This window comes from Actinoplanes philippinensis (assembly GCF_900113015.1).
Taxonomy (GTDB): Bacteria; Actinomycetota; Actinomycetes; order Mycobacteriales; family Micromonosporaceae; genus Actinoplanes; species Actinoplanes philippinensis.
Genome location: NZ_FONV01000028.1, coordinates 1 through 55,873, shown reverse-complemented (window position 1 = coordinate 55,873; position 55,873 = coordinate 1). Strand labels below are relative to the sequence as shown.

Annotated in this window: 59 protein-coding genes and 1 pseudogene; 34 read left to right on the top strand and 26 right to left on the bottom strand. The window is 71.5% G+C overall.

What is annotated here, in order from left to right:
• Positions 1-36 precede the first annotated feature (36 nt).
• On the bottom strand, positions 37-2,568 hold the full coding sequence (locus tag BM290_RS43840; RefSeq protein ID WP_093621928.1) for an HAD-IC family P-type ATPase: 2,532 nt from the start codon (positions 2,566-2,568) through the stop codon (positions 37-39).
• A gap of 227 nt (positions 2,569-2,795) precedes the next feature.
• On the opposite strand from BM290_RS43840, the pseudogene BM290_RS49370 reads away from it, so the two are divergent.
• A pseudogene (locus BM290_RS49370) lies at positions 2,796-2,969 on the top strand (DedA family protein); the annotation flags it as partial.
• A gap of 31 nt (positions 2,970-3,000) precedes the next feature.
• Positions 3,001-3,384: a VOC family protein gene (locus tag BM290_RS43830; RefSeq protein ID WP_093621927.1), complete on the top strand. Its 384-nt coding sequence runs from the start codon at positions 3,001-3,003 to the stop codon at positions 3,382-3,384.
• Positions 3,385-3,427: 43 nt separating this feature from the next.
• Here the strand turns inward: BM290_RS43830 and BM290_RS43825 are convergent, their stop codons facing one another.
• Complete coding sequence (locus tag BM290_RS43825) at positions 3,428-5,038, bottom strand: long-chain fatty acid--CoA ligase (RefSeq protein WP_093621926.1); 1,611 nt, start codon at positions 5,036-5,038, stop codon at positions 3,428-3,430.
• A 114-nt stretch (positions 5,039-5,152) separates the two neighbouring features.
• Between BM290_RS43825 and BM290_RS43820 the strand changes: the two genes are divergently transcribed.
• The 6 genes from BM290_RS43820 (at position 5,153) to BM290_RS43795 (ending at position 13,128) form a co-directional block, all read left to right on the top strand.
• The gene (locus BM290_RS43820) at positions 5,153-6,925 is read left to right on the top strand and encodes a helix-turn-helix domain-containing protein (protein ID WP_093621925.1); all 1,773 of its coding nucleotides are present in this window, start codon (positions 5,153-5,155) and stop codon (positions 6,923-6,925) included.
• Between the two features lie 92 nt (positions 6,926-7,017).
• Entirely contained in the window at positions 7,018-8,343 is a 1,326-nt protein-coding gene (locus tag BM290_RS43815; protein WP_093621924.1) for an MFS transporter, read from the top strand.
• Positions 8,340-9,965: a carboxylesterase/lipase family protein gene (locus BM290_RS43810; RefSeq protein WP_093621923.1), complete on the top strand. Its 1,626-nt coding sequence runs from the start codon at positions 8,340-8,342 to the stop codon at positions 9,963-9,965. The genes BM290_RS43815 and BM290_RS43810 overlap by 4 nt, the downstream gene beginning before the upstream one ends.
• A gap of 117 nt (positions 9,966-10,082) precedes the next feature.
• On the top strand, positions 10,083-10,769 hold the full coding sequence (locus BM290_RS43805) for a response regulator transcription factor (protein ID WP_307837929.1): 687 nt from the start codon (positions 10,083-10,085) through the stop codon (positions 10,767-10,769).
• Positions 10,769-12,646, top strand: a complete 1,878-nt coding sequence (locus BM290_RS43800; protein WP_093621921.1) for a sensor histidine kinase — start codon at positions 10,769-10,771, stop codon at positions 12,644-12,646. Before BM290_RS43805 ends, BM290_RS43800 begins: the two co-directional genes overlap by 1 nt.
• Entirely contained in the window at positions 12,643-13,128 is a 486-nt protein-coding gene (locus BM290_RS43795) for a hypothetical protein (RefSeq protein ID WP_093621920.1), read from the top strand. The genes BM290_RS43800 and BM290_RS43795 overlap by 4 nt, the downstream gene beginning before the upstream one ends.
• Before the next feature lie 181 nt (positions 13,129-13,309).
• On the opposite strand, the gene BM290_RS48895 is transcribed toward BM290_RS43795, so the two are convergent.
• The 5 genes from BM290_RS48895 to BM290_RS43770 all read right to left on the bottom strand — a co-directional run bounded on the left by BM290_RS48895 (position 13,310) and on the right by BM290_RS43770 (position 16,996).
• Positions 13,310-13,903, bottom strand: coding sequence for a barstar family protein (locus tag BM290_RS48895; RefSeq protein ID WP_177320147.1), 594 nt, complete (start codon positions 13,901-13,903; stop codon positions 13,310-13,312).
• A 161-nt stretch (positions 13,904-14,064) separates the two neighbouring features.
• Positions 14,065-14,322, bottom strand: a complete 258-nt coding sequence (locus BM290_RS48890) for a hypothetical protein (protein ID WP_177320146.1) — start codon at positions 14,320-14,322, stop codon at positions 14,065-14,067.
• A gap of 145 nt (positions 14,323-14,467) precedes the next feature.
• A complete protein-coding gene (locus BM290_RS43780; protein WP_093621917.1) occupies positions 14,468-14,965 on the bottom strand; it encodes an RICIN domain-containing protein in 498 nt (165 codons plus the stop codon).
• Between the two features lie 324 nt (positions 14,966-15,289).
• Positions 15,290-16,258 carry a carboxypeptidase-like regulatory domain-containing protein gene (locus tag BM290_RS43775; RefSeq protein WP_177320145.1) on the bottom strand — a complete coding sequence of 323 codons (969 nt, stop codon included), beginning with the start codon at positions 16,256-16,258 and terminating at the stop codon, positions 15,290-15,292.
• 180 nt (positions 16,259-16,438) lie between these two features.
• On the bottom strand, positions 16,439-16,996 hold the full coding sequence (locus tag BM290_RS43770; protein WP_093621915.1) for a dihydrofolate reductase family protein: 558 nt from the start codon (positions 16,994-16,996) through the stop codon (positions 16,439-16,441).
• Positions 16,997-17,117: 121 nt separating this feature from the next.
• On the opposite strand from BM290_RS43770, the gene BM290_RS43765 reads away from it, so the two are divergent.
• Positions 17,118-17,462 (top strand): DUF1330 domain-containing protein, encoded by a 345-nt coding sequence (locus tag BM290_RS43765; protein WP_093621914.1) that lies wholly within the window; start codon positions 17,118-17,120, stop codon positions 17,460-17,462.
• A gap of 382 nt (positions 17,463-17,844) precedes the next feature.
• Here BM290_RS43765 and BM290_RS43755 read toward each other — a convergent pair whose 3' ends face one another.
• Both BM290_RS43755 and BM290_RS47865 read right to left on the bottom strand, forming a co-directional pair.
• Positions 17,845-18,048: a cold-shock protein gene (locus tag BM290_RS43755; protein WP_093621912.1), complete on the bottom strand. Its 204-nt coding sequence runs from the start codon at positions 18,046-18,048 to the stop codon at positions 17,845-17,847.
• Between the two features lie 123 nt (positions 18,049-18,171).
• Complete coding sequence (locus tag BM290_RS47865; RefSeq protein WP_143134169.1) at positions 18,172-18,417, bottom strand: hypothetical protein; 246 nt, start codon at positions 18,415-18,417, stop codon at positions 18,172-18,174.
• Between BM290_RS47865 and BM290_RS43750 the strand changes: the two genes are divergently transcribed.
• The 8 genes from BM290_RS43750 to BM290_RS43715 all read left to right on the top strand — a co-directional run bounded on the left by BM290_RS43750 (position 18,416) and on the right by BM290_RS43715 (position 24,029).
• Positions 18,416-19,177 carry a class I SAM-dependent methyltransferase gene (locus BM290_RS43750; RefSeq protein ID WP_093621911.1) on the top strand — a complete coding sequence of 254 codons (762 nt, stop codon included), beginning with the start codon at positions 18,416-18,418 and terminating at the stop codon, positions 19,175-19,177. The genes BM290_RS47865 and BM290_RS43750 overlap by 2 nt on opposite strands.
• Positions 19,178-19,240: 63 nt before the next feature.
• On the top strand, positions 19,241-19,735 hold the full coding sequence (locus tag BM290_RS43745) for a TetR/AcrR family transcriptional regulator (RefSeq protein ID WP_177320144.1): 495 nt from the start codon (positions 19,241-19,243) through the stop codon (positions 19,733-19,735).
• A complete protein-coding gene (locus tag BM290_RS43740) occupies positions 19,735-20,088 on the top strand; it encodes a hypothetical protein (RefSeq protein WP_093621910.1) in 354 nt (117 codons plus the stop codon). Before BM290_RS43745 ends, BM290_RS43740 begins: the two co-directional genes overlap by 1 nt.
• Positions 20,085-21,122 (top strand): alpha/beta hydrolase family protein, encoded by a 1,038-nt coding sequence (locus BM290_RS43735; RefSeq protein WP_093621909.1) that lies wholly within the window; start codon positions 20,085-20,087, stop codon positions 21,120-21,122. The genes BM290_RS43740 and BM290_RS43735 overlap by 4 nt, the downstream gene beginning before the upstream one ends.
• Before the next feature lie 125 nt (positions 21,123-21,247).
• Positions 21,248-21,622, top strand: coding sequence for a hypothetical protein (locus tag BM290_RS43730; RefSeq protein ID WP_093621908.1), 375 nt, complete (start codon positions 21,248-21,250; stop codon positions 21,620-21,622).
• Positions 21,619-21,864, top strand: a complete 246-nt coding sequence (locus tag BM290_RS43725; protein ID WP_093621907.1) for a hypothetical protein — start codon at positions 21,619-21,621, stop codon at positions 21,862-21,864. Before BM290_RS43730 ends, BM290_RS43725 begins: the two co-directional genes overlap by 4 nt.
• A gap of 9 nt (positions 21,865-21,873) precedes the next feature.
• Positions 21,874-23,373 carry a sensor histidine kinase gene (locus BM290_RS43720; RefSeq protein ID WP_093621906.1) on the top strand — a complete coding sequence of 500 codons (1,500 nt, stop codon included), beginning with the start codon at positions 21,874-21,876 and terminating at the stop codon, positions 23,371-23,373.
• The gene (locus BM290_RS43715) at positions 23,370-24,029 is read left to right on the top strand and encodes a response regulator (RefSeq protein WP_203779193.1); all 660 of its coding nucleotides are present in this window, start codon (positions 23,370-23,372) and stop codon (positions 24,027-24,029) included. Before BM290_RS43720 ends, BM290_RS43715 begins: the two co-directional genes overlap by 4 nt.
• A gap of 5 nt (positions 24,030-24,034) precedes the next feature.
• On the opposite strand, the gene BM290_RS43710 is transcribed toward BM290_RS43715, so the two are convergent.
• Positions 24,035-24,775, bottom strand: coding sequence for an aminoglycoside phosphotransferase family protein (locus BM290_RS43710; RefSeq protein WP_203779195.1), 741 nt, complete (start codon positions 24,773-24,775; stop codon positions 24,035-24,037).
• Positions 24,776-24,883: 108 nt separating this feature from the next.
• On the opposite strand from BM290_RS43710, the gene BM290_RS43705 reads away from it, so the two are divergent.
• The 3 genes from BM290_RS43705 to BM290_RS43695 are packed head-to-tail and all read left to right on the top strand — an operon-like array spanning position 24,884 to position 27,185.
• Positions 24,884-25,489, top strand: coding sequence for a helix-turn-helix domain-containing protein (locus tag BM290_RS43705; RefSeq protein ID WP_093621941.1), 606 nt, complete (start codon positions 24,884-24,886; stop codon positions 25,487-25,489).
• Positions 25,489-26,430 carry an ABC transporter ATP-binding protein gene (locus BM290_RS43700; protein ID WP_093621904.1) on the top strand — a complete coding sequence of 314 codons (942 nt, stop codon included), beginning with the start codon at positions 25,489-25,491 and terminating at the stop codon, positions 26,428-26,430. The genes BM290_RS43705 and BM290_RS43700 overlap by 1 nt, the downstream gene beginning before the upstream one ends.
• Positions 26,427-27,185 (top strand): ABC transporter permease, encoded by a 759-nt coding sequence (locus BM290_RS43695; protein WP_239143426.1) that lies wholly within the window; start codon positions 26,427-26,429, stop codon positions 27,183-27,185. The genes BM290_RS43700 and BM290_RS43695 overlap by 4 nt, the downstream gene beginning before the upstream one ends.
• Positions 27,186-27,282: 97 nt before the next feature.
• Here the strand turns inward: BM290_RS43695 and BM290_RS43690 are convergent, their stop codons facing one another.
• The 3 genes from BM290_RS43690 to BM290_RS43680 form a co-directional block, all read right to left on the bottom strand.
• Positions 27,283-27,660, bottom strand: a complete 378-nt coding sequence (locus BM290_RS43690) for a GNAT family N-acetyltransferase (protein ID WP_275413212.1) — start codon at positions 27,658-27,660, stop codon at positions 27,283-27,285.
• 26 nt (positions 27,661-27,686) lie between these two features.
• Entirely contained in the window at positions 27,687-28,157 is a 471-nt protein-coding gene (locus tag BM290_RS43685) for a hypothetical protein (protein ID WP_093621902.1), read from the bottom strand.
• Positions 28,158-28,276: 119 nt separating this feature from the next.
• Entirely contained in the window at positions 28,277-29,506 is a 1,230-nt protein-coding gene (locus BM290_RS43680) for an MFS transporter (RefSeq protein WP_275413214.1), read from the bottom strand.
• Between the two features lie 219 nt (positions 29,507-29,725).
• Here BM290_RS43680 and BM290_RS43675 point away from each other — a divergent pair, with 219 nt between their 5' ends.
• Entirely contained in the window at positions 29,726-31,351 is a 1,626-nt protein-coding gene (locus tag BM290_RS43675; protein WP_093621900.1) for a methyl-accepting chemotaxis protein, read from the top strand.
• Here BM290_RS43675 and BM290_RS43670 read toward each other — a convergent pair.
• From BM290_RS43670 to BM290_RS43655, 4 genes are all read right to left on the bottom strand, one after another.
• On the bottom strand, positions 31,257-31,850 hold the full coding sequence (locus BM290_RS43670; protein WP_239143429.1) for a copper resistance CopC family protein: 594 nt from the start codon (positions 31,848-31,850) through the stop codon (positions 31,257-31,259). The genes BM290_RS43675 and BM290_RS43670 overlap by 95 nt on opposite strands.
• The gene (locus BM290_RS43665; protein WP_373871039.1) at positions 31,847-32,974 is read right to left on the bottom strand and encodes a Dyp-type peroxidase; all 1,128 of its coding nucleotides are present in this window, start codon (positions 32,972-32,974) and stop codon (positions 31,847-31,849) included. Before BM290_RS43665 ends, BM290_RS43670 begins: the two co-directional genes overlap by 4 nt.
• 17 nt (positions 32,975-32,991) lie before the next feature.
• The gene (locus BM290_RS43660; protein WP_093621899.1) at positions 32,992-33,585 is read right to left on the bottom strand and encodes a copper chaperone PCu(A)C; all 594 of its coding nucleotides are present in this window, start codon (positions 33,583-33,585) and stop codon (positions 32,992-32,994) included.
• Between the two features lie 80 nt (positions 33,586-33,665).
• A complete protein-coding gene (locus BM290_RS43655) occupies positions 33,666-35,585 on the bottom strand; it encodes a bifunctional copper resistance protein CopD/cytochrome c oxidase assembly protein (RefSeq protein WP_239143430.1) in 1,920 nt (639 codons plus the stop codon).
• A 174-nt stretch (positions 35,586-35,759) separates the two neighbouring features.
• Here BM290_RS43655 and BM290_RS43650 point away from each other — a divergent pair, with 174 nt between their 5' ends.
• The 3 genes from BM290_RS43650 (at position 35,760) to BM290_RS43640 (ending at position 38,720) form a co-directional block, all read left to right on the top strand.
• Positions 35,760-36,341 (top strand): sigma-70 family RNA polymerase sigma factor, encoded by a 582-nt coding sequence (locus BM290_RS43650; RefSeq protein ID WP_239143431.1) that lies wholly within the window; start codon positions 35,760-35,762, stop codon positions 36,339-36,341.
• 160 nt (positions 36,342-36,501) lie between these two features.
• Positions 36,502-37,341, top strand: a complete 840-nt coding sequence (locus BM290_RS43645) for a helix-turn-helix transcriptional regulator (RefSeq protein ID WP_093621938.1) — start codon at positions 36,502-36,504, stop codon at positions 37,339-37,341.
• 47 nt (positions 37,342-37,388) lie between these two features.
• A complete protein-coding gene (locus BM290_RS43640; RefSeq protein WP_093621937.1) occupies positions 37,389-38,720 on the top strand; it encodes a DUF4303 domain-containing protein in 1,332 nt (443 codons plus the stop codon).
• 16 nt (positions 38,721-38,736) lie between these two features.
• Here BM290_RS43640 and BM290_RS43635 read toward each other — a convergent pair whose 3' ends face one another.
• Positions 38,737-39,468 carry an SDR family oxidoreductase gene (locus BM290_RS43635; RefSeq protein WP_093621896.1) on the bottom strand — a complete coding sequence of 244 codons (732 nt, stop codon included), beginning with the start codon at positions 39,466-39,468 and terminating at the stop codon, positions 38,737-38,739.
• A gap of 107 nt (positions 39,469-39,575) precedes the next feature.
• On the opposite strand from BM290_RS43635, the gene BM290_RS43630 reads away from it, so the two are divergent.
• Entirely contained in the window at positions 39,576-40,424 is an 849-nt protein-coding gene (locus BM290_RS43630; protein ID WP_093621895.1) for a LysR family transcriptional regulator, read from the top strand.
• Positions 40,425-40,536: 112 nt separating this feature from the next.
• Positions 40,537-40,944 carry a RidA family protein gene (locus tag BM290_RS43625; protein WP_093621894.1) on the top strand — a complete coding sequence of 136 codons (408 nt, stop codon included), beginning with the start codon at positions 40,537-40,539 and terminating at the stop codon, positions 40,942-40,944.
• Here the strand turns inward: BM290_RS43625 and BM290_RS43620 are convergent.
• The 4 genes from BM290_RS43620 to BM290_RS43605 form a co-directional block, all read right to left on the bottom strand.
• Positions 40,941-41,336 carry a winged helix-turn-helix transcriptional regulator gene (locus tag BM290_RS43620; protein ID WP_093621893.1) on the bottom strand — a complete coding sequence of 132 codons (396 nt, stop codon included), beginning with the start codon at positions 41,334-41,336 and terminating at the stop codon, positions 40,941-40,943. The genes BM290_RS43625 and BM290_RS43620 overlap by 4 nt on opposite strands.
• Before the next feature lie 15 nt (positions 41,337-41,351).
• Positions 41,352-41,741 (bottom strand): TIGR03618 family F420-dependent PPOX class oxidoreductase, encoded by a 390-nt coding sequence (locus BM290_RS43615; RefSeq protein WP_093621892.1) that lies wholly within the window; start codon positions 41,739-41,741, stop codon positions 41,352-41,354.
• Between the two features lie 13 nt (positions 41,742-41,754).
• Entirely contained in the window at positions 41,755-42,390 is a 636-nt protein-coding gene (locus tag BM290_RS43610; RefSeq protein WP_239143432.1) for a TetR/AcrR family transcriptional regulator, read from the bottom strand.
• A 62-nt stretch (positions 42,391-42,452) separates the two neighbouring features.
• A complete protein-coding gene (locus BM290_RS43605; RefSeq protein WP_239143433.1) occupies positions 42,453-42,716 on the bottom strand; it encodes a MarR family winged helix-turn-helix transcriptional regulator in 264 nt (87 codons plus the stop codon).
• A gap of 55 nt (positions 42,717-42,771) precedes the next feature.
• Here BM290_RS43605 and BM290_RS43600 point away from each other — a divergent pair, with 55 nt between their 5' ends.
• Positions 42,772-43,320 carry an SDR family NAD(P)-dependent oxidoreductase gene (locus BM290_RS43600; RefSeq protein WP_203779196.1) on the top strand — a complete coding sequence of 183 codons (549 nt, stop codon included), beginning with the start codon at positions 42,772-42,774 and terminating at the stop codon, positions 43,318-43,320.
• Here the strand turns inward: BM290_RS43600 and BM290_RS43595 are convergent.
• A complete protein-coding gene (locus tag BM290_RS43595; protein ID WP_093621888.1) occupies positions 43,289-44,362 on the bottom strand; it encodes an alkene reductase in 1,074 nt (357 codons plus the stop codon). The two genes, BM290_RS43600 and BM290_RS43595, sit on opposite strands and share 32 nt — an antisense overlap.
• A 71-nt stretch (positions 44,363-44,433) precedes the next feature.
• Positions 44,434-45,216, bottom strand: coding sequence for a hypothetical protein (locus BM290_RS43590; RefSeq protein ID WP_093621887.1), 783 nt, complete (start codon positions 45,214-45,216; stop codon positions 44,434-44,436).
• 212 nt (positions 45,217-45,428) lie between these two features.
• Between BM290_RS43590 and BM290_RS43585 the strand changes: the two genes are divergently transcribed.
• The 7 genes from BM290_RS43585 to BM290_RS43555 all read left to right on the top strand — a co-directional run bounded on the left by BM290_RS43585 (position 45,429) and on the right by BM290_RS43555 (position 52,679).
• Positions 45,429-46,526 carry a GTPase gene (locus tag BM290_RS43585; RefSeq protein WP_093621886.1) on the top strand — a complete coding sequence of 366 codons (1,098 nt, stop codon included), beginning with the start codon at positions 45,429-45,431 and terminating at the stop codon, positions 46,524-46,526.
• A complete protein-coding gene (locus tag BM290_RS43580; protein ID WP_093621885.1) occupies positions 46,514-47,611 on the top strand; it encodes a GTPase in 1,098 nt (365 codons plus the stop codon). Before BM290_RS43585 ends, BM290_RS43580 begins: the two co-directional genes overlap by 13 nt.
• Before the next feature lie 167 nt (positions 47,612-47,778).
• Positions 47,779-48,303 (top strand): PadR family transcriptional regulator, encoded by a 525-nt coding sequence (locus BM290_RS43575; protein WP_093621884.1) that lies wholly within the window; start codon positions 47,779-47,781, stop codon positions 48,301-48,303.
• Positions 48,300-48,977, top strand: coding sequence for an ABC transporter ATP-binding protein (locus BM290_RS43570; RefSeq protein ID WP_373871040.1), 678 nt, complete (start codon positions 48,300-48,302; stop codon positions 48,975-48,977). Before BM290_RS43575 ends, BM290_RS43570 begins: the two co-directional genes overlap by 4 nt.
• The gene (locus BM290_RS43565; RefSeq protein ID WP_093621883.1) at positions 48,974-51,217 is read left to right on the top strand and encodes an FtsX-like permease family protein; all 2,244 of its coding nucleotides are present in this window, start codon (positions 48,974-48,976) and stop codon (positions 51,215-51,217) included. The genes BM290_RS43570 and BM290_RS43565 overlap by 4 nt, the downstream gene beginning before the upstream one ends.
• Positions 51,218-51,365: 148 nt before the next feature.
• Entirely contained in the window at positions 51,366-51,875 is a 510-nt protein-coding gene (locus BM290_RS43560) for a GNAT family N-acetyltransferase (protein WP_093621882.1), read from the top strand.
• Between the two features lie 51 nt (positions 51,876-51,926).
• Positions 51,927-52,679 (top strand): FadR/GntR family transcriptional regulator, encoded by a 753-nt coding sequence (locus BM290_RS43555; protein ID WP_093621881.1) that lies wholly within the window; start codon positions 51,927-51,929, stop codon positions 52,677-52,679.
• Between the two features lie 87 nt (positions 52,680-52,766).
• Here BM290_RS43555 and BM290_RS43550 read toward each other — a convergent pair whose 3' ends face one another.
• Complete coding sequence (locus BM290_RS43550) at positions 52,767-55,142, bottom strand: ricin-type beta-trefoil lectin domain protein (protein ID WP_093621880.1); 2,376 nt, start codon at positions 55,140-55,142, stop codon at positions 52,767-52,769.
• A 40-nt stretch (positions 55,143-55,182) separates the two neighbouring features.
• On the bottom strand, positions 55,183-55,873 hold a 691-nt coding region (locus BM290_RS43545; RefSeq protein ID WP_177320141.1), incomplete at its 5' end, for a cellulose binding domain-containing protein.

Below are 55,873 nucleotides of genomic sequence, written 5' to 3'. Positions count from 1 at the left end.
GGACTCCACGGAGGCCGGCGCAGGCTGACCGGCCGTTCACCCGGTCGCCGCAGCCCGCGTGGGCGGCCGGTGGAAGCCCAGCATGCGTGGCAGCAGGTGGTGACGCCAGACGGCGCTCAGCGTCAGGAACCACAGGGGCAGCGCCATGGCGGCCACGGCGAAAGCGGCGACGTCGGGCAGCAGGCCGAAGTAGTTGGCCAGCACCGGTGTGGCGAGGATGCCGCAGAAGGCGGCGATCAGGGCGGTGACCAGGATCGCCGGGCGTTTGTCGCGGCTCACCGGCGTCCAGCTCGCGAAGATGCGGGCGGGTGGTTTCAGCAGCAGGATCAGCAGGAAGCCCGCGAACGAGGTGAACACGGTCAACCCGGTCTGGGCGACGACCGTGGCGGCCTGCTCGGTGAAGGTGGCGTTGGTGCTGAGCAGGCCGGTGAACTCCTCGAACCGGGCGACGAGATGGTCGGGCAGGCGTTTGTCGGGCAGGTCCATGACGAAGCGGTACAGCACGGCGTAGACACCGACGCCGTACAGCGCGGTGACGATGGCGGCGGGCACCACGAACCGGGCCAGCGACCCGACCAGGCCGGGGTCGGGCCGCTCCGCCTCGGCCCACGCGGTGAGCAGCATCGTGGGCAGGCCGACGGTGAACAGCACGAGCGCGGCCTGCGCCGGTTCGTAGGGGAAGCCGAGGCCGAGGATGGCGACGCCGAGGATGATCAGGATGGAGGTGCTGACCCGGGCCAGGTAGAGGTACATCGACGTGGCGATGCCGGTGACGATGCGCCGGCCCTGACGCTGCGCCGGCGACAGGGCCGTGAACGAGTCGTCGAGCAGCACGACGTCGGCGGCGTCGCAGGCGACGCTGTTGCCGCTGCCCAGCGCGATGCCGACGTGCGCCTTCTTCAGCGAGGGGATGTCGTTGACGCCGTCGCCGATCATCGCGGTGTAGCGGCCCTGCCGGCGCAGGCTGTCCACCATGCGCTCCTTGGTCGCCGGGCTGACCCGGCCGAACACCGTGCCGCGGGCCACCGCGTCGTCGAAGGCGGCCGGTGTCATCGCGTCCAGGTCGGCGCCGGTGGCCGGATCGTCGGCGTGCAGGCCGAGCCCGGCGGCCACGGCGGCCACCGTCCGCGGGTCGTCGCCGGAGATGACCTTGACGGCCACGCCGCCGGCACGCAGCTCGGCCAGGGTTTCGGCGACCCCGTCGCGCAGGTCGTCACGCAGAGCGATCAGCGCCAGCGGCGTCAACTGCGGCAGGACGGGGGTACGGCCGGCGTCGAGGAACCCGGCGGCGGGGTCGGTCGTCGCGGCGAACAGCAGCACCCGCAGGCCCTGCCGGGTCAGGTCGTCGAGTGTGTCGTACATCCGAAGATGCGCCTCGGCGGGGAATGCCGCGCTCAACGCCTCGACCGCGCCCAGGACGTAACCGCGGTCCGGGCCGCTGACCGCGCTCCAGCGGCGTTGCGGGGAGAAGGCGACCTGTTCCAGAGCCGTCGACGACGGGGCGGGCAGAGCCCGGGCCAGTGCGACGACGGTGTGGTTGCGGGTCGTCATCGCCTCGACGGCGACGCTCAGCGACTGCCGGACATCGGCCGGGTCGTGGCCGTCGAGCGCCTCGATCCGCTCCAGGCGCATGCTGCCGGTGGTGAGGGTGCCGGTCTTGTCGGTGCACAGCACGTCGACGCTGCACAGCGACTCGACGGCGCTGATCTGCTGGATCAGCGCGCCGCGCCGGGCGATGGCCGCCGCGCCGACGGCATACGAGATGGTGATCAGGAAGAACAGGCCGTAGGGCACGAGGCCGGACAGCACGGCAGCGGTCTGGATGACCTCGACCAGCGACAACCCCTTGAGCGCCGCGTTGGCGAGCACGGCGGCGCTCATCAGCGCCACGGTCAGCATGATCAGGCGTACGGTCGCGTCGATCAGCGCCTGCAGCGGTGTGGGATCGGGGTTCCACGCTTTGGCTTTCGCGGTCAGCGCGCCCACGTCGCTGTCGGCGCCGACCAGCTCCGCGGTCTGGTGGGCCGAGCCGCCGACCACGACCGTGCCCGAGTGCAGCCGGTCGCCGGCCTGTTTCAGCACCGGGTCGGGCTCGCCGGTCAGGGAGGACTCGTCGACCTCCAGCCGGTCACCGGCGGTGACCGGGCCGTCCACGACGATCTGGTCGCCGGCGGTGACGCGGATCAGGTCGCCGCGGACGATGTCCTCCGGTTCCACGTCCTGTTCGATGCCGTCGCGGACCACCCGGCAGGGCGCCCGGTGCAGAAGTTTGAGGCGATCCAGTTTCTGTTTGGCGCGGATCTCCTGGATCGAGCCGATCAGCGAGTTGAGCACGCCGAGGCCCACGCTGACGACGGCGTCCTTGGTGCGGCCCATCGCCAGCAGCGACAGGCCGATCGCATACAGGAAGTTGTTGAACAGGGTGAACAGGTTCGCCCGCAGGATCGTCCAGTAGCGCCGGGACACCGCCGACCGCACGGTGTTGGTCTCGCCGCGCTCCCGCGCGGCCGCGACCTGGGCGGCCGTCAGACCGGTGGCCGGTGCGGTGCCGGCGTCGAGTGCTGTCATCGCATCGCCCGTTCGATCATCCTGTCCTGTCACCGAGCGTAGATGCTCGCCGGCGGCCACCCTGCGCTTCCGGCTCAGGTGGCACGAGGACCGCATCCGGGACGCCTTCCGGCGCATCCGCGTCGAGCTCTCTCATGTCGGTCGTCCTTCCTGTCCGGCGGGAGGTCAACGATCCCGGTCCGGGCTCCCCGTCGCCACTTCCGCGATTCAGCGTGCTTTCAGGTCGGGTCGCTACGGACCAGGTCGGCCATCTGTTCGGGCGGCGCGTCGGGCCGGCGCTGTTCCGGCGGCCCGACGCGCGCCTGTTCAAGCAGCAGAACCTGGATCGGGCACGGGACTTCTTCGCGAGCTACGGCGCCCGTTCGGTCGTTCTTGCCAGATTCGTGCCGATCGTGCGGACCGATCGGACGCCGACGCGCGTAGGTTGGCGTGATGGCCACCTTCTGGACCCTCGGATGCGATGCCGATGAGCCTCAACGACTGGCGGCGTTCTGGGCGCTGGCCCTGGGCTATGTCAAGGAGCCCGGCTTCGACCAGCCCGACAACGCCTCGATCATCGATCCGGACGGCCGAGGCCCCGCCATCGGATTCCTGAGAGTGCCCGAGGGTAAATCGGCCAAGAACCGGATGCACGTCGACATACGGGTGGCCGGCCCGGGCCTCGGGGACGACGCCGAACGCGCCCGGCTGATCGCGCTCAAGGTGCCGGAACTGGTCGCCGCCGGGGCGACCGTGGTCGCCGAGCACCGGTACGGCGACATTCTCGGGCACGTCGTCATGCGAGACCCGGAGGGCAACGAGTTCTGCGTCGCCTGACCGCACGGCGTCCGGGTGCGGATGTCGTGCGAGTGACGGGCCGTCAAGCCGGGCGCAGCGAGTCGCGGAGGGTCTGTTTGGAGAGTTTGCCGGTGCCGGTCAGCGGGATGGCGTCGAGCAGGATGAAGTCGTCCGGCATCCACCAGGACGCGATCCGGCGGGACAGGTGTTCGCGCAGCTGGTCGGCCTTCGTGTCGGAGTCGGCGCGCAGGACGACGAACGCGACGGGACGTTCCACCCAGCGGGGATGCTCGCGGGCCACGACGGCGACCTGTTCGACGTCGGGGTGGGTGGCGATGGCCGCCTCCAGCTCGACCGAGGAGATCCACTCGCCGCCGGACTTGATCAGGTCCTTGATCCGGTCGACGAGCCGCAGATAGCCCTCCGCGTCGACGGTGGCCAGGTCGCCGGTGTGCAGCCAGCCGTCGGCGGTGAAGCTGTCGGCCCCCTCCCCGGCGACGTAGCCGCCCGCCACCCACGGCCCGGCGACCTGCAGCTCCCCCACCGACCGCCCGTCGTGCGGCAGGCGTTCCCCGGTGTCGACGTCCACGATGCGCACGTTCACCAGCGGCGCGGGCCGGCCCTGGGCGGCCGCGGCCTGCTGCCGTACCTCCTCGTCCGCATGATCGTGCCGGGTGCGCAGGCCGCCGATCGCACCGACCGGGCTGACCTCCGTCATCCCCCACGAGTGGGTGATGGGCACCCCGACGGCGGCCTGGTAGGCGGCCGACAGCTGCGGCGTGACCACTGATCCGCCGCCGAGCAGCAGGCGCAGCGAGGTGCAGTCCCGGCCTTCCAGCGCGGGCAGCAGGTCGGTCCAGACGGTCGGCACGGCGGCCGCGAGCGTGACCCGGTGCCGGGTGATCAGGCCGGCCAGGTGCGCGGGTTCGGCTGACGGGCCGGGCAGCACGAGGTCCGCGCCCGCCATGAGGGCGCCGTAGGGCAGCCCCCACGCGTTGGCGTGGAACATCGGCACGATCGGCAGGACCACGTCGCGTTCGCTGACGCCGATCAGCCCGGCCGCCATCGTCCCCAGGCAGTGCAGGACCGTCGACCGGTGGCTGTACAGCACACCCTTGGGCCGGCCGGTCGTGCCGGAGGTGTAGCAGAGCCCCGCGGCCAGGTTCTCCTCCGGGCCGCTGAAGGTCTCCTCGAACGAGCCCTCGAACGGCTCGGCCGCGCCGATCAGGTCCTCGTAGTGGTGGAACCGCGCGTCGGGCAGGGCGTGGTCGGCGCCGTCGGGGAAGACCACCCAGTGCCGTACGCCGGGCAGCCGGTCCAGGCATGTCCGGATCAGTGGCAGGTGCCGCCGGTCGAGGAGGACGACGTCGTCGCCGGCGTGCTCGATGATGTGGACCAGGTGCTCGGCCGGCAGCCGGATGTTGAGGGTGTGCAGGACGCGTTTACTGATCGGGACCGCGGCGTACACCTCCAGATGCCGCCGGTGGTTGGCCGCCAGGGTGGCGACCCGGGCGCCGGGCGCGACGCCCAGCGCCGTCAGCGCGGAGGCCAGGCGGCGGACACGGTGCGCCCACGCGCGGTACGGGGTGGCCGTCCCGTCGGCGTCGATGACGTGCTTGTCCCCGAAGAGGGTCTCGGCCCGCTCGAACAGGTGCGCGATCGTCAACGGCCGTGGCTGCATGAGCCCGTCCATGTCCAGCCCTCTCCTCGGCCCTGTGGTCGGCCAACCGTAAAAGCCCGGAAAGGCCCGTCGGGAGGTACGCTGCACCCCCATCTGCGGCGTCGACGGTGGAGGAATCATCTACCCATGGTGGAACCGACGGATGCCGGATCCCGTCCCGGACGCGAGCGCGAGCTGGCCTCGCTGTATGCCACGGCACGTGCCCTGACCGCGCTCGGCGACGTCGAGGACGTGCTGGCCTCGGTGGTGCGGCACGCCCATGACCTGATCGGGACGGACTTCACCTACCTGTCGCTGCTCGGCGACGACGGCGCGCTGAGCATCACGGCCAGCGAGGGCACCATCTCGGCGGCGTTCCGGTCGGCGCGGATCCCGCCGCACACCGGGCTCGGTGGCCGGGTGGTCGACTCGCGGGCCGCGCACTGGGTCGAGCACTACTTCGAGGGCGGGCAGCTGCGTCACGACCCCGATTTCGACGCCGTGGTCGGCAGTGAGGGACTGGTCGCGCTGCTCGGTGTGCCGCTGCTGGTGCGTGACCGGGTGATCGGCGCCCTGTTCGCCGCCCACCGCAGCCGCCGCCGGTTCCGCGCCGACGAGATCGCCCTGCTCAGCGCGTTCGCCGATCATGCCGCGATCGCTGTGGACAACGCCCGGCTGTACGAGCAGAGCCGCGGCGCGCTGTCCGAGCTGCGGTCGGCGTACCGGACCATCGAGGAGCAGATGGCGGTGATGCAGCGGGCCCAGGCCGTGCACGAGGCGCTGACCGGTGTGGTCCTGGCCGGCGGCGGCCCGGTGGTGGTGGCGGGCGAGCTGGCCGGGCAGCTGGGCGGCCGGGTGGAGATCCTGGACAGCGGGGGCGCCGTGCTGGCCCGCGGCGGCGCGGACGAGGACCGGGGCGACGGCGCCGTGGTCGCCGGGGTCGTCGAGCAGGCCCGCCGATCGGGGCGGGCGGTCACCGTGGCGGGGCCGGACGGCCGGTGGCACAGCGCGGCGACGGTCCGGGCCGGGGACAGCCTGCTCGGCACGGTGGTGTGGAGCCAGCGGCAGGAGCCGTCGGCCGTGGACGTGCGGAGCCTGGAGCTGGCCTCCCATGTCGTGGGCCTGCTGATCCTCAAGGACAACGCCGTGGCCGACGCGGCCGAACGGCTCAGTGGAGAGCTGCTGACCGAGCTCATCGTCGCCGGTCCGCAGGTGAGCGCGACGCAGCGTACCCGGGCGCGGTCTCGTGGTGTTGATCTTGATGCTCTTGACGTGGTGGCCGTCGCGGGCGCCGACGGGGTCTCCGCGGCCGGGCTGGTCCGGCACCTGCATCCGATCGCCCGGCAGGAGGCGGGCCTGGCCGGCGAACATCTCGGCCAGGCGGTGCTGATCGCCCCCGCGGCGCGGCCCGACGTGTTCGCGCAGGCCGTCCACCAGCGCCTGCGCGCCGCCTGCGGCCGACCCGTCACGGTCGTCTGCGAACGCGTCAGCGGGCACGACTGGGCGCGGGCGGTGTCGCGTGCCGGCGGCTGCACCGCGGTGGTCCGGCATCTGGGCGCGCGGGACCTGGGGACCACGACCGATCGGTTCGCGCTCTACGCGCTGGCCTTCGACGCCGACCGCCGCGACGAGCTGGACAGTTTCCTCGCCGACACGATCGGCCCGCTGCTGGAGTACGACACCCGGCGCTCGACCGATCTCGTGACCACCCTGGACGCGTACTTCGGCAACGACGGCAACCTGCGCAAGACCGCCGGCGCGCTGCGCGTACACCTCAACACGCTGCTGAAACGCCTCGACCGGGTCACCGGCGTCCTGGGGCACGACTGGCGCAACGCCGACGACCTCGCGCTGCGGCTGGCGATCCGGCTGGAAGGCCTGCGGCGGCTGGTGGTTCTTCCCTCCACTGACCGGCGGTGAACTGTGGACGCTTTTCCCCTCTGAGGCCGGCAGGCCGCTCCCTACAGTGATGGCGACCACATCAGGGAGAACTGCTTGACAGAGGAGATCACGTGCGTTCCGAGCCGGACCAACTCCACGCGATCGCAAGCCGGAAGGCGGCGTTGCGACTCCTGCCGATCCTGTGCCTGGTCTACTTCATGGCGTTCGTCGACCGCACCAACGTCGGCCTCGCCAAGACCTCGCTCGGCGCCGACGTCGGCATCAGCGCCGCGGCCTTCGGCGCCGGCGCCGGCATCTTCTTCCTCAGCTATGCGCTGCTGGAGGTGCCCAGCAACCTGATCATGTACCGGGTCGGGCCCCGCCGCTGGATCACCCGCATCGCCCTCACCTGGGGCACGATCTGCGCCTGCATGATGTTCGTCCAGGGCGAGGTCTCCTTCTACCTCCTGCGGTTCCTGCTCGGCGCCGCCGAGGCCGGCCTGTACCCGGCCCTGATGTACGTGGTCACCCTCTGGTTCTCCCAGAAACAGCGGGTCAGCGTGGTCGGCATCCTCTACCTGGCGGTGTGCGCCGGACTCGGCCTCGGCGCCCCGCTCGGCGGCGCCATCATGGAACTCGCCGGCACCGGCGGCATGTACGGCTGGCAGTGGCTGTTCCTCATCGAAGGCCTGATCACGCTCGTGGTCGCCGCCGTCTTCTGGCGTACCGTCCCGGACCGGCCCGCCGACGCGCCCTGGCTGTCCGAGCAGGAGGCCGCGGTGCTGACCGAACGGGCCGTGGCCGGCAGCGCGCCGGCGCACACCTCCCTGAAGGGCAACCTGCGGGTGGCGTTCGGCCGGCCCTTCATCCTCGCGCTCGCGGTGATCTACTTCGCCAACCAGATCAACAGCGTGGCCATCCAGTACAACTTCCCGTCGATCGTGCAGAGCCTCGGCGTCCAGGGGTCCTTCACCATCGGCGTGGTCAGCGGCAGCATCGGCATCGGCGCCCTCATCGGGGTGCTGGTCATCCCCTGGCTGCACCGCCGGGCCGGTGGCGAGCTCACCGTCCTCACCGGTGTCACCGTCGCCACCGCCGTGGTGGCCGCGATCTACACCGTCACCGACGGCGCGGTCGCCCGGATCCTGCTGATCGACGCCGCGATGATGCTGCTCATCGGCGTCCTGCCGCTCTACTGGTCGGTGGCCATGGCACGGATGACCGGCCTGATGGCCGCGGCCGGCCTCGCGTTCATCAACACGGTCGGCCTCCTCGGCGGCTTCACCGGCCCCTACCTGTACGGCTACGCCGAAGGCCGGGGCAGCGAGGCGGGCGGGCACGCCGTGCTCCTGGGCGCCGCCGTGCTCGGCATGCTGCTGCTGCCGCTGCTGGCCCACGCCCTGCGCGCCGAGGACCGCAAGCTCACCGCCGGCCCGATCCTGGAGGACGCCCGATGAAGGCTCTGTCCGCACTGCTCGGTCTGGCGCTCGCTGTCGTACCCTCCGTGCCCGCGCAGGCCGGGCGGCACGACGGCGGCGTGGTCCGGCACACCGACCTCGGCACGATCAGCGGCAGCCACTCCGGCCGGACGTACGAATGGCTGGGCATCCCCTACGCGCAGCCACCCGTCGGCGCTCTGCGCTGGCACGCGCCGGTCCCCCACCACGGGTGGACGGGCGTGCGCGACACCACCGCGTACGGCGACGGCTGCATCCAGCAGGGCCGCCTCTTCAGCCCGGCGCCCAGCGGCCCGCACTACGGCCTCGACATCCGCGACGGCCTTGGCAAACCGGTCGGCGCCGAGGACTGCCTGACCCTCAACGTCTACCGCCCGGCGACCACGCGGAAGAGGCTGCCGGTCATCGTGTTCATCCACGGCGGCAGCAACGTGGTCGGCTACTCCGCCGACCCGATGTACGACGGCAACACCCTCGCACGCCGGGCCGACGCCGTGGTCGTCACCGTCAACTACCGGCTCGGCTCGTTCGGGTGGCTCGACCTGCCGCAGCTCAAGACCGGCGATCCGGTCAACGACTCGGGCAACTTCGGCACCCTCGACCAGATCGAGGCCCTCCGGTTCGTGCACCGCAACGCCGCGGCCTTCGGCGGCGACCCGGCGAACGTGACCGCCATGGGCGAGTCCGCCGGCGCCGTCAACGTCTGGGCGCTGATGGTGTCGCCGCTGGCCGAGGGCCTGATCGACAAGGTGATCCCGCTCAGCGGCGGCCTGCTGTTCACCACCGGGGAACGTGCCCGCACCTACGCCGACGCGCTGGTGACAGCGGCCGTCGGCGACTCGGGCGACCGCGACGAGGACGTGCGCCGTCTCCGGCAACTGCCCGCCGCCGACGTCATCCGCGCCCAGGTGACCCGCGGCGCCGCCGTCGGCGACCCGCCCGCGGTGATCGCCGACGGCACGGTCCTGCCGACCGACTACCACGCCGCCCTCCGGACCGGCCGGTTCGCCGGCATCCCCGTCCTCGCCGGCAACACCCTCGAGGAGGGCAAGCTGTTCGGAGGGCTGGTCGGCGCGTACCGGCCGAGCGATTACGACCGCTTCACCCGCCAATACTTCGCCGACCCCGACACCCCTTCGCGGTACGGAGCAGACGACTTCCTCAACGACCGGTACCTGCCGGTCGACGCGCCCGGCGGGTGGAACGAGACGGCCCAGCAACTGACCGACGCCATCTTCACCGGCATCGCCGCCGACTCGATGGACTCGATGCAGGCGGCCGGAAACCGGAACCTGTACCACTACCGGTTCGGCTGGAACCAGGAGCCGAAACCGTTCGACGTCGTCTACGGCGCCAGCCACGCCATGGACCTGCCGTTCGTGTTCGGCACCTTCGACCGCGGAGTGTTCCGGTTCGCCTTCAGCCGCCGCAACGCCCCCGGCCGGTTGCAGCTGTCCGGGGCGATGATCGACAGCATCGCCACGTTCGTACGCACCGGCCGGCCGCCGCGCGACGTCCTCGGCACCCGCTGGGACCAGTGGCCACGCAGCCTGCTGCTCGACGCCGGCGACCGCACGGCAACCGCCGCATCCGGCCCGGCCCGGCGAAACCCGCCGGCGTAGCCCTGACCTGACATCGGGCACCGATCCGCCGTTGCCGTAACGGCGAGGGCCTGGGCGCGTCTGATGACAGTTCCGGGTGGTTTGCCCGGGACGGACCATATCCACAATGATGGGTGCGTGTCATTGGGGGCAGCGCTGCGCGTCGTGATCGCCGAGGACTCGGGCTTGCTGAGGGAACTGCTGGTCCGGCTGCTGACCGAGCACGGCATGGTGGTCTGTGGCCAGGCGAGTTCGCTGCCCGAGCTGCTCGCTACGGTCGCCGCCGACCCGCCGGACCTGGTGGTCTCGGACATCCGGATGCCACCCACGTTCCGTGACGAGGGCATCGAGGCGGCCGCGCAGATCCGGGCCCGGCATCCCGCGACCGGGCTGCTGATCCTCACCCATTACCCCGAGGCGGCGTACGCGGTGCGGCTCCTAGAAATCGCCGACCGTGCCGTCGGTTACATCGTCAAGGATCGGGTGCAGGACACCGCCCGGTTCCTGGAGGCGGCCCGGCGGGTCGCGGCCGGGGAGACCGTAATCGACTCCCAGGTGGTGCAGGAGATGTTCCACCGCCCGCGACCGGCCGACCCGCTGGACCGGCTCGCCCCCTCGGAACGGCGGATCCTCGCCCTGATCGCCGAGGGCCACTCCAACTCAGCCATCGCGACGCGCCTGAGCTACAGCGTCAAGACCGTCGAGAAACGGGTCACCTCGATCGGGCAGGCGCTCGGGTTGCCGTCGGTGGAGGACGACGGCCGCAGCGACGTCAACCTCAGGGTGCTGGCGGTGCTCGCCTACCTGCGGCAGACACCGCGCTGATGGTCACCCGTCCCGTCGCGGCCGGCCGGACGATCCGGCCCGCCGCGGATCCGTGGCGGCCGAGGCGACGCTGGTGGATCGGCCCGGCCACCGCGGTCGTGGCGGGATGCCTGCTGGCCGTCGCCGCGCAGTGGCCGGTGGCCCCGGCCAGGCCGGCGCTGGCGGTCGTCGACGGGCTGGTCGGCGTGCTGCTCCTGCTGACCGGCGCGCTGCTGGGTGTCGAGGACGATCAGCGTGGCAACGGGCGCCTGTTCGTCCTGGCCGGCGTGGCGTGGGCCGGGGTCGGACTGGAGAACTGGGGTTCACCGTCCCTCAAGCTCGCCGGCTGGCTGAGCAGCGGGCTGTTCGCGTTCGTCGCGCTGACCGTCCTGTTGCGGTACCCGGAGCAGCGGCTGCGGCACCGGTACGAGCGTCTGTTCGTGATCGCCGCGTTCGTGTGGGTCGAGGCGGCCGCGCTGGCCATCGCGGCCACGAAGGGCATCCCGATCCGTGGCTCCGCGCCGACGCTGCTGTTCGGCGGGCTGGCGAGCAGGCGGACGGGCTCGCTCATCGAGACGGCCGGCTGGGCGGGCCTCGTCGTCATCTCACTGATCTTCGTCGGGATGCTGGGCGTACGACTGGTCAGAGCCAAGGGCCTGCAACGCCGTACGCTCACACCGGTTTTGATCGCGGCCATCGCCGCGGGTGTCGCCATGGGGGTACGCCGGGCCGCCATCGTGCTGACCGACGCCCACGTCCTGGGAACGCTGCTGCAGCTGATCGAGCCGCTGGCGTTGATCGCCGTTCCCGGTGGTTTCCTGGTGGCGGCGCTGCAGCGGCGTCTGGCCCGGGCGGCGGTCGCCGACATGGTGCTGACGCTGACCCGGCCCGGCGGCGGCGGGGACGTCCTGCTAGCGTTGCGCACCGCGTTGCACGACCCCAGCCTGCGGATTCTCTACTGGGTCGACGACGAGGCGGGCTACCTCCGCGCCGACGGCACCCCCGACGACGCCGGCAGCACAGCGGACGACCGCCTGTCGATTCCCATCGCGGCCAGCAGCGGCGACCGGCTGGCGCTGGTACGGATGGACGCCACGCTCACCCGGCACGCGTCGATCGTCGAGGCGGCGTTGAGCGCGGCCGTGCTCGCACTGGAGAACGCCCGTCTGCAGGCCGGCATCCGGGCGCAGCTGGCGGAGGTGCGAGCGTCGCGGTCCCGGATCGTCGAGGCCGGGCTCGCGGAACGGCGACGGCTCGAACAGAACCTGCACGACGGGGCGCAGCAGCGGCTGCTGGCGCTGTCGATGCAGCTGGCCGGCCTGCGTAGCGCGGTGGCCGACGCCGAGGCCGGGCGCCTGATCGACGACGCGTCCGCCACGCTGCGGGACGCGACCCGCGAGCTGCGCGAACTCGCCCACGGCCTGCATCCGGCGATCCTGACCCAGATGGGTCTCGGCGCGGCACTCGAGTCCGTCGCGGGGCGCTTCCCGCTGCCCGTCCTCCTCGCGGTCCCGGCGAGCCGGTGGCCCGAGGCGGCGGAGCTGACGGCCTACTTCGTCGCCTGTGAGGCGATCACCAATGCCGTCAAGCACGCCGAGGCCACCCACGTCTCGGTGACAGTCACCGACGAAAACGGCGATCTGCTGGTACGGGTGAGCGACGACGGTGTGGGCGGGGCACATCGACCCGGTCACGGCTTGACCGGCATCCGGGACCGGGTGGCCGCCGCGGGCGGGACCTGGAGTCTCGTCAGCCCACCGGGCGAGGGAACGACGGTCACGGTGGCGCTGCCGATGGCGGGTTTTCCCTCCCGTGACGGCGGGCCAGCACCACGGCGCGGCATCGGGCCGGCGAACGAAACTGACTTCCGCACCGATACATCGTGGGAGGACAGATGAAGAACGTGAAGCGCGGGCTCGCCTGGGCGACGGCTGTCGTCGCGTCGCTGGCCGTCACGCTCGGCCCGATGGCGGCCCCGGCACAGGCCGCCCGAACCTGCACCGGACAGACCGACAGCAACCTGTGCCTGTGGATCGACCTGCAGAGCAACGGCGTCTACCGGATCCACGTCGGCATCGACGTCCGCTACCTCAGCCTGGCCGACGCCCAGGAGTACATCGACGACCCCGGGGACCCGTTCCGCGCGTACATCATCGGCAGGAACGGCTCGGCCCGGTTCATCGTCCCCGTGGTCGGTCTGGGCGCGTCCGCCGAGTCGGGGCTCAGCGGTGACTTCGAAACCTACGTCTCGGCCAGTGCCCTCAACGAGAACCCGAACGGCCAGGACGAGCTTCGGGCCCAGGTCCTGCTGATCGACACCGACACCAACACGGTCACCAAGACCTTCACATCGGGGAAGCTCTTCGGCAACTGGTCCTGACCTCCAGGACAGCCGGGGCGAGCAGCCGGCCGGCAGGAGAACGGCAACCGCCGCGCCCCTGCCGGCCGGCACCCTGGAGAGGCGCAGCAAGGGCGGGGCGGGCCTTGCTGCGCCTCTCCCTTGCCGAGATCCGGCCACGTTTCGGCCGACACCGACGCGGGCAACGGTCGGTGACGCTTCTTCAGCGGAGTTCGAGCTGGACCCCGTCCTCACCGAGACAGCGGACCAGATCCTCGAAGGTGACGGCGGGCAGCCAGCTCTTGCGGTCGTAGCCGGAGACCAGGTGGGTGCGTGCGACCTCGGAGTGGTGCCAGATCATGCGGAAGCCGGGAGTCGCCCCACCGTCGCCGGTGGCGGCGTTCTCATGCAGCCAGAACAGATCACCACCGAACCAGCCACCCGGGCCGTTGATCGCCTCCCCGATCGCACAGAAGAAGGCGTCGTAGTCGGTGACATGGCGGCCGTCCAGGTGATAGACCGTGCCCGCGGGCTTGTCCGGGGCATACGTCCGGTGGAGAGCGGCCGCTCGCACCCAGAGATAGCGATCGCTGCGATCAAGGGTTGCCCACTGGTTCGGCTCGGTGGGGCCACCGCCGCGCCACATGTCCCAGAGCGGACGGTCGTTGGCCGCCAGCGGTGCCGGGATCCGCGCGGTCGTAGTGATGTCGACCAGCTCCTCGCCGAGGGCGGACGGGTGGACGTCCACGACACTGCCGAGTGCCCGCTTTCCCCAGCCCATCCGGTGCGTCGTGCCGTCGACGCGTACATGCGCCAACTCGGCCTCGAAGGAACCGGTCAGTCCGGGCCGGCAACCCCGCAAGGTCACCGACGGGCCCGGCGGCCATATCTCCGGCCGCTCATGGAACAGACCCGCGACATCTCGGCATTCGCCGGCCGGTGTGTCGGAAGGAGACTCGTGTGTCCCTGACCATGCAATCAGCCGAAAGCCCGGGACAGCGGGCGGCCGGGAACGTGCGCCCCCTCGACGGCAAAGTTGCCGAACCAGGTCGGTCCGGTCCCGTTGATCGCGGCAACCAGCGGTCCGGACGGCGCGCAGTTCAACAGGGTGTAACGCTCGTACACCGGCTCCACCGGAAACACCCGGTCGGTGAAGAGCCCGTCGACGTCCACGCATTCGGTAAGGGTGGCGCCGGTCTCCAGGTCGAGCAGACGCCAGCGCAGGGGAATCGACACGGCCTGACCATAGCCGCAGCAGCCGCAGCCGCAGCCGAGAGCGAGGGCACCTGTTCCGAAGATCGGCGCCCGGCAGCCGGTCGTCCGGAGGGACTGCGCGCGCAACGGTGTGACCGTCGTTGCGCGCACAGTCTCCGACCGGGTTCTAGTTGGACGGGATGAGCCATTGCTGGTCGAGGGTTCCGATACACGGGCTGAGCCAGGCGCCGTTGCCGACGAAAGCCCCTCCGGCGCGCTCAAGGCACCGGTTGCCGGAGAGCTGTGACTTCAGGCTGGTGACAGCACCGGGTACGGAGGACCCCGGCACCCAGTTCTGACTGCTGCTCCCGTTGCACTGCGACTGGATGGTCTGGATGTGGCCGACGATCGCCGGGCCGGCGGCATTGAGGCACAGGCCGCTGCCGTTGTTGACGTAGGAGAGTCCGGACCGGGTCCAGCGCTGCACCGCCGACCCGTTGCAGGTTGCCTGAACGATCAGCTGTCCGGGACTCGTCGATCCGTTCACGGGCTGGAGGCAGACGGTCTGCATCGGATTGCTCATCTGGTCGGGGTTGGCGGCCGACGCCGGCGCCGGAAACGCCAGGACGCTCGTGGTGAGGGCCGCGATGCTGCCGAGCGCGGTCAGGAATGGACGCTTTCTCATCGGAGATGTTCCTCCCGTAGGTCACAGGGTGGCGGGCGTGACGGAGAAGCCGCCGTCCGCGCTGTTGGCGGTTGTCGTTCTGTCGTCGACAGTCCGGTGTGGAAAGCCCCCATGACAGGATTCCGGATGAATCCGTACGCGACTCCGGGCCCCGGTCCTCCCATGGGGTGTGGGTACGGATCTCAGCCTCGTACCTGAGCCGGGGACCGCGCCGTGGTGGCAGCCCGCCACGGTGGTAGGGAAAACCCGCCACGATCTGCGGATCCCCACGACGACGGCCGCCCCGAGCGGGAGGGCTCGGGGCGGCCGTTGCGGGATCCGGGCCTACCGCGCGGTCGGGACCCACAGGAGCTGCTCGTTCACCGTGGCGGTCCGGCCGGACACGATGGTGATGATGTCGGCCGACTCCCAGTCGCTCTTCTGGTACGAGTACTGGCTGCGCCCGCCGACGGTGAACTCCACCTTGTACCGGCCCGGCTCCAGCAGGTTGCTGAAGTCGAAGGTGCCGTCGGCCGCGGTGTCGGTCTGCGAGGGACCTGCGGTGTCGACGTTGGTGAAGGTGACGTACGCCCCGCTCACCGGCGCCCCCGCGGCGTCGGTGAGCCGGCCGGCGATCCCGGACAGGGCGACCGCCTGGTCGGAGACCTGCACGGTCCTGCCGGACGGCACGAAGAACCGGGTGGCCTGGGCCGGGTCGAAGGTGTGCGGGACGTACTGGCTGAGCGAGCCGACGCTGTAGGAGACCGTGAACGTGGCGTTCGGCTGCACCTTGATCCGGAAGGTGCCGTCCGCCGCGGTCAGCCCGGCGGAGCCGGACGAGGTGTCGACGTTGGTGATGTTGACGGCGGCGTTCGCGTTCGGGGTGCCGTCCGGGTTGAGCAGTTTGCCGGCGAGGATCCCGGCGGCGGTGACGGTGCTGTTGACGACCGTGGCCCGGTTGGCCCGTACCGGGAAGGCCGGGGCCTGCGCGGCGTCGGTGATGCGGCCCGGCGCCCACTCCGACCAGCCCGACTGGCCGATCGAGATCTTGTAGCTGCCCGGCTTCAGGTCGGTGATGCTGAACCGGCCACGCTCGTCGGCCTGCCGCTCCTGGACGGCGCCGCTGTTCGGGTCGAGGTGGACGGCGATGTAGGCGTTGGCGACGACCGCTCCGCGGGTGTCGCGGACCTGGCCGGTGATGCTGCCGGTGGCTTCCGCGGCGAACGCCGGGCCGGCGGCGCCGGTGCTCGCGATCGCGATTCCGGTCAGGGCGGCGACGAGAACCTGACGGCGACGAACTGGTGTGACGTGCACTTTCTGCTCCCTCGTTGTGCGGTGTGAGCAGCACGCTAGGCAGCGCCGATCACCCGCACCGGCACCCGCGTTCCCGGGTGGCACGAAGGCGGTAGTGTCCACACAGGACTTCATCGGTGGGTTACCTGGCGTTCGGTGCGGACAACCCTGTGGTTCGCTGCCCGCACCGCCCGCCGCGATTCAGTGTTCGCGGCGATAGTGCAGGAAGATCGCGCCGTTGCTCAGCGGCTCCGCCGAGACCAGCTCCAGCCGGCGTGTGCCGGGCAGCCCGCCCTGGTGGAGCGTCGGGCCGTGGCCGGCGATCCGGGGGTGGACGAGCAGCCTGTACTCGTCGATCAGGTCGAGCCGGTCGAGTTCGGTCGCGAGTCTGCCGCTGCCGAGCAGCACCCCGGCCGGGGTCGCGTCCTTCAGTTTCTGCACGCCCTCGCGCAGGTCGCCGCTGATGTGATGGCTGTTGGTCCACGGGAAGTCCGTGCGCGTCGACGACACCACGTACTTGGGTTTGTCCTCCAGCTTGGCCGCCCACTCGCGCTCGGCCGGCGGCGCCTCCTCGTCACCGCGGGCGACGGCCGGCCAGTAGCTCTCCATCATCTCGTAGGTGACGCGGCCCCACAGCATGGCGCCGGACTCGTACATGAGCCGGGTGAACAGGGCGTGCGTCTCGTCGTCGACGATCCCCTCCTGGTGGTCGACGCAACCGTCCAGGGTGACGTTGAGGCTGAAGGTAAGGAGTCCCATGACCGGCGACTCTAACGGCACCACGGCCGGCGGATCAGCGCGTTCGTTACCTCCGGGGTAATCGTCACCGGATCGGGACGGCGGCACGATCAGGCGTACCACCATTTCGGGGAGGATCGCCATGACCGCCTATGCCGTCGCCCACCTGCGCACGCTCTCGGACCACGACGACGTGCTGACCTACATCGAGAAGATCCAGGACACCATGCAGCCGTACGGGGGACGCTTTCTCGTTCACGGCGCCGCCGCCGAGGTGGTGGAGGGCGAGTGGCCGGGCGCGCTGGTCGTGGTGTCGTTCCCCGACCTGCGGGCTGCTCACGACTGGTACGCGTCACCGGCGTACCGGGAGATCCTGCCGTTGCGAACCGACCACATCGCCGGTGACGTGGTCCTCGTCCAGGGCGTGGAACCGGACTACGACGCCCGGGCGACCGCGGCCGCGATCCGCGCGGCCCGCGGCTGCTGACGAGCCGCGGTTCACGGCGGGGTTCTCTCTACTCGGACGCGAACGGATGACGGAGCCGGTCCATCGCCTGCTCGCTGCGGTCCGAATCACGAAGCGCCGGCGCCGGATCCGCCGCGGTCGACGCGGCGAGGAACGGGGCCAGACGTCCGGCGGCCGCGCCAGGGGCCGTACGCCGGGAGTCCGGAGGATCGGGAAGCCGGTGGGGACCAGGCCGGTCGGGCGCTGTGGTGTCCGTCGTCATCGGGGCCTTTCTCGAACGGCCCGCACGCCAGGGCACGGAGGCCGCGAAATATTGGATGAACAGTTCCAGAAAATTGCGGTGCGGAAATGCCGAACGGCGGCTCGCTGAACCAGTCGAGCCGCCGCCGGTGTGGTGCGCCGATCAGAGAGGGCGAATGTTCTCGGCCTGCGGGCCTTTCTGGCCCTGCGTGATCTCGAACTCCACCCGCTGGTTCTCGTCGAGACTGCGGAAGCCGCTCGTCGCGATCGCCGAGAAGTGGGCGAACACGTCGGGGCCGCCGTCGTCCTGGCTGATGAAGCCGAAGCCCTTGTCGCTGTTGAACCACTTCACGGTACCTGTGACCATGTCTTTTTCCTTACCAAGCTGTCGGAATCCGCACCGCGCGGACTCTCCCGCCGCCGTGTTGATCACCCGCGTCGTATCGACGCGTTAAACGAAAAAAGCACCTGGACGGGTTCAGATAACCCATCAGGCGCCGAAAACGTCTACGGAAATCAAAACTGCAACGCGGCCAACCGTAACACAGAAATCCAGCCGCCGCCCGGGGATCCTGCCACCGGTTTCCGGATCGGCGTCGCTCGACGCCGATTCCGCGGCCGGCGTCGGCAGGAGTCGTCCGGCGATCAGGTCACCGCGCGGGCGCTCGACATCGACCGGTACGCCGGCCACCTGACGGGTCCCGGCGGCGGGATCGGGTAATAGCCTCGGCTGCATGGGTTTCGAGGTTGCCGCTGAGGCGTACGGAAGGTTCATGGGCCGGTTCTCCGAGCCGCTGGCCGGGGCGTTCGCTGATTTCGCGGGCGTCGGGCCGGGGCGGCGGGCGCTCGATGTCGGGTGCGGGCCGGGAGCCCTGACGGCGGAGTTGGTCCGGCGACTCGGCGACGGGCACGTCACCGGGATCGACCCGTCGGAGGCGTTCGTGGCGGCGAGCCGGGCACGGTTCCCGGGTGTCGACGTCCGGCTCGGCTCGGCGGAGGATCTGCCGTTCGGTGACGACGTCTTCGACTGTGCGCTGGCGCAGCTGGTGGTGCACTTCATGGCCGACCCGGTGGCGGGTCTGCGCGAGATGGCCAGGGTCACCGGGCCCGGCGGGACGGTCGCCGCCTGCGTATGGGATCACGCCGGTGGCAACGGACCGCTGTCGCCGTTCTGGTGGGCGGTCCGTGACCTCGACCCAGGCGCCCCTGACGAGTCACGGCTCGCCGGCACCCGGGAGGGCGAGCTGGGCGACCTGCTGACCGCCGCCGGGCTGCGTGACGTGACGTGCGACGTGCTGACGGTCACCACCCGGTTCGCCGGCTTCGACGAGTGGTGGGAGCCGTACACGCTGGGTGTCGGGCCGGCCGGTGACTACGTGCGCGGCCTGGAACCGGATCGCCGGGAGGCGTTGCGTGCCCGGTGTGCGGCCGTCTTCCCCGGTCAGGGGCCGTTCGATGGCACCGCCGCGGCGTGGACGGCACGCGGCCTGGCCTGACCGCGGCAGTTTAGGAACGATCGTTCTTGACTGATCGTTCCTAAACTGCCTAGCATGATGGCCATGGGGCGACCACGGGGATTCGACGAGGAGACGGTGACGGCCGCGGCGGCGGCCCTGTTCACCACACGTGCCTACGACGGCGTCGGCGTCGACGATCTCGTCCGGCAGCTCGAAGTGCACCGCAACAGCCTCTACAAGACGTTCGGCAGCAAGCGCGGCCTCTATCTGGCCGCCCTGCGCTGGCACGTCTCGCACGTCCTGCAGCCGCTCACCCAGCGGCTGCGCAGCGAGAAGGACACGGCCCGGTTCCTCGACGCCGTGATCCACCGCGGCGAGCTCGATCTGCTGCTCCTGGCGGCGGTCGAGCGCGCCCCGGCCGACGCCGAGGTCGCCACCGTGGTGACCTCGGCGTTGCACCTCCTCGACGAGGCCCTCGCCGAAACGCCGATCCTGCCTCCCGGCCGGACCACCGCGATCACGCTGAGCGAACTGCTGGGTGAGCGACTGCGCATGCGCGTGACCACGGCCTCCACAGACCAGAAAGGGAACCTCTGATGGCTCGCGTCACCACCGAGAACGGAAACCTCGTCGTCGAGATCGAAGGACTCGACAAGCTCTGGTCCCTCAAGAGCAGCCTCACCATCCCGCTGGCCAACGTGCGCGGCGCGACCGCCGACCCGGGCATGGTCAAGGAGCCCAAGGGCCTGCGCGCGCCCGGCACCCACCTGCCCGGAGTCATCACCGCGGGCACCTTCCACCAGGACGGTGAGCGGGTCTTCTGGGATGTCCGCGACGGCGCCCGGGCCGTCGTCATCGAGCTCGCCGACCAGCGCTACGCCCGGCTCGTCATCGAGGTCGCCGACCCGGCCGCCACGGTCGACCTGATCGAGAAAGCCGTCACCCGATGAAGCCGCTCTCCCGGGTCCTGCCGGCCGCCGTGCTCGCCGTCGCCGTCGCCGTGCCGACGCAGGCCACGGCCGCCGCACGCATCGTGCCCGCGGCGGATCACGAGGTCACCTTCGCCGTGGACGGCACCACCACCCACGGCACCCTGCACCTCCCGGCTCACCGGCCGGGACACCGGCTGCCGGCCGCTCTGCTGCTGCCGGGCAGCGGGCCCACCGACCGTGACGGCAACCAGCCGCCCGCCCTCACCCCCAACACCCTCGCCGGCCTCGCCGCCGCGCTCGGCTCGGACGGGGTCGCGACGCTCCGGTTCGACAAGTACGGCACCGGCCGCACCGGGCTCGGCGCCTACACCGGCCGCCCGGAGGACCTCGATCACCCCGCGTTCGTGCGGCAGGCCGACGCCGCATACCGGCTGCTCAGCAGCAGACCGCAGATCGATTCCCACGCGGTACGCCTCATCGGGCACAGCGAGGGCGCGATGACCGCCCTGGTCGTCGCCACCACGGCCCGGCCCCGTCCGGCCGGAATCGCCATGCTGCAGCCCCAGGCCATGCGGCTGCTGGACGTGATCGCACGCCAGCTCCACGACCAGCTGACCGGGGCGGCCGCCGCGGGCCAGCTCACCGAGGAGCAGAAGCAGGCCGCGATCCTGGCCGTCGACCGGGCCGTGGCCGACTTCCGCGCCCATCGCCCGGTGGACACCGCGACTCTCCTGCCGCCGATCGCCGCGCTCTTCCAGGCGCTGGAGGGTGTCAACCGCCGGTTCGTCGCCAGCGACGACAGCGTCGACCCGGCGCGGGTCGCTCGGCGGCTCCCGGCCGGCATGCCGGTGCTGCTCACCTGCGGGACCGCCGATCCCCAGGTGCCCTGCGACACCACCGACGCGCTGACCACCGCGTTGCGTCGCGCCCACACCCGCGGCCCGGGCCGGGTCGTCCTCCCCGGCGTGGGCCACAGCCTCGACACCAGCGCCGCACCAGGTGTCCTCGCCCCATCCGTCCTCGCCGCGCTACGCGATCTGCTGCGCCCGTGACCCGCCCGCAGCGGTCTGCGACTTTCGTTGACGTGCGGGGCGCTCGCGTTCGCACGAAGGCCTGACGATTCGCGTACCCGATTTCGGAAGTCTTGAGGTGTCCCCAAGACGACGGAGGAATCGGAATGCGCAAGGTTCTCATCGGCATCGCGGTCGTTCTCACGGTCCTGTGTGGCGGCCTCGGATGGGTCGCCTACCGGTGGATCGACGCCGGACTGGATCTGAGCAAGGCCAGCATCACCCGCGCCGAGTTCGACGCGCAGAAGGAGGGAGCGGCACAGACCCAGGTGCTGACCGCCCTGCCGGAACCACTGACGGACATCGAGGAGAAGGACCTCTACGGCGGCGACTCCGGCCGCAAGGGCGCCCCGGCCGGCGCGACGTGCGTCTACTACGGAATCAGCCCGCTCACCGGTGACGGCCCGGACCTGTGGCGTTTCTGTTTCGTCGACGGCAAACTCGCCGAGAAGAGCGCCGTCACCATTGCGGCACAGCGATGACGCCGCTGATGATGGCCGGCCTGGCGCTCGGCGGAGCCGGCCTGGTGATGCTCGTCGTCGCGCAGTATCTGGGCCATCGAGCGGTGACCGCGCCGGACCCGGACGCCGTCCGTGCGGAGGTCAGGGACACTCTGGGTCGCGACGGCCACGCGGCATCGGTCAGGATCTACCGCGAGCGGACCGGTGCGGGTCTGCTCGAAGCCCACGACGCGGTCCGCCGGATCGCCCGCGAGAGCCACTGAGGAGATGCGGTGACCATCAGCCGATGGCGGGAGCGGATCGCCGCCGCCGGCGCCTGGCGCCTGACCTACGAGGCCGGCCTGCTGATCCTGGTGACGGCGGGCGCCACGGTCGGGGCCGTCACGGCGGACCTGTACCCGCTCGCGCCGTGGCTGGTCGGGTTCACCACCGCGGTGCTGATGGTGTCGCGGCTGGTCGACCCGCTCGGCACGTACGTGGTGGCGGCGTTGATCGGCCTCGGCACCGGCGGCCTGGGCGTCGTGCCGATGGTGGTGCTCAGTGCGTCCCTGAGCTACCGCGCCACCCGGGTGTGGCAGGTCGCGGCCGGTCTGGCCACCGGCTGGGTGTGCTTCGTGCTGTCGGTGCTGTGGGAGACGCCGCTGACAGTGGAGTGGGGGGTCCTGGTCTCGGCCATGTACGCGCTGCTGGCCTGCGCGCCGGCGGGTGTCGCCCGGCTGGTGCGCCGGCGGCGGACACTGCTCGCCGCGATGCACCACCGCAACGTGCAGCTGCACAGCGGGCAGGCCGAGGTGGCCCGGCAGGCGCAGATCCGCGAACGAGCCCGCATCGCCCGTGACCTGCACGACTCGCTCGGCAACCGGCTGACGCTGATCTCCCTCTACGCCGGGATGATGCAGACCGACGAGGCGCAGCTGATCCGGCAGGCGTCGTCGGCGGCGATGACCGAGCTGCGGCAGATCCTCGGACTGCTCGCCCAGGACGGCACCCAGCCGTCGGTGCGGCCACTGTCCGGCCTGGACGAGCTGGTCGAGCAGGCGCGGGCCTCCGGCGCGCAGGTCGAGATCGCCCGGGAGGGCGAGCCGCGACCGCTCACGGCGATGACCGAGCACGCCGCCTACCGCGTCATCCAGGAGGGCGTCACCAACGCGCTGCGGCACGCTCACGGCGGTTCCATCAAGATCCTTCTGCGGTACGAACCTGATGCGCTGATCGCGGCGGTCACCAACACGGCCGGCCGGCGTACGGCTCAGGTCACGTCCGGGCAAGGCCTGCTCGGGCTGGCCGAACGAGTCCGGGTCGCCAACGGCGTGCTGTTCCACGGGCCGGCGCCCGACGGCGGCTTCCGTCTGGCGGCGACCCTCGCGTACACCGCTGACGAGCCGGCGCCCGCCGCCGCCCCCACCGGCGGGCCGGACTTCGTGGCACTGGTCGAGCGGCACGGCCGCCGCTCGCGGATCGTCATGGTGGCCACTGCCGTGTCGATCGCCGGGTTCCTGGTGCTGTGCGGGGCCGGGATCTGGCTGACCACCGCCCTCGTATCGGTCGACCGGGCCACCTACGACGCGATCCGGATCGGTCAGCCGGAGACCGACGTGCGGGCCAAGCTGCCGCCGCCCGACGAGGCCGCCACGGGCGTGCCCGACGGCTGTGCCGACTATCCGGCGGCCCTGCTCGAACAGCTGCGCACCGAGTCCGACGAAATGATCTACCGTTTCTGCTTCCGGGACGGGGTCCTGGTGGACAAGCAGGTACGGGAGGGGAAGCCGTGACCGAGACGCTGCGGGTCGTTCTGGCCGACGACGACTCGCTGATCCGCACCGCGATCGACGCGATCCTGCGGCCGGTCGACGGCATCGACCTCATCGCCCAGGCAGCCGACGGCCGGGCCGCCGTCGACCTGGCGGTGCGGCACCGGCCGGACGTGGCGCTGCTGGACATCCAGATGCCCGTCATGGACGGCCTGGCCGCGTTGCGCGAGATCCGCCGGCTGGCGCCCGCGGTACGGGTGGTCGTGCTGACCACTTTCGGACAGGACGAGTACGTGGCGCAGGCGCTCACCGACGGCGCGGCCGGGTTCCTGCTGAAGGAGTCGGCGGCCGAGGAGCTGGCGTACGCGATCCGTGCCGCGGCCGCCGGGAACGCCTACCTGTCCCCGAGGATCACTCGTCAGGTGCTCGACCGGCTGCCGGCTCCGCCCGTACGCCCGGATCGGGATCTTGCCCTGGTCGAGGGTTTGAGCGGCCGCGAGCGAGAGGTCCTGGTCCTGCTGGCGCAGGGATTGTCCAACGCGGAGATCGGCCAGCAGCTGTACGTCTCCGAAGGCACCGTCAAGACGCACGTCTATCGCCTGTTCACCAAGCTGAACTGCGACAACCGGGTCCAGGCCGCGATGCTCGCCCAGCGCGCCGGCCTGCTCGGCTCCTGACCGCCTCAGCAGAGGGCGTCGGCGTTCGCGTCGACCCAGACGGCGTCGCGCCGGTAGAGGGCGGCGTGGTCGGACAGGTGCTCCCGGCCCGAGGTGGCGCGGGCCTCGGTGAAGGCGGCGAGGTCGTGCAGCCGCTGGACGACAACCGGCAGGACGACTGACGGATCCGGCCGGTGGCCGTAGGTGTCACAGAGCAGGCGCAGGCGTCGGGACCGCTCCGTGACGGAGCTGCCGAGGCCGTCGCTGTTGGCCGGGTCGGTGAGCGGCACGATCCGGTAGGCCAGATAGGCGAGATCCCAGACACGGGGGCCGGGCGAGGCCGTGTCCCAGTCGATCACCGCTGTCAGCCGCTGCTCGTCGAACACCATGTTGTACGGCGCGAAGTCGTTGTGACAGATCACCTCGACCGGACGGTGCGCCGGCACCTGCCACGTGGCGCCGGCGACATCGAAGTCCGCGCTCGCCTCGTGGAAGGCCACGAGGAATCGCGCGGTGTCGACGAGCACGGCGTCCGACCACACCCAATCCGGCAGCGGGTATCGGGGAACCACACCAGCGAGGTAGGAGACGTTGTCACGGCCGTGCTCGTCGGCCCCCAGCGGCTCCGGGACACCGTTGATCCCGCGGTCGCGGACATGGTGCAGCAACCGCTGGATCGTCGGACTCCACGGCCCGGCAGTCCGCCGCACGGTCCCGCCGACGCGAACCGCCCCGCCCATGTTCCCGCCGTCGAAGACCTCGTCCACGAGAGGCATTCTCCCCCGAACCGCCTCGAACGCGGGTGACCAGCGTCTGCTGCCGACGCAACCACTACCATTATTGATATCGATACTGATAGTGTTCCTCGCGTGGAGATGTCGAGGGACCGCTGGGCGGAGCTGGCGCTGCATCCGGTGCGCATCCGGATCTTGAGGGCTGTCGCCGGCGCACGGCTGACCACGCACGACCTCGTGGCGCTGCTGCCGGACATCCCGCACGCCACGCTGTACCGGCACCTCGCCACGCTGGTCAAGACCGGTCTGATCGAGGTGGTGGACCAGCGCCGGATTCGTGGTGCCGTCGAGCGGGTCTACGCGCTGCCCGCCCACGGGGCCACGTTGGACGCCGCCGCCCTGGCCACGGCGACGCCCGAGGATCACGCCCGGTATTTCACCGCGTTCGTGTCGAGCCTGTTGTCCGAGTTCTCCCGCTACCTCGCCAGGGAGCGGATCGACTTCGCCGCCGACGGCGCCGGATACCAGCAACTCGTCCTCCATCTGACCGACGCGGAGCTGGCGGCCTTCGCCGCCGACCTCAACCAGATCATCGGGCCGCTGCTCGGCAACCAGCCCGGCAACGGCCGGGTGCCTCGGCTGCTGGCCACCGTCCTGTTGCCGGCCGACCAGCCGACGGCCGCCGAGGCCACCCGGCGGACGCCGGAGCGCGAAGACGGTTCCGGCACGAGAGAAGGGAGTGACTGATGGCATCGATCACCGCTGACGACGCCTTCGTCGACCGCCAGAGGATCGAGGTCTCCCACCTGACCAAGCGGTATGGCACGGTCGCCGCCGTCCGCGATCTGAGTTTCACCGTGGAGCCGGGCGTGGTCACGGGGTTCCTGGGGCCGAACGGGGCCGGTAAGACCACCACTCTGCGGATGCTGACCGGCCTGGTGGCGCCCACGTCCGGCACCGCGACGATCGGCGGCCGGCCGTTCGGACAGTTGAGGCGACCGTCGCGCACCGTCGGCGCGATGTTCGACGCGAGCGCCTTCCACCCCGGTCACACCGCCCGGGACCATCTGCGGGTCTACGCCGCGATGGGCGGCCACCCCGACAGCCGGGTCGGCGACCTGCTCGCCCTGCTCGATCTCACGGAGGCCGCCGACCGCCGCACCCACGGGTTCTCCACCGGCATGCGACAGCGGCTCAGCCTCGCCACCGCACTGCTCGGCGACCCACCCGTGCTGCTGCTCGACGAGCCGAGCAACGGCCTCGACCCCGAGGGCACACTGTGGCTGCGCGGATTTCTGCGCCGGCTGGCCGACGAGGGACGTACCGTCCTGATCTCGAGCCACGTCCTCAGCGAGATGCAGCAGCTTGTCGACGACGTGGTGGTGATCCGGCGTGGCGAGCTCGTCGCCGCCGGCCCCTGGTCGCGGCTGGCCGGATCGCCGGCGGTGCTGGTGACCTCGCCGGACGCCGACCGTCTGGCCGCTGTCCTGCGAGGCGCACGGCCGGACGGCGCACCACAGGTCGAGGACCTCGGGGGCGGCCGGCTTCGCGTGCACGGACTGGACGCACCCGGCATCGCCGACCTCGCCGCGTCACACCGGCTGCGGGTGCACGAACTGGTCTCCGACGAAACCAGCCTCGAACAACTCTTCCTCGACCTGACCGCAGACAAGGCAGCCACCCCATGAGACACCTGGTCAGAGCCGAATTCCGCCGGCTGCTCGCCACCCGCATGTGGAGTGGCCTCCTGCTTCTCGCAGCCCTGATCGGGGGCGGCATGATGGGCGCGATGGCGCTCGTCGGGCCGGAGAACTTCGACCCGCCCATGCCCGGCCTGGACACCGAAACCGGCATCCGCTCGATTCTCGGCTTCCTCGGCTACACCGCGTTCGTGCCGGCCGCCGCCGGGGCGCTCGCCGTCACGTCCGAGTACCGGCACCGCACCGCCGCCGTCACGTTCCTGTTCGCCCCTCGCCGCTGGCAGGTCCTCGCCGCCAAACTCACCACCTACGGCGTCGCCGGACTGGCCTACGGGCTGATCCTCGCCGGCACCGCCGCTGCGGCCCTGCTCACCGTCACCACTCTGCGCGGCATCTCGCTCGGCCTGCCGACCGGCACCGTGCTCACGCTTCTGGCCCGCATCGGCCTGGCCATGGTCGCCTACCTGTTGATCGGCGCCGGCGTGGGGGCGCTGCTCCGCAACCAGGTCGCCGCCCTGTGCGTCGTGATCGGCTACGTGTACCTGGGCGAACCGCTGCTCATGATGATCCCCGGCGTCAACGCCTCTACCCGATCCTGCCCGGCGGCGCCACGGCCTCCCTCACCGGCTTCACCTACCTCACCGACGCCGTCTCGCAGGAGGTCGGCAACTCCACCGTCGGTCTGCTCCCCCCGGCCGCCGGAGCGCTCCTGCTCACCGCGTACGCCCTCACCGCCGCTCTGATCGCCGTCATCCTCCCCATGCGCCGCGACATCACGTGACCCGATGTCGCATCGTGGCACCGGTTGTCCGAGACGGAGATGCCCGCCCCGGAACGCTTCTACGTCCTCGCCGTCCGGGTCTCCAGCCGCCGTTTCAGGTCCGGCCAGTCGTCGTCGACGATCGCGTAGAGGACCGTGTCACGCCACGAGCCGTCGGCGCGACGACGGTGCTTGCGCAGCACCCCCTCCTTCTGCGCGCCCAGGCGTTCGATCGCGGCCTGCGCACGCACATTGAGGATGTCGGTGACCAGCGGCACCCGTACCGCGCCGAGGGTTTCGAAAGCGAACGCCAGCATCAGCAGTTTCGCCTCGGCGTTGATCCCGGACCCCCACCACTGCCGGCCGAGCCACGAGTAGCCGATCATCACCGTGCGCAGCCGCGGATCCGGTTCGGCGAACGAGGTGGTGCCGGCGAACCGACCACTCGCCACCTCGATCTGGGCGTACGGCAGGGGCGGGCCGTCTACGTTGCGGGCACCAAGGAAGCGGTCGAACCGGCCTCGATCGCCTCTCGGACCTTGCCGAGCGCGTCGCGGATCATGGCGCCGTAGTCATCCACCGGGAGTTCGTCGAGAGCGGCGACGGCCTCGCCCAGGAAATGCCGCGCCTGCTTCTCGTGTCCGGCTCTGCGGTGCGCGTCAGCCAGGTTGAGGTGCAGCGAAGGAAGGAAAGCCCGCGCCCGCCACGTGTCGTCGAAAGCGCGGGTCCCCTCGTCGGTGAGATCCGGGAACGCGGCCAGCGCCAGTTCGTCCCACCGTAGCTCGTCCTCCACCGAATCCTGCAGGTCAGCGAGATAGTGCGCGATGGTGCATCGGTGCAGGGCGTCCTGGGTGGTCTCCCACAGAAACTCCAGGGCGGCACGGGCACCGGCCCGGTCGCCCGCGATGTTCAGCTCCTGGGCCTTGCGGATCTCTTCCATCACGACATCAGGCATGGCTCGTCCTCCGGTCAGCGGTCCCGCGACGCGCAGAGGCGCACGTCGTCCCACCGGGGCAGAGCTTCGGGCCTCCACCAGGTCGAGGGTCAAGACCAGGCACCGGCATTCTTGAGCGCTCACCCGGTGTGCCGATTGACGTCGATCCGCCGGAGGGCCCGGACCTGGGCGGTCAGCAGCATCGCTGCCGCCGCGATGGCCGCGCCCGTGACGGCGACCGCCGTCGTTCCGAACGCCGCCGCGAGAATCGGTGCGGACAGCTGACCTGCCGGGGACGACATCGACGACCAGAACTCGTCGTGGGCGCCGACCCGGGAGAGCAGCCGCTCGGGTATGTGGGTGTTGTTGACGGTCTCCCAGACGACGGTGAAGAACTCGGCGGCCGCCCCGGCGAGCAGCGACGCCGCGGCCAGCCACCACACGCCGGCGCCGGCGCCGAGCAGGAACAGCGGCAGAGTGGCCAGCGCCATCGCGGACAGGGCCGGCACCATCGGCCGCCGCATCAGGGTCAGCTTCACCAGGGCCGCGCCGGCCAGCAACGCCCCTGCGCCGCGGGCGCTGAGCACCAGGCCCCAGCCTGTCGCGCCGATCGTGCCGGCGGCGATCACCGGGCCGAGGATCTGCCAGAGGCCCAGGTTGGTGGCGTTGAAGACGGCGAACGCCAGCGTCACCGACCAGATCCAGGAGTGGGACCGGAAGTATCGCCAGCCTTCCTGGAGGTCGCCGAGCATGGTCGGGCCGTCCTCGGCGCGAGGTGGCCGGGCGGGCAGCGACATCCGGGCGAAGCAGGCGGCCGCGAGCAGGAAGGTGACGGCGTCGACGGCGATCGCCCAGCCACCACCGGCGGAGGCGGTCAGCAGCCCGGCGACGGCCGGGCCGGCGATCCGGGCGGTGTTCCCGGCGGACGCCAGCAGGGAGCTGGCCTGTTGAAGGCCTCGGCCGACGGCCAGGTTCGCGAGGATGCCGCGGAGGGCGGGCCTGGTCAGCCCCTGGAAGACGCCGTTGACGGCGGACAGCGGCAGCAGCAGCGCCGGATGCTGGCAGGTGAGCAGGACGACCGCGACGCCGGTCTGGGTGAGGCCGGCGCCGACGCTGGTGAGGCGCAGTACGGTGTCACGGCGGTAGCGGTCGGCGACACCGCCGCCCAGCAGCATCGTCGCGACCATCGGGATCAGCGCCGCGGCAGTGACCGCCGACAGCCACACGGCACTGCCGGTGATCTCCAGGACGCCGAAGGCGAGGGCGACCGGTGACATGAAACTGCCGGTCATGGAGATCGATCGGCCGAGGAGGAACCACCGGAACGCGGCGGAGCGCAGTGGCCGGGTAGCCGCTCCCGCCGAGGACACGAGCAGCCACGCTGCCACGGCGCGCCGGATGCATCAACCGGTTTCGGACGAGCCGGGTGGGATCGGCCGGTCCTGGCCACCGTCGGAGAACCCACGAAGTGCCGGCTGTGACGGAGCTGCGCCCGATTGGCACCGCCAGGCGCGATGCGATCTTGTCCGGCGGCCGATAGGACAGGTGCGGCACCACAGTCTCGTAGGCCGTTGAGGAGGTCGTGACCCATGGCGGAGCCGGCGAGGACCAGCGGAGTCAATCCCCTGCAGCGTCTGCTCGGGAACCGGCGGGTCAACACGAAGATCATGACGGCGGTGGGCGTCATCGCGGTGTTCAGCGTCGGCGACGGGCTTCTCGCCCTCAACAGCCTGGGCGCCACCAACGACCAGGTCAAAGCCGCCTTCGTCATGAACAACGAGCTCAACACCGTCGGCAACCTGCGCGGCGCCGTCAACCGGGTGTGGCTCGGCATGGACGACTACCAGCTGGCCACCACCGAGGACCAGCGCACCGCCGCGGCGAAGACGATCGACACGGCACAGAATCAGGTCACCGAGTACGTCGAGGCGTACCAGGCGTTTCCGATCAGCGCCGTGGCCCGCGCCTCGGTCGAATCCTTCCACGCCGACTGGGTGACCTTCAGTGAGGTCCTGAAGAACGAGGTGCTGCCGCTCGCCGAGGCGGGCAGGACTGATCGGCTGGCCGCGCTGCGCCAGGGTCAGCTCGCCGACACGTTGAAGCAGGCCCGCACCGACCTGACCACCCTCGCGGACGAGACGGTCGAGGCGGGCGTCGAGGAGGAGGCGGTCGCGCAGAGCCGGTACGAGTCGACCCGCAACTGGGTGATCGGGCTGCTGACCGTCTGCACCGTCGCCGGACTGCTGCTGGCCACCGTCATCGCCCGGATGATCGTCAAGCCGCTGTCGCGTACCGTCGAGGCGTTGGCCCGTATCGCCGGCGGTGACCTGACCACCCGCGTCCCGGTCGACAGCGCCGACGAGGTGGGCCGCATGTCCCAGGCGCTCAACACCACCGCCGCGTCGATGGCCGGCATGGTCGGCCGGATCGCCGACAGCTCGACGGTGCTCGCCTCCGCGTCGGAGGAGATGACAGCGGTGGCCGCGCAGCTGTCCGCCTCGGCCGAGCAGACGGCGGCGCAGGTGAGCACCGTGTCGGACTCCGCCGGTCAGGTGTCGGCCAGCGTGCGGACCGTGGCGTCCGGCGCCGACGAGATGGGCGTCTCGATCCGGGAGATCGCCACCAACGCCAACGAGGCGGCCGGCGTGGCCGGTGCGGCGGCGCAGGCCGCGACCTCCACCAATGCCAGCGTGGAGCGGCTCGGTGAGGCCTCCATCCAGATCGGCACCGTCGTCGCGATGATCACCGCGATCGCCGAGCAGACCAACCTGCTCGCCCTGAACGCCACGATCGAGGCGGCCCGCGCCGGTGAGCAGGGCAAGGGGTTCGCCGTGGTCGCCTCCGAGGTCAAGGACCTGGCGCAGGAGACGGCACGGGCCACCCAGCAGATCACCGCGCAGGTGGATGCGATCCAGGCCGAGAGCGGCGCCGCGGTCGCCGCGATCCAGGCGATCAGCGAGGTCGTCACCACGATCAACGACTACACCACGACGATCGCGGCCGCCGTGGAGGAGCAGACCGCGACCACCGCGGAGATCTCCCGCAGCGTCAGCGAGGCGGCCGACGGCTCGACCAGCATCGCCGACACGATCGCCGTCGTGGCCGCCGCGACCCGTCAGGTCACCGAGGGCGCCGCGGAGACCCGGCAGACCGCGGCCGGCCTCGCCCGTACCGCGGCGGAGCTGCAGCAGGCCGTTTCCACCTACCGCTTCTGAGCGCCGTCGCGACGGCGGCCACGGCCAGCAGGACGACAGCGCCGCCGGCCGCGATCAGTAGTCCGCCGGCACCGCCGGGGCCGGCGGCGGGCGCGGCAGCGGCCGGCGCCGACGCCGGGGACGCCGCGGGCAGGTCCGGGTCGGCGAGCGTGAACGGATACGAGCCCTGAACGGTGTGCCCGTCGACCGACACCACCCGGTACGCCACCGTGTACGTGCCGTTGCCGAGCGCCGCGCTGAAGGCGACGGCGCCCCGGGCGCCGTCGACCGTGACCGGCCCGGCCGCGACGCGCTGCCGTACGGCGTCACTGACGACGACGGTCGTGAAGTCCGGGTTGAGCCGTTCGCTGAACTCCAGCGTGACGCCGGCCGGCGCGCTGCTCACGGTGGCGCCGTTGGCCGGGTCGGCGGACACGAGCTGGGCGTGCGCCCAGGCCGGCGTGCCCGGTGCCAGGACCGCCAGCACCGCCGCCACCACCGCGGCCGGCAGGCGTCTCACCCGAGCACCTGCTGGCCGATCCAGCCGCCCTCGGCACAGCCGGGCGGGATCGCGAAGACAGCCGACCCGATCGGCGTGATCCACTCGTTGAGCAGGTCCTTCTCGGCCAGCCGCCGCTGGATGGGCACGAACTGCTCGATGATGTCCCGCTGGTAGGCGGCGAAGATCAACCCGCAGTCCGGGACACCGGCGGCGTCCGGCACACCGTCGTAGTTGTACGGCCGGCGCAGGATCTTCAGCCGCGGGTCCTCCACGCGGGCGCGGGTGACGTGCGAGAAGTCCGGCATCTTCGGCAACCCGAACTCGTCGAGCACGGCGAAGTCGGGCTTGTCGTGCTCGGCGGTCCCGCTCAGCGGCGCCCCCGATTCCATGCGCCGGCCGACCGCGTTCTCCTTGTCGGTGACCGACAACCTGTCCCAGGTCTCCATCTCGGCGCGGACCCGGCGGACCACGAGCGTGCTGGAACCGTCCGGGTTCCACACCGCCGGATCGATCTCGGCGCCCCGCGGGTTGGCGGTGCCGTCGAGCTGACCCATCACGTTGCGCTGGGTGTGCTCGGGCGCCTGCACACCCGGGCTGCGCCGGAACCCCTGCTGCACCCACCGCACCGCCGCGAACGGCCGCGCGTCCTTGATCATCATCCGCTGGGTGTGCGCGACGGTGAGCGGGTCGTCGGCGCAGATCTGCAGCAGCAGGTCGCCGCCGGACCAGCGGTCCTGGAGCCGGTCGATCGTGAACCGGGGCAGGTCCGCGACCGGCGGCGTCAGCCCGGCCGCCCGGTACAGGCCCGGCCCGAACCCGAAGGTCACCGTCAGACGCGCGGGCAGGACGGCCAGGGTCGCGTCGGTGTCACCCAGCGCCGGCGCGCCCCGGGTCAGACGGGCGGCGTCGTCGGTGAGCAGCCGCATCATCCGGCCCAGCGCGGCCCGGTCGACGCCGCGCGCCAGGGTGAGGGCGACGAACGAGGCGTGCGCGGGCGGATCCTCGGCCACCCCGGCCTGCCGTGGGCCGTGGAACGCGACGGTCGCGGCGCCGATGTCGGTCGCCGCCGCGGCGGCCGGTGCGGCGGCGACCATGCCGACGCCGGCCGCCGCACCGCCGGCGAGCAGGCCACGCCTGCTCACCGAAAGTGGTTTGGCGGTCACGGCGCGGTGCTGCCCATCGGCATGCCGGACGGCGAGCCGTGGCCGGGGGCGTAGCTCTCCTCGGCGCCGGCGAACGGCTTGGCGATCGCGGTGAACGGCACACTCGTACCGTCGCTGAGTTCGAGGGTGAAGGTCACCTCGTCACCGGCCTTGATCTCGGCGGCCGGTTTCATCAGCATCAGGTGGTCGCCGCCGGGCGACAGCTCGTGGGAGCCGCCCGCCTTGATCACGAAGCCGCCCTCCTTGGGCTGCATCACCATCTTGCCGTCCTTCATGGCCATCTCGTGCAGCTCCATCGGCGACGCCGGGGACTCGACAGCGGTCACCGTGATGTCGGCGCCGGTGCCGTTGACCAGCGTCCCGAAAGCGGCCGTCATCTCGCCGGCCGGGCCGGCCTTGACCCACGGGTCCCTGATCGTCAACGTGGCCGCCGCGGTCGCCGACGCGGCCGGGCCCGGCGTCGTGCCCCCGCCGGGGGTGGTCTCGTCGGCGCCGCCGCATCCGGCCAGCGAGCCGGCGGTCAGGACGCCGGCCAGCACGATCGACGCGACGGTGCGCCGCCGGGAACCGGAGAGGAGAGTGAGTCGCATGATGCCCGTTTCCTTGAGGGGTGTTGTGTTGATTGGTTCGCTTTCCGGAGCCGGTCAGTTCCCGGCGGCGCCGGAAAACTTCAGTCGCGCGATGCGGCGCTGAGCAAGCCGGCCCGTTCGGCGCGGTCCGCGGCACGGTCCAGGCGGGCCTGCTCCCGCTCGTCGGCACGGATCCATTGGCGGACCATCACCAGCATCACGATCACGGCGGGGATCTCCCCGAACGACCAGGCGAGGCTCGCGCCCAGCCGCTGATCGTCCAGCAGCGAGCCGGCCCACGGCGGATGCACGGCGGTGTACCACCCGTCGGCGATCACGGTGGCGGACTGCAGCAGCACGAACCCGAAGAACGCGTGCGCCACCATCGCCAGGAAGTGCACGGCCGTCAGCATCGCCGGGTGCACGCGCCGACGGCCGGGGTCGACACCGATCAGCACCCAGAACAGCAGATAGCCGGCGCCCACGAAGTGCACCAGCATCGCCAGGTGGCCCAGGTGGTAGCGCATCAGCGTGCCTAGCAGGTCACCCATGTAGAGGCCGTACAGGCTGACCACGTAGATCCCGAGCGCCACCAGCGGATGGCTCAGGACGCGTACGGCACGGCTGTGCAGGATCAGCAGCAGCCACTCGCGGGCGCCACGGACCTGCGGATCGGCCGGACGACGCAGCGCCCACAGCGCGAGGGTGACCGGCGCGCCGCCGACGAGCAGGATCGGCACCGCCATCGACAGCACCATGTGCTGCACCATATGGACGCTGAACAGCACATACGCGTACCGCGCCACGCCCAGGCCGGTGATCGCGGCCAGCAGCAGCATCCCGGCGACCCAGCAGATCGTGCGCCCGACCGGCCACCCGTGCCCGGCCCGGCGCAACCGGCGCACCCCCGCCAGATAGGCCAGCAGCCCCACGGCCACGACGGTCAGGAAGAACATGTCCGGCAACGGCCCGCCCAGCAGCCGGGCGGCGGTCATCGGCGCGGGCATGTCGAAGCCGAGCAGCTCCACCAGCGGATCCGGGCCGTCCGGCTCCTGCGGCACCGGCGCCGGGCTGCGCGACAACGCCACCGCCAGCCCGAGCGCCGCACCCAGAACCACCAGCTCACCGGCGGCCAGCCGCAGAAACCCCCGCGGTGATCCGGCACGCAACGCGGGCAGGCTGCGGCGACGATGCACCGCACCGGCAACCCCGACGATCAACAACGCGAGGATCTTCAGTTGTACGAGTGACCCGTACCGTGACTCGGCGATGGCCGCCGGGCCGCCCAGCCGTACGGCCGCGCTGACCGCGCCGCTGATCGCCGTCGCCGCGAAACAGGCCAGCGCCAGCCGGCTGTAGCGGGCGGCGGTGTCGGCGAACCGCCGGTGCCGGCGCACCAGCAGCAGCCCGGCCAGGCCGCCCGTCCACAGCGACGCCGCCAGGATGTGCAGCGCCAGCCCGGTCACCGCGACCTGATGGTTGCCCGCACCGGCCGCGTGACCGGTGAACGCGGGCGGCAGCAGAGCCACCGTGGCCAGGACCGCGGTGACCGCCGCCAGGCCACGCGATACGCCGCCCCGGCTCAGCACCGCGACCACGGCCGCCAGCCCGGCCTGCAGCAGCAGCGCCTGCCCCTGGTTGATCGACACCGCGAAACCCAGGATCGCCTGCCGGCTGAGCCCGGTCACCGGCAGGCCCAGCACATCCGACACGGTCAGCACGATCAGCGCGGTGGAGGCGGCCGCCCAGGCGACGGCGAGACGGGTGGCCCGGCGCAGCAGCAGCCAGCCGTGCGCGGCCACACTGCGCCCGTCGCCGGGCAGCAGGAACGCCGCGGTCACGGTCAGGCCGGCGGTCAGCACACCGAGGACGTCCGCCAGCATCCGGACGACCGGTAGCGCCCACACGGTGAACATGCCCGGAGTGGGGATCCCCGGCAGCACGGCGCCGTCGACCGCACCACCGAACCGCAACGACACGACCAGGACCAGCACGGCCGTCGCCGTGGCGGCCGCCGCCACGGCCGGGACTCTCAGCGCACCTCGCACATGATCATCAGTCGTCGGGCGACCCGTCCCGGTTCCCGGCGTGACCCGTGCCTCCCCCGGACGCCCCGGGAACCCCGAGGGCCCCTGCGGCGACTGACCCGATGTGGATCTCACCATCGAGGCGGCACGGCAGATCGAAGTCGCGGCGTGACCGACCCGCTCCCGTCGCCGTCCACCGACGTCCTCGCTCCGCTGGTCGACGAAGCCGTACGCGGCAGCAGCCAGGCGATCACCGCCATCGTCCGGGCCACCCAGCGTGACCTGATGCGCTTCCTGGGATCCCTGGCCCCGGCCGCGGAGGTGGAGGACCTCGCCCAGGAGACGTACATCCGGATGGTCGGCGCCCTCCCCGGTTTCGCCGGCCGGTCCACGGTGCGCACCTGGCTGTTCGCGATCGCCCGCCGGGTCGCGGCCGACCACGCCCGCTACACCTCCCGGCGCCCGCTGCCGGCGGCCCTGCCGGACTGGCAGACCACCGCGGACGCCGCGGCCGGCCCGCACGGCCCCCGCTTCGAGGAGCAGCAGGCCCTCACCGACCTGGTCCACGGCCTGTCCCCGGAACGCCGGGACGCTTTCGTGCTCACCCAGATCGCCGGCCTGTCCTACGCCGAGGTCGCGGAGATCCTCGGCTGCCCCATCGGCACCGTCCGCTCCCGGGTGGCCCGCGCCCGCGACGACCTGATCACCGCGATGAACGACGGCAGACCGGGCCGCGCGACAGCCGGATGACCGTCAGGTGCCCGTCCGGCAACGCGCCGCCGACCCGCCTCTCACCCGGCCACGCCATCGCGGCGGTAGCCGGGGCATCGGACACCTAGGCTAGACGTGGCCTTCATATCCCGGTGCCCCGCGGCGAAGCTGGATCACGCCGGACGGAGAGGAGGTGGACGTGGACGACAACGCGCTCGGCGAGTTCCTGCGCCATCGGCGGGAACGGTTACGGCCCGAGGAGGTGGGCATGCCCGGCGGTGGGCGTCGTCGTACTCCCGGGTTGCGCCGGGAGGAGGTGGCCGGGTTGGCCGCGTTGTCACCGGACTACTATTCCCGGCTCGAACAGGGGCGGGTGCGCACCCCGTCGGCGGCGGCGCTGGCCAGTCTCGCCCGTGCCATCCGGCTGACCCGCGACGAACAGGACTACCTGTTCCGGCTCGCCGGGCAGCAGCCGCCCGAGCCGCGTTCACCGCTGGCCCTTGTCGATCCGGCGATGATCTACCTGCTGGACGCGCTCGGGCCGACCCCGGCGCAGGTGGCCGACGACCTGCTCACGGTGGTGGCGCAGAACCGGGCGGCACAGAACCTGCTGGGTGTCTGGACCGGCCTGCCCGGCTACGAGTCCAACGTGACGTGGCGGTGGTTCGCCGATCCGGCGTCGCGGGACAGCAACGATCCGGCCGAGCACGAGCGCATCGGCCAGGCCTATGCGGCGGATCTGCGGGCCGGTGTCGCCCAGCGCCCGGCCGGCGACCGGTTCGCGCACGGTCTGGTGGCGGACCTGCTGCAGCGCAGCACCGAGTTCGCGCGGCTGTGGTCCGAGCAGCATGTCGCCGCGCTCACGTCGGCGCCGAAACTGATCCGGCACCCGCACGTCGGCGAACTCGACCTGCAGTGCGACGTCGTGTTGAGCCCGGCCACCGGCCATCGCCTCATCCTGTTCCGGCCCCGGCCCGGGTCGGACGCGCATGAGCAGATCGCGTTCCTCGACGTGCTCGGCGCTCAGAACTTCGCCTGACCGTCCGGTTTCGGTTCTTGCTCACCCCGGCCCGCTACTGTGGCCCGGTGGCGGGATTCGACTGGGCGACGCTGGAGCGTGACCTGACCACGGCGCTGGTCCGGGCGGTCACGTCGGTGCTCGCCGAGCACCCCGGCGAGCGGTTCTACGCCGCCGCGCTGTGGCTGCTGTATCGGGAGTCGGACGGCCCGATCCGGCTCCCGCTGCTGGCCGCCAACACCGTCGCGGCGATCGAACGCACCCCGGCCGACGACCGTGACGACCTGCGGTGGAGCCCAGCCGACTGGGAGCACGACATCATCGACTGGCTGCCCGGCGACGACTGGCGGCGGTGGGAGCACGATCTGACCGCCCACGCCTGCCGGGGCACACCCGCGCAATGGGAGGCGGCGTTCCGGCGGTACGTCACCGCGCTGGTCACGGTGTGCCGGCGGGCACGACGCGAACTGGGCCGCGACCTGCTCGTGGTGATCATCGACCCCGAGCTCCACGAGACGGTGATCCCCCGCCTTCTCGCCGCGCCGGAGGTCCGGCAACACTTCCCCGAGCTCGATGAACAGGCCGCGGCCTGGGGCGCCCTCGCCGCCCTGTCCCCGGCCGGCCGGGCCGCCCACCTCGCCGGGCTGCTGAACACCGTTGACGGCCCGATCACCGGCGAGGCAGCCGACCGAGCACTACGCGATCTCGGCCCGGCGGCGATCCCGGCCCTGATACCGCTGCTGGAGGTGCCCGGCACGGCGTGGCGGGCCGCGAAGATCCTCGCCGGCATCGGGCGCTCCGACGACGACGTGATCACGGCACTCACCGCCGCGCTCGCCCGTACCTCCGGCCCGGACCGGTCGTGGGTGGCCGCGGCCCTGTCCCGGCTGGGCCGGCTCGACACGGTGCTCGCCGCCACGCTGCCCACCGATGTCGTCGTGACCGCGACGGCCGCACCGTACGGCAGCTTCCGGGACGAGACGGCGACGCCACCACCACTGGACTACACATCGCTGACCCGGGTGCTGCGGGAGCACCCGCATCTCACCGACGGCCTGGCCGCCGAGCTGACCGGCACGTGCGAGATCCGTGCCGGCGAGGTCGACGAAGCCGTCCGCGGCACCGGGTCGGCGCATCCGGTCGTACGCCGCCATGCCGTCAACGCCCTCGGCGAACCGCGCCTGGGCCGCGCCGTCGGCCGGCGCGTGCTGCCCCTTCTCGCCCGGCTCGCCCTCGACGACCCGGACGCCGTGGTGCGACGCCTGGCAGTGGTCGGCCTGTCGTTCTGGGGCGAACTCGCGACACCCCACCTCGACGTCGCCCGTGCGGCCGCCCGGGACCCCGACCCCACGGTGCGCCGGGCCGCCGCGGCCTGGCTGCTCGACGCGACGTCACCGTGATCAGCGCCGGCCGCCGTTACCAGGGAACGACGCCGGCGTCCTCGAAGAAGCCGCCGGTGGGGCCGCCGTCCGGGAGGCTGGCCAGGCGGATGGCGGTCGCGGCGCCCTCCTGCGGGGTACGGATGCCGCGGAACCCGTTGAGGTCGGTGGCGACGTATCCCGGGCAGGCACAGTTGACCAGGATGTTCGTGTCGGCGAGTTCGCGCACGTACTGCAGGGTGACCGCGTTGAGGAACGTCTTCGACGGCGCGTAGGCCACCGCGACCGGCCCGGTGGTGGTGCCGCTGCCGGGCCCGGACTGGCGGGCCAGCGAGCCGACGCTGCTGGACATGTTGACGATCCGCGGTGACGGTGAGCGGCGCAGCAGCGGCAGCATCGCGTTGGTGACGCGGATGACGCCGATGACGTTGGTCTCCACCACGGTACGGATGACGGCCGGGTCGACGAGGCTGGGCTGCTGCGGGTGTCCACCGGTGATGGCCGCGTTGTTGACCAGGGCGTCCAGGCGTCCGGCCCGGTCGGCGATCAGTTCGGCGGCCGCGGCGGCGCTGTGGTCGTCGGTGACGTCCAGCGGGACTCCGAAGGCGTCGACGCCGGTGTCGCGCAGCCGGGCCACCGCGTCGTCGCGCCGCTTGTCGTCACGTGCCCCGATCCCGACGCGGTAGCCGAGCGCTCCCAGGCCCGCCGCGATCTCGTACCCGATGCCCTTGTTCGCCCCGGTCACCAGGGCGATCTTCGTTTCGCTCATGCCATCGATCCTGCGGCCGCACCGGGCGGCGGGTCCAAGACCGCCTGGGTCGGCGGCGATACCTGGAAGGTATCGATGGGTGGTCTTTTCTGAGTACGCTCGACGCTGTGGAGACACGGGAGCTGCGGTACTTCGTCGCCGTCGCCGAGGAGCTGCATTTCGGCCGGGCGGCGCAACGTCTGGGCATGGCACAGCCGCCGCTGTCCCGCGCGATCAGTCAGCTGGAACGCCGCATGGGCGCCGCGTTGCTGCAGCGCACCAGCCGGTCGGTGACGCTGACCGAGGCCGGCGTGGTGCTGCTGCACGAGGCACGGCTGGTGCTGGACGCGGTGGAGGCCGCCGAGCAGCGCACCCGGCGGGCGGCCCGTGCCGCCGCGGGCCGGCCGAGCCTGGTCCTGACCACCAAGGCGGGCGCGTCGACCGAGTTGCTGGCGAAACTGCTTCATGCGTACTCCCTCCAGCCGGGTTCGATCCATGTCGAGGTGACCCTCTGTGGCCCGGGGCAACAGACCCGGCTGCTGCGCACGGGGCATGCGGACGTGGCGATCCTGCACCAGCCGTTCGACGACACGGCCGGCTTCGACGTCGAGGAGCTGCACACCGAGGGCCAGGTGGCGATCCTTCCGGCGGGGCATCCGCTCACCACGCGTACGCACCTGACCTCGCGGGAGGTGACCGACGTGCCGGATCTGCCGCTGCCGCGCTGGCCCGAACCCGACGGCGGCTACCTGCCCGGCCCGGGGCCCGAGGTGCAGAGTCACACCCAGCTGCTGCAGCTGGTCTCGCTCGGCCGGACCATGATGGTCGCGCCCGACTCGTGCCGGTCCCAGCTGCGCGACGACGTGGTCGCCGTGCCCGTGGTGGACGCGGCGCCGGTCACCACGGTGATCGCCTGGCCGCCGCACAGCCGATCCCGGGCCGTCGCCGAACTCGTCCGGACGGCGCTGCAGCTCTGACCTCGACGGTCACCTTTCGGTGACCGGGTCACCGAAAAGTGCGTTCTTCCCCTGCTCAGCCCAGGTCTCTTACGGTTTCGGCGGTAACCGAGAGAGCATTGAGGAGAACGTCATGGCGGTAACCCTGGTCAACCCGAGCGGGCTGCCGGAGATCCCGATCTACCGGCAGGTGTCGGTGGCGACCGGTGCGAAGCTCATCCACGTCGCCGGGCAGGTGGCCTGGGACGCCGACGGCACGACGGTCGGCCACGGTGACCTCGCCGCACAGGTCGAGCAGTGTTATCTCAACGTGGGCACCGCCCTGGCCGGTGTCGGCGCGACCTTCGCCGACGTGGTGAAGCTGACCATGCACGTCGTCGACTGGCAGCCCGACCGGATGCCGCTCGTGCTGGACGGGATCAGCCGGGCCGCGGCGAAGCTCGGCGTCACCCCGGCCGCGCCGGCGTCGCTGTTCGGCATCGTGGCCCTGGACGTGCCGGAGCACCTGGTCGAGGTGGAGGCCGTCGCCGTCCTGGACTAATCGGCCGGCGGCTCCCGGAAACCGTTGCGGGACGCCTCGATGTGACGCAGGTGGCGTTGCGTCCAGCCGCACATGCCGTCGACCACCCGGCGCAGGTCGTCGCCGGCGTCGGTGAGCGTGTAGTCGACCCGCGGCGGGACGGTGGCGTGGATCGTGCGCTCCACCAGCCCGTTGCGTTCCAGCATCCGCAGGTTCTGGGCGAGCATCTTGTGGCTGATGCCGCCGATCTCGTTGCGCAGCTCGCTGAAGCGCATCGTGCCCTGACCGAGGAACTCGATGATCAGAAACGCCCACTTGTTTGCCACGTCCGAGAAGATCTCCCGGGCCAGTGAGTCGGCCCGGGCCAGGTCGGCCTCCGGCGGGAGCTGACCGATCTCCTTGCGGGTCCCCATGGGGCATCCTCCTTCTCAGGGCTGGTGGACCCGGTCGACCTTGACGGTGAGCAGGACGCGCTGCTGATCGCCGCCGCCGAAGCCCGGATACGGCCGGCCGATGTACTTCTGGGACAGCTCGTCGATGTGCTCGCGGGCGCCGACCGTGGTGGCGGACACGACGCTGCCACGCAGGGCCCAGGAGCGTGACGGCGCGGCCGGGTCGGTGATGCCGATGGCCACCCGCGGGTCGCGGGCGATGTTGCGGGTCTTCTGGTGGGTGTCGACGGTGTTGATGAGCACGTGCTCGCCGTCGGTGCCGGCCCAGGTCTGCGAGATCTGCGGTGATCCGTCGGGCATGAGGGTGGTGACGAAGCAGATCGCCTTGCCGTTGAGTACGTCGAGCAGGTCGCCGGGCAGAGCCATGGTGAACTCGTCCTCATCTCTGGTGGTTGTTGTTGTACAGGCGGTCGATGACCGTGGCGTCCGGCGGCCGGCCGGTGAGGTCGGCGTGCCGGAGGCCGGCCAGGGCCACGGTGAGCGCGCGACGCCACAGCTGCGGGGCGAAGTCGCGGGAGGCGTCCATGACGCTGCCGACCATCACGTGCACCGTGACGAAGTCGGCCGGGGTCACACCGGCCGGCAGCTGTCCCGAGCGGACCGCCCGGTCGATGAGGCCGGCCACCAGCGGGGTCATCCGCTCGTGGGCCCGCCGCACCAGCGCGGTGGCCTGATTACGGCCGCGCAGCAACTCGCCGAGGCCCCGGCTGCGCGACTCGATCTCGAGTTGCCGCTCGAGGAACCAGGTGAGGCCGGCCCACGCGTCGTCGTGCCGGGAGGCCTGCTCGGCCAGGTCGATCACGGTGTCGATGTGCTCGCTGAACAGGGCGTCGAGCAGGTCTCGCCGGTCCGGGAAACGACGGTAGACGGTGCCCATGCCGGTGCCGGCGGCGCGCGCGATGTCCTCGTAGGAGACGTCCAGCCCGGCGGTCGCCATCAGCTCGTACGCCGTACGCAGCAGCAGCTGACGGTTGCGTTGGGCGTCGCGGCGCAACGGCGGGCCGGTGTCGGTCACGGCTCCGACCGTACACAAACGGAATGGATCTTCCAAGTGGAAGGGACATTCCGTTTCGTGGTCTAGGAGTGCCTCAGCGCCTTCTCCAGCAGCTCCCGCAGCTGGGCGACCTCCGCGGCGCCGAGGGCGCCCAGGGGTGTGCGGTCGAGGGTGGCCGTGATGATCTCGGCCCGGACCCCGCGCCCCCGCTCGGTCAGGTGCAGCACCCGCGAGCGGCGGTCGGCCGGATCGACCCTCCGCTCGGCCAGACCCCGGTCGATGAGCTGGTTGGTGACGAAGGTCAGGTTCGAGGCGTTGCAATAGAGGCGCTCGGCCAGCCACTTCATCGACGGCGGCGACTGCTCCGGGTCGACCAGCCACAGCGCGTGGGCGGTGGCGGGGGTGAGGCGATGCGCCGCGGACGGCTCACTCGAACGGCATCACCGCTCCATCGACGTCAACGTCACGGCACTGACGACCCTCACCTACCACCTGGGCCGCTCCATGGTCGCCCGCGGCTCCGGCGGCATCGTCAACGTCGGCTCCACCGCCGCTTTCCAGCCCATGCCGTACCAGGCCGGCTACGCCGCCACCAAGGCCTACGTCCTGTCCTTCACCGAAGCGCTCGCCGAGGAGCTGCGCGGCACCGGGGTGCACGTCATGGCCGCCCACCCCGGCGGCACGGACACGTCCTTCTTCGACGACAGCACGGCCGTCATGCACAAGCCGCTGATCGACGCCCCGGAACGGGTCGCCGCCGACATCCTCGACGACTACGCACGGCGGCGCCCCGTCTCGTACCCGGGAAGACTGACCAACCACCTCTCCACTGTCGTCTCACGCTTCCTGCCACGCCGCACCGTCACCGGGCTGACCGCCGGCATCAACCGCAAGCTCGGCCTGCACGAGGCTCGCGACCTCAGGCCGCGTGCCGGTACGGCGGATACGTGAGGTACCCCGCGTCCCCGCCCTGGTAGAACGTCGCCTCGTCGACCGGCGCCAGCGAGGCGCCGATCCGCAGGCGCTCCACCAGGTCCGGGTTCGCCACGAACGCACGCCCGAAACTGATCAGCTCGGCGCCCAGTCCCAGCCATTCCCGCGCCTCGGTGAGACCGGCTTGCTTCGGCCCCATCGGCAGACTCGGGTTCATGATCAGGACACCGGGCCAGGCCCGGCGCAGGGCGATCAGCACGTCCCGGTCCGCGGTCGCCTCCAGATGGACGTACGCGATCTCCAGCCCGGCCAGCTCGCCGAGCAGAGCGGTGTACAGCCCAGGCACGCCGCTCTCCTCGACTCCCCAGAAACCGGCGCCCGGGGAGAGCCGGATCCCGGTCCGCCGGGCGCCGACCGCCTGCACGGTGGCCTCGACCGCCTCGACCGCGAACCGGATCCGGTTGGCGATCGATCCGCCGTAGCGGTCCGTGCGCAGGTTGGCGTTGGAACTCAGGAACTGCGAGATCAGATAGCCGTTGGCGCCGTGCAGTTCGACCCCGTCGAAACCGGCGGCCAGGGCACGGCGGCCGGCGGACGCGTACGCCTCGGCATGCTGGCCGATCTCCTCGAGGGGCAGCTCCCGCGGCACCGGCGCCGGCTGCGGCCCGGTCGGCGTGAACACCTCCCCGACCGCCGCGACCGCGGACGGGCCCACCGGCCGGTGCCCGGTCGTGTCCGGATGCGACACCCGTCCGCCGTGCATCAGCTGCGCGAAGATCCGCCCGCCGTTGGTGTGCACCGCGCCGGTCACCGGCCGCCAGGAGGCCACCTGCGCGTCGTCGTGCAGGCCCGGCGTGCCCGGGTTGGACTGCCCGATCAGGCTCGGCTGCACGCCCTCGCTGATGATCAGGCCGGCGCTCGCCCGCTGCGCGTAGTAGGCGGCCATCGAGGCGGTGGCCAGCCCGCCGGCCGCCGCCCGGACGCGGGTCATCGGCGCCATCACGATCCGGTTGGGCAGGCTCAGGTCTCCGAGGCGGAAACCGCTGAACAAATCAGTCATGCCGTCGACGCTAAAACCTGACGCTGACGTCAGAGGCAAGAGTTGCCGCGCAGATCACACCGCCGCCTCGCTCAAGCGGCGTCGAGCAGGGACCTCACCCGGCGGGCGGCGGCGGCCAGGCGGCGCGCCTGCTCCAGCTGCTGGCGGTAGAGGAACCCGTCGTGACTGAGGCCGGCAGCGCTGACGTTCCACTCGCTGGTCTCGGTGCGGAACACCAGCCGGTGCTCCTCGGCCTCCCACGTCCAGGACCGGAAGGCGACCGCCGCGATCTGGCCGGTGAACCGGCGGGCAGCGTAACCCGATGCCGTGACCTGCTCGGCGTACGCGTTCGCGATCGTCCGCAGGTCGGTCGCCGCTTCCGCGTGCTCGGGCGCGCTGTCCTGGTGGATCAACAGGTCCAGGGTCTTGATCGTGGCCTCGACCGGCCCACGGCTGCCGTCGGGGTCGGCGCGCTGGGCGAGTTCGGCGACCCGCCTGGTACGGGCCAGCAGGTCCTCGCCGACCGGATCGCCGCCCTGGGGCACCTTCGCATACTGCTCGACCACGACGGCCAGGTCGTCGTCGAAGTCCCCGGTGGCCTCCAGCGGCCAGGTCACGCCGAGGGTGGTGAGCAGGGCGTCGATCTGCGGGGTCACCACCCGGCGCAGCAGCTCACCGCGCTCGGTGAGCCAGGCGTCGGCACGCTGGGCCGCGCTGAGGCGTTCGAAGACCAGAACGGCGAGCAGGACCGTCGCCGGGGCACCGAGGATGCCGGCCACGACGTTGCCGGTCAGGGGCCGGTCGGCGAGGAATCCGACGTCGTCGAGCAGCAGGCCGACACCGAGGCCGGCGATGGCGAGCAGGCCGATCACCATTCGTGAATCGATTTTGCGTCGTCGCCTCACGATCGGCCTCCTTTCCTTTCCGTCCACCTTCTACGGGCGGCAACGAACGGCGGTTCAGCGTCGACATCGGTCGATCGTCCTTTCTTTACCGTCCGATCAACGTACGTCCGATGTAGGCCACCGGCCGTAGTCCGCCTGCGTCGAGTACCGCAAACGCGAGCAGGGAGATCACGGTGGCTGCGATGGAGCTGACTGACGGCGAGTTCGACCCGGAGGACGTGTTCGTCCGGGAGGTGCGGCGGATTCTCGGCGGCGCCGCCCATCTCAACCTGATCATGGCCGGAAAGCTGGGCACCGGTAAAAGCACGCTGCTCAACGGCATCTTCGGTGAAGACCTCGCGGAAACCGGCGTCGGCGCCTCGGTGACCACGATCATCAAACGGCACACCCGGCCGGGCTCGCCGGTCGCCGTCTACGACACGCCGGGCATCGAATTGGGGCGGGATCACCAGCAGGTCATCGCCGATTACATCGCCGAGATCCGCAAGAACGCCGGTGATCCCGGGCAGCGGATCCATTTCGCCCTCTATTGCGTACGGTCCACGGACCGCCGGTTCGAGGCGTACGAGAAGGAGGTCATCGAACAGCTGGCCGAGGAGGTGCCGGTGTTCGTGGTGTTCACCCAGTGCCTGGCCGCCGACGACGAGGACACTCTGGCGCTGGCGGAATTCGTCAACGGGCTGGGCCTGAACATCCGGGACGGCCGCGTCTTCCTTACCCTCGCGAAGAGTCGCACGATCGGGGGTGTCACGTTCGAGGGATTCGGCCTTCCCGAACTCGTCACGGCCATCTACCGGTCGCTGCCGGAGGCGGCCGCGCAGACTCTCGCACGCCATCAGCGGGTCTCCCTCGCCGTCAAGGTGGCCGAGGCGGAGAGCCAGGTCCGGGTGGCCGCGGCAGCCGCAGCCGCCATCGCCACCGTTCCGATCCCGGTGCTCGACGCCATTCCGCTGAGCGCTCTCCAGTTCACGATGCTGGCGCGCATCACGACGGTCATGGGCCTCAAGGTCAACATCAAGGCGATCGTGCTGGCCATGGCCGGGATCATGGGGGTCGCGGCCGTCGCACGCCAGGTGGCTCGGCAGTTCCTCAAACTCTTCCCCGGCATCGGCAGCGTGATCAACGCGGGTATGGCAGCCGAGATCACCAAAAAGATGGGCCGCGTGTACGTCGAAGCGTGCACCCGCGTGTGTCAACGGCAGATCGACGGCGAGGACATCACCGCGGACGACGCCACCGACGCGATCATCGAGGAGTTCCGGCGCCTGTGGACGAACTGAGCGACCTCCAGCGCGCGCTGTCGGCCGCCCTGGACGACAGCACGACCCTCACCATGATGCTGGTCGGCAAATCCGGCGTGGGCAAGAGCACCCTGGTCAACGCCATCTTCGGGCGCGAAGTCGCCGAGGTCGGCGTCGGTGGACCGGTCACCGGGCACATCACCCGCCACGGCTTGCCGGGCGTGCCCCTCGTGCTCTACGACACGCCCGGCATCGAGCTGGGCCGGTCGGCAGCTGACGTCCTCGACGAGATCGCCAGGCACATCCGGGAGCTGCAGCGCGGCGAGCAGCGGGACCGCCTGCACTTCGTACTGTTCTGCGTACGCTCGTGGGACGGGCGCTTCGAGCAGTTCGAGATCGATCTGGTCGGCCGGCTCGCGGCGGAGGTGCCGGTATTCCTCGTGCTCACGCAATGCCCGGCCGCTGACGATCCAGCGGTGAGCGCCCTCGCCGCACATCTGGACGGCCTGGACCTGCCGGTGGCGGAGGGCCGGGCCTTCCCGGTCCTGGCCGAGCCACGGACGATCGGTTCGATGGTGCTGCCGGCGTGGGGCGTGGCCGAGCTGGCCGCGGCGATCTCGCGTGAGCTGCCCGAAGCGGCCCGGCGAACCCTGGCCGCCTATCAGCGGGTCTCGTCGGAGCTGCGGACGGCCGAGGGGCACGAGGTGATTGACCGGGCGGTCCGCATGGCCCGGGCCGTCGCTCTGCGGCCGCACATCGCCATCGACGACGAGCTGCGCCACGTCCAGGCCGCCATGGTGGCACGCCTCATGGCGGTCATGAACGTCGACCTGGATCCGGCGGTGGTCACGCTCGTCGTGGTGGAGGTCGCCGCCAGGTTGCAGTTCGCCTGGGACTACCTCGCCCAGCCCTGGGTCGTTCTCGTACGGCTGCTGCCGTCCCAGCGTGCCCGAGCGGCCGAGGAGGCCACCCGGCGGCTGGGTGAACGCATGCTCGACCGATGCGCGGACATCGCACGACGACGCATGGCCGGCGAGGAGCTGACACCGGCACAGATCAGCTGGACCCTGACGAAGGCCCTCTCGATCGAGCACCTCGGGTCGGCCCTCACCGCAGAGCGATAGAGGAGGAAGGACCTCCCCGAGCCCGGCGAACAGACCTCGGCGACACGGCGTTCCGCGACGCTCTCCCGGAGTGCGACGTCTGGAGACCGCCCACGAGGCGCTCACGCCGTGTTGGCGGCATCGGTGACCGCCCGGCGACTATGCAGCCATGTGTATAGTGGCGCGCCATGACGATCGCGACGGCGTTTCTGGCTCTGCTCGAAGGGCAGCCGCAGCATGGGTACGACCTGAAGCGCGCCTACGACCAGCATTTCGGCAGCGATCGGCCGCTGCACTACGCGCAGGTCTACACGACGCTGGCCAAACTGCTCAAGAACGGCCTGGTGACGGTGGACGGCGCCGACAGCGAGCACGGGCCCGACCGGAAGCGTTACACGATCACCGACGCCGGTGTGACCGACGTGCAGCGGTGGCTCGACGAGCCCGAGAAACCCGATCAGTACCTGAAGAGCAGCCTCTACGCCAAGGTGATCGGCGCGCTGCTCACCGGGCGCTCCCCCGCCGCCGTCCTGGACGTGCAGCGGGAGGAGCACCTGGTGATGATGCGGGAGCTGACCCGCCGCAAGCGTGGCGGCGACCTGGCCGACCGGCTCGTCTGCGACCACGCGCTGTTCCACCTGGAGGCGGATCTGCGCTGGCTGGAACACACCGCGACCGTTCTCGACCAGCTCGCCGAGCAGGTTCGCCGGTGACCGCGCTGCTGATGGCCGAGCAACTGCACAAGACCTACGGGCCGACGGTCGCGCTGGCCGGCGCCGACCTGGCGGTGCACGCCGGGGAGGTCGTGTCGGTGATGGGGCCGTCCGGGTCGGGCAAGTCCACCCTGCTGCACTGTGCCGCCGGGCTGATCCGGCCGGACGCGGGGAGGGTGATCTACGCCGGTCAGGCCCTGGCCGAGCTCGGTGACGTCCGGCTCAGCGCGGTGCGGCGCCGCGAGTTCGGGTTCGTGTTCCAGTTCGGGCAGCTGGTGCCGGAGCTGACCGCCCTGCAGAATGTGGCGCTGCCGCTGCGGCTCGACGGGGTGCCGCGCCGGACGGCGGAGCGGCGGGCGGCCGGCCTGATGGACCGGCTCGGCCTGGCCGACCGGGCGCGGTCGCGGCCGGGTCAGCTCTCCGGCGGGCAGCAGCAGCGCATCGCCGTGGCCCGGGCCCTGGTCACCGGGCCGAAGGTGATCTTCGCCGACGAGCCGACCGGTGCGCTCGACTCGGTCACCGGGGAGCAGGTGATGGACATGCTCACCGATGCGGCGCGGGAGTCCGGCGCCGCGGTCGTGCTCGTCACTCATGACGCGCGCGTGGCCGCGTACGCCGATCGGGGTGTCGTGGTCCGTGACGGCCGCAGCGCGAGCCGGGCGGGCGCCCGGTGAGGCGGATCCTCGCCGAGCTGGCCCTCGGCATGCGGCTGGCGTTCGCCGGCGGGCGGCGCGGCGGGGTCCGCACCGCGCTGGCGACGGTGGGTGTGGCGGTCGGCGCGACCGGGCTGCTGCTGGCCGCGTCGGTGCCGGTCATGCTGGACGCCCGGCACGCCCGCGCCGAGGCGCGATCCGACTTCGTGGCGGGTGAGCAGATCCCGGCCGGGCGGACCACGATCGTGGCCGGTGTGGACGGCCAGTGGCGCGACAATCAGATCCGTGGCCGGCTGATCTGGCCGGAGACGCCGGACGCGCCCCTGCCGCCGGGGGTGACGGCCTTTCCGGGCGAGCATCGGATGTACGCGTCTCCGGCGCTCCAGGCGGCGCTGGCCGGGCCGGACGGGGCGACGCTGCGACGGCAGATCCCGTACGAGGTGGCCGGCACGATCGCCCCGGCCGGGCTGTCCGGTCCGCAGGAGTTCGCCTACTACGCCGGATACGAGCGGGTGACGTCGCTGGTGGAGGTGAGTTCGTGGCGGGTCGACCGGTTCGGGTTCCCCGAGGACGACCCGGACGGCGGCGTGGGCACGTACGTGATCATCGTGGTCCTGGTGGCCACCCTGCTCACGCCGGTGGCGCTCTTCATCGCGGCCGCGCTGCGCTTCGGCGGCGACACCCGCGACCGGCGGCTGGCCGCGATCCGGCTGATCGGCGCGGACAGCCGGGCCATCCTGCGGATGGCGGTCGGCGAGAGCCTGGTCCCGGCCGGTCTCGGCCTGCTTCTGGGCACGGCGGCATATCTGGGGGTACGCCACCAAGCCGCCCGTTTCCACTTCCTCGACATCAGCGTGTACCCCGGCGACGTACGCCCGGCGCCGCTTCTGGCCGTCCTCGCGGTGGCGCTGATCGTGGCGCTGGCGGCCGGGGTCACCCTGCTCGGCTTCCGCGGTGTGACCGTCGAGCCGCTCGGGGTGCTGCGTGAGGCCGAGGTGTGGCGGGGCCGGCTGTGGTGGCGGCTCGTCCCGCTGGCCGCGAGCCTGCCCCTGCTGTATCCGGTGTTGCAGGGCCGCACGGACGTCGGCGAGGGGCGGATCGGGCTGGGCGTGATCCTGCTGATCGCGACCGTGATCCCGCTCCTGCCGTACCTGGTGCCGCTGGTGGCCCGGCTGCTGCCCGCCGACACCGTGTCCTGGCAGCTCGCCTCCCAGCAGTTGCGCCGTAACCCGGCGAGTTCCACCCGGGCGGTCGGTGGCATCGTCGTCGCGGTGGCCGGGGCGATCGCCCTGCAGTCGGTGTTCGCGGTCGCCGCCGGCGGGCCGCACTCTCCGGACGAGTTGGCCTTCCTGCTGCAGGCCCGGGGTGCGCAGAGCCCGGCCGCCATGCGCGAGCGCACCGAGATGTTCGAGCGGGTGGACGGCGTGCGGGCCGGAACGGTGGCCCAGTACCTGTTGTTCGGCGAGGGACTCGGCCGCCGCAATCTGATCGTCGGCGACTGCCGGTCCCTGAGCCAGATCGCCGTCCTGCAGGGATGCAAGCCCGGCGCCGCCTTCACCACCCAGCCGACGGACAAGCCGATGATCGTGGACGTCGGCGCCACCGATCCGGTCGCCGGGCCCAAGGTCGCCGTCCCGGCCCACGCCGGGCGCGCCACGATCATCGACGACACGATCGGCGGCCCGGGACCCAGCGTGCTGCTGACCACCATGCCGGCCCAGCTGGCCCGCGTCGAACCGAGTTTCGTCGAGACCCGGGTGTTCACCACCGCACGACCGGCCGAGGTGGCCGGGCAGGTCCGGGCGGTGGCCGCCGAGATCGACCCGCTCGCGCTGTTCGCCGGATCGGCCTCGGAGACGGACCCGTTCGAGCCGCTGCGGGTCGCGCTGGACATCGGGTCGGTGCTGGTGCTGCTGCTGATGACGGCCGGCCTGCTGCTCGACGTGGCGTCCCGGCTGCACGAGCGACGCCGGATCCTGGGCGTGCTGGCCGCGGTCGGCGCCCGCAACGGCACCGTCGTCTGGTCGGTGCTGCTGCAGGTGGTGGTGCCGGTCGGGGCCGGGCTCGTGCTGGCCGTCGGCGCGGGGGCCGGGATCGGGGCGCTGCTGATGCGGCTGTCCCAGCTGCCGGTCACCTTCACGGCCGCGACGGTCCTGACTCCGGTCGTGGCCGGCGCCGGGCTGGTGCTGGTCACCACGATGGTGGTCCTGCTGCCGGCGGTGCGGCGGGTCACCCGTACCGAGGATCTCCGTTTTGAATAGACCGGTGTTGGGTTAGCGTGGCGCCCATGACCTTCGTCTGCTGCTGCCCGGCCGCCGGGCGGACTCGCCGCCGCTGAGCGGCGAGCGCCCGGCACCATCCCGCTCCGCCGCTTTCCTCGTCCTCATCGTCGTGGAACGGAGCATTCGCATGTCCGGAAAAACCCATCCCACCCGCCGGATCCGGCCGCTGGCGCCCGCCGACCTGGCGGCCCTCGTCGAGCTGTCCCTGCAGGCGTGGGAGCCCGTCTTCGTATCGTTCGAGAACGTCCTCGGGTCCGCGATCTTCGGCCTGCTGTACCGGCCGGACTGGCGGACCGCGCAGGCGGACAGCGTCCGCGAGCACTGTCTCGCCGGCGATGCCGAACCGTTCGTCCTGGTCACCGCCGACGATGTGCCGGTGGGCTTCGTCGTTCTCCGGCAGGACCGGGAGCAGTCACTGGGAATCATCGAGATGATCGCCGTGCACCCGGAGCATCAGCGTCGTGGTCACGGCCGGGCCCTGATGGCGTTCGCCGTCGAGCGGCTCCGCGCCGCCGGCAACGACCTCGTCCACGTCGGAACCGGTGGCGATCCCGGCCACGCGCCCGCCCGTGCCCTCTACGAGGCGGCCGGCTTCACCGGGCTCCCCGCCGTGAACTACTACCTGGCCACCCCCTGACGCCTCGGTGATCCACGGCCCGCCGTGGATCACTGAGTAAGGTCACCGACTATGACGGCCTATCCCGATGCGTTCAGCATGCCTCCCCGACGCCGTGCCGAGCGGTTGAGCGTCGCCGTCGTGACCGAGCTGGTCGAGCTGATCGTCACCGGGGAGCTGGCCGAGGGGACGCTGCTGCCGCCCGAGGGACCGCTCAGCGAGCATTTCGGGGTCAGCCGCACCGTCATCCGCGAGTCGGCCAAGCGGCTCGAGGAGAAGGGCCTGGTGATCATCAGCCAGGGCCGGGGCACGCAGGTGGCCCAGTCCGGGTCGTGGAACATGCTCGACCCGGTCGTGCTGTCCGCGCTGATCGACAACGACGAGTCCCTGGGTGTGCTGGACGAGCTGACCGTGGTGCGGGGCAACCTGGAGGGCGCGATGGCCGGGGTGGTCGCCGCTCGCCGTACCGCGGAGGAGCTGACCCGCATCGAGCACGCCTTGCAGGTGATGCGCGAGATGCTGCACGAGAGCGACTCGTTCCGCCAGGCCGATGTCGTCTTCCATCTCACGGTGATGGAGCTGTCGCGCAACCGGCTGGCGGAGAACATCACGAAGCGGCTGTACCGGCGGGCGCTGGAGAGCAACCGGTACCACGGCATGTTGTACGAGGGCGCCTTCGACTCCACCCTCGACCAGCACGCCGTGGTCGTCGACGCGATCGCCCGCCAGGACGTGCTCGCGGCGGAGCGGGCGATGCGTGAGCACATCATCGGCTCCTGGCAGCAGCGGCGGTTCGAGCCGCCCCGGCCGGACACGGACGGTTAGCGGCGTCACGCATGGCGAGGGCCGGGCGTTCCCCGTCTGAACGCCCGGCCCTCTACCCCACCCGCCGCCCGGAGGCGGTCGTCCTCGTCACGTGGCGGATCTGGTCCATCGCTGGTTCGCGCCGCCGTGGCAGGTCCACAGGTTGATCCTGGTGCCGGCGGTGGTGCCGTTGCCGACGGCGTCGAGGCACAGTCCCGACTGGACGCCGGTCACGGTGCCGTCGGCGTTGAGGTTCCACTGCTGGTTGGCCTGTGTGCCGCAGTCCCAGACGATCACCGCGGTGCCGTTGGCCGTGCCCTGGCCGGAGGCGTCCAGGCACTTGCCGCTGCTGAGCCGCAGCTGCCGGCCGCTGGTGTGGGTCCAGCGCTGATTGACGCCGCTGCCGCAGTCGCCCAGTTGCGCCGGGGTGCCGTTGGTGGCGGCGGTGACCTCGACGCACCGGCCGGACTGCACCCCGACCAGCCGGGTCGCCTGGTCCGCGCCGGTGGGCCGGGGACCGGCCGCCGCCATCACGGCCTGAGCGCCGGCGGGCCAGGCGCCGTTGGCCACCGTCACGTTGCCCGACACGACATTGCCGCGGTCGCCGTTCGTGACGTTGGTGCTGCCGTTTGTCGACCAGTTCCCGGTGACGGTGAAGTTGCCCATGTTCTCGGCGTACCAGTAGTTGGCCGTGGCCCAGGTGCCGGTGGACGAGAACACGTTGGCACGGGCGGTGTAATACCGGGATCCCTCGTCGAAGTAGAGCCCGAACCCGCTGCTGCGCAGGCAGTGGTTGTCGTTGATCAGCGCGCCCGGGTTGGCCGACAGGGTGTAGATGCATCCGCCGTCGGTCATCTGCTGCATGACGTCGTGCACGTAGTTGCCGATGAGCTGGTTGCCGGACGCGGTGGTGGCCGTGGAGTAGCGCGGCTGGTAGTTGTACAGCCCCCGGTCGGCGTAGTGGTTGCTGCCGCCGGCGTCGTTGGAGCCCCAGCCGTAGCCGATGGACATGCCGGTGTAGGGCAGGTTGTACACCTCGTTGTGCGACACGACGGCGTTGGTGACGTAGGTGGCCAGCACCGACACGATGCCGCGGTGCTCCAGGCCGAGGTCGTGCACCCGGTTGTCGCTGATCGTGATGTTGCGGTTGACCATGCGGGAGTCGCCCGGGTGGTGGGCGTCGGCCCGGACCCCGCCGACGACGATGCCACCGGCGACGTTGCGGGCGATCTCCGAGCGGGTCACCGTGACGGTGTTCGCGCCCAGCCCGACACCGCTGCCGTGGGCGTTGGCGTCGTTGCCGATGCCGATCGCCGTCTGCCCGAGGTTGACGAACCGGGAGTCGGTGAAGGTGATCTCACCGGCGGCGGAGACCTGCACGGCGGCCGGCGACTGCTGCCAGTTCGGCCGGGTGGCCTCGAACTGCGGGCAACCCTGGTGGCAGGAGTCGAAGGCGGGCCGGCTCCAGTCGCCGGTGATGTACGCACCGGTCTGCTGGTCGGCGTACCCCTGATTGCTGCTCGGGCCGAGCCAGCTGGTGCCGGTGAAGGTGAGGCCGCTGAAGGTGATGTGGTGTGCCGGGGCGTCGTAGGTGCCGCCGACCTGCAGCAGCGACGGCAGCTTGGGCAGCTCGACGGCGGCGCTCGCCATGTTCTGCCCGGCGAGCGGGATGTACGACAGGACCCCGGCCGACGGATCGAGGTACCACTCCCCCGGTGAGTCGAGGAACTCGTAGGCGTTGGTGAGGTAGAGCGGCCCGGCCCGGTGCGGCCGGGCGAACGTGTCGTACCCGAAGTTGTTGTTGCCCCATCCGGGCTGCTGCATGGTGATCTGGTTGCCGCTGATGCGCTGCACCGACACGTACCGGTCGGTGAAGGAGCCCACGCTCTCCAGCTGGATCCGGCTCTGCCCGGCCAGGTTGTTGAGGTAGGACAGCGCCCCGTTGGTGAACCGCAGCCCGGTGCTGTCCGCGGTGAAGTCGGCTCGGTTGACCTGGGTGCGGGCCCGGGTGGCGACCGCGCCGTCGACGTAGAGCTGCCGGCTGTCGATCCCGGCGCCCACGCCGGCCCGCCAGATGTTGCGGCCGCTGTCGGCCAGCGACCAGCCGGTGACCGCCCGGGCGCCGCTGATCACCGGGCGGGCCGAGGGCGCCGCCTGCCAGACCACCCGGTGCCCGTTGGCGCCGGAGTCGGCGGCGGTCAGCCGCAGCGGCGCCGACTGCCGGTAGATCCCGTCGGCCAGCTGTACGACGAGGTCGCCGTCCATCGCGGGGATCAGTGACCGCACCGCCGCCTGGGCGGCGCTCAGCGAGCAGGGCTGGGCGGCGGTGCAGGCGGTCCCGGTGCCCGAGGGCGCGGCGTAGAGGGTGGCGCCGGCCGCCAGCGCGGGCGTGGCGCCGATCACCACGCCGGCCGAGGCGGTGGTCAGGGCCGCTGCGGCGGCAGCGATCCATCTCTTGACGAGCGGAGCCGATGGTACGGACACCGGGGTCCCTTCCTTCCGTGACAGGATGGCGCGGGGCTGGTCAGGGACTGGTGCAGGAGACGACGGCGGGCGCGGTGCCGCTGCTGCCGTTGGCCACGAAACCGAAGGTGGTCGAGGCGTTCGCACCGATCGAGCCGTTGTAGGCGGCGTTGCGGAAGCCGACCGCGCCACCGGTGCCGCTGTTGACCGCGTTCCAGACGTTGACCAGGCTCTGCCCGCCGGCCAGGGTCAGGTTCACGGTCCAGCCGTTGAGGGCGGCCGATCCGTTGTTGGCCACGGTGACCTCGGCCTGGAAGCCGCCGCCCCACGTGCTGGTGGTGCGGTATGTCGCGGTGCACGGCGTCGACGGGCCCGGGGACGAGCTGGACGGCACCGGGCCCGGGGAGCTCGGCTGCGGGCCGGGCGAGCTCGGCTGTGTGCCGGGGACGTTCGTGGAAGCGGCGTTGAGGGCGTTGAGCACGGAGCCGTACGCCGCCTTGGGGTTGCTGTTGCGGTCGAACAGCAGCGGGTTCTCGCTGCCGCGCCAGGAGTCGCTGTCGCGGATGCCCCACGTGGTGATGCCGATGCAGCGCGGCACGTTCATGCAGGCCTGGGTGAGACCGGCGTACTGACTGGCGGACGCGTTGGTGACGTCGGCCTCGGTGAGGGCGACGTCGACGCCGAGCGCGGCGAAGCTGGACAGGGTGGTCTGGAAGTTGCCGGGCAGGGAGCTGCCGCCGGTGAAGTGGGTC

Coding starts and splice junctions, on each gene's coding strand:
- BM290_RS43840 (WP_093621928.1), bottom strand. CDS start 2,568: ATGACAGCACTCGACGCCGGCACCGCACCGGCCACCGGTCTGACGGCC.
- BM290_RS43830 (WP_093621927.1), top strand. CDS start 3,001: ATGGCCACCTTCTGGACCCTCGGATGCGATGCCGATGAGCCTCAACGA.
- BM290_RS43825 (WP_093621926.1), bottom strand. CDS start 5,038: ATGGACGGGCTCATGCAGCCACGGCCGTTGACGATCGCGCACCTGTTC.
- BM290_RS43820 (WP_093621925.1), top strand. CDS start 5,153: ATGGTGGAACCGACGGATGCCGGATCCCGTCCCGGACGCGAGCGCGAG.
- BM290_RS43810 (WP_093621923.1), top strand. CDS start 8,340: ATGAAGGCTCTGTCCGCACTGCTCGGTCTGGCGCTCGCTGTCGTACCC.
- BM290_RS43800 (WP_093621921.1), top strand. CDS start 10,769: ATGGTCACCCGTCCCGTCGCGGCCGGCCGGACGATCCGGCCCGCCGCG.
- BM290_RS43795 (WP_093621920.1), top strand. CDS start 12,643: ATGAAGAACGTGAAGCGCGGGCTCGCCTGGGCGACGGCTGTCGTCGCG.
- BM290_RS43780 (WP_093621917.1), bottom strand. CDS start 14,965: ATGAGAAAGCGTCCATTCCTGACCGCGCTCGGCAGCATCGCGGCCCTC.
- BM290_RS43770 (WP_093621915.1), bottom strand. CDS start 16,996: ATGGGACTCCTTACCTTCAGCCTCAACGTCACCCTGGACGGTTGCGTC.
- BM290_RS43765 (WP_093621914.1), top strand. CDS start 17,118: ATGACCGCCTATGCCGTCGCCCACCTGCGCACGCTCTCGGACCACGAC.
- BM290_RS43755 (WP_093621912.1), bottom strand. CDS start 18,048: ATGGTCACAGGTACCGTGAAGTGGTTCAACAGCGACAAGGGCTTCGGC.
- BM290_RS43750 (WP_093621911.1), top strand. CDS start 18,416: ATGGGTTTCGAGGTTGCCGCTGAGGCGTACGGAAGGTTCATGGGCCGG.
- BM290_RS47865 (WP_143134169.1), bottom strand. CDS start 18,417: ATGCAGCCGAGGCTATTACCCGATCCCGCCGCCGGGACCCGTCAGGTG.
- BM290_RS43745 (WP_177320144.1), top strand. CDS start 19,241: ATGGGGCGACCACGGGGATTCGACGAGGAGACGGTGACGGCCGCGGCG.
- BM290_RS43740 (WP_093621910.1), top strand. CDS start 19,735: ATGGCTCGCGTCACCACCGAGAACGGAAACCTCGTCGTCGAGATCGAA.
- BM290_RS43735 (WP_093621909.1), top strand. CDS start 20,085: ATGAAGCCGCTCTCCCGGGTCCTGCCGGCCGCCGTGCTCGCCGTCGCC.
- BM290_RS43730 (WP_093621908.1), top strand. CDS start 21,248: ATGCGCAAGGTTCTCATCGGCATCGCGGTCGTTCTCACGGTCCTGTGT.
- BM290_RS43725 (WP_093621907.1), top strand. CDS start 21,619: ATGACGCCGCTGATGATGGCCGGCCTGGCGCTCGGCGGAGCCGGCCTG.
- BM290_RS43705 (WP_093621941.1), top strand. CDS start 24,884: ATGTCGAGGGACCGCTGGGCGGAGCTGGCGCTGCATCCGGTGCGCATC.
- BM290_RS43700 (WP_093621904.1), top strand. CDS start 25,489: ATGGCATCGATCACCGCTGACGACGCCTTCGTCGACCGCCAGAGGATC.
- BM290_RS43695 (WP_239143426.1), top strand. CDS start 26,427: ATGAGACACCTGGTCAGAGCCGAATTCCGCCGGCTGCTCGCCACCCGC.
- BM290_RS43685 (WP_093621902.1), bottom strand. CDS start 28,157: ATGCCTGATGTCGTGATGGAAGAGATCCGCAAGGCCCAGGAGCTGAAC.
- BM290_RS43675 (WP_093621900.1), top strand. CDS start 29,726: ATGGCGGAGCCGGCGAGGACCAGCGGAGTCAATCCCCTGCAGCGTCTG.
- BM290_RS43660 (WP_093621899.1), bottom strand. CDS start 33,585: ATGCGACTCACTCTCCTCTCCGGTTCCCGGCGGCGCACCGTCGCGTCG.
- BM290_RS43635 (WP_093621896.1), bottom strand. CDS start 39,468: ATGAGCGAAACGAAGATCGCCCTGGTGACCGGGGCGAACAAGGGCATC.
- BM290_RS43625 (WP_093621894.1), top strand. CDS start 40,537: ATGGCGGTAACCCTGGTCAACCCGAGCGGGCTGCCGGAGATCCCGATC.
- BM290_RS43620 (WP_093621893.1), bottom strand. CDS start 41,336: ATGGGGACCCGCAAGGAGATCGGTCAGCTCCCGCCGGAGGCCGACCTG.
- BM290_RS43615 (WP_093621892.1), bottom strand. CDS start 41,741: ATGGCTCTGCCCGGCGACCTGCTCGACGTACTCAACGGCAAGGCGATC.
- BM290_RS43605 (WP_239143433.1), bottom strand. CDS start 42,716: ATGAAGTGGCTGGCCGAGCGCCTCTATTGCAACGCCTCGAACCTGACC.
- BM290_RS43595 (WP_093621888.1), bottom strand. CDS start 44,362: ATGACTGATTTGTTCAGCGGTTTCCGCCTCGGAGACCTGAGCCTGCCC.
- BM290_RS43590 (WP_093621887.1), bottom strand. CDS start 45,216: ATGGTGATCGGCCTGCTCGCCATCGCCGGCCTCGGTGTCGGCCTGCTG.
- BM290_RS43585 (WP_093621886.1), top strand. CDS start 45,429: ATGGAGCTGACTGACGGCGAGTTCGACCCGGAGGACGTGTTCGTCCGG.
- BM290_RS43575 (WP_093621884.1), top strand. CDS start 47,779: ATGACGATCGCGACGGCGTTTCTGGCTCTGCTCGAAGGGCAGCCGCAG.
- BM290_RS43560 (WP_093621882.1), top strand. CDS start 51,366: ATGTCCGGAAAAACCCATCCCACCCGCCGGATCCGGCCGCTGGCGCCC.
- BM290_RS43555 (WP_093621881.1), top strand. CDS start 51,927: ATGACGGCCTATCCCGATGCGTTCAGCATGCCTCCCCGACGCCGTGCC.